This window comes from Burkholderia cepacia (assembly GCF_001039005.1).
In the GTDB taxonomy this organism is placed as follows: Bacteria; Pseudomonadota; Gammaproteobacteria; order Burkholderiales; family Burkholderiaceae; genus Burkholderia; species Burkholderia theae.
Map to the genome: position 1 here is coordinate 226,426 of NZ_LDWR01000041.1, position 57,671 is coordinate 284,096.

At 66.5% G+C, this 57,671-nt stretch carries 53 protein-coding genes and 1 tRNA gene (2 of these 54 only partly in view); 18 read left to right on the top strand and 36 right to left on the bottom strand.

Annotation, left to right across the window (positions count from 1 at the left end; genetic code table 11):
* The 14 genes from VL15_RS22825 to cysS all read right to left on the bottom strand — a co-directional run.
* Positions 1-1,780, bottom strand: partial view of an extracellular solute-binding protein gene (locus VL15_RS22825; protein WP_048248693.1) — the 5' portion only. Its footprint begins 104 nt before the window's first position; 1,780 of the gene's 1,884 nt are visible here — the first part of the coding sequence; it begins with the start codon at positions 1,778-1,780; its stop codon lies off the left edge, out of view.
* Between the two features lie 141 nt (positions 1,781-1,921).
* A complete protein-coding gene (locus VL15_RS22830) occupies positions 1,922-2,284 on the bottom strand; it encodes a hypothetical protein (protein WP_048248695.1) in 363 nt (120 codons plus the stop codon).
* A gap of 344 nt (positions 2,285-2,628) precedes the next feature.
* A complete protein-coding gene (gene cyoD, locus VL15_RS22835) occupies positions 2,629-2,961 on the bottom strand; it encodes a cytochrome o ubiquinol oxidase subunit IV (RefSeq protein ID WP_048248696.1) in 333 nt (110 codons plus the stop codon).
* Positions 2,962-3,570, bottom strand: a complete 609-nt coding sequence (gene cyoC, locus VL15_RS22840) for a cytochrome o ubiquinol oxidase subunit III (RefSeq protein ID WP_048248698.1) — start codon at positions 3,568-3,570, stop codon at positions 2,962-2,964.
* On the bottom strand, positions 3,570-5,576 hold the full coding sequence (cyoB, locus tag VL15_RS22845; protein ID WP_048248699.1) for a cytochrome o ubiquinol oxidase subunit I: 2,007 nt from the start codon (positions 5,574-5,576) through the stop codon (positions 3,570-3,572). The genes cyoC and cyoB overlap by 1 nt, the downstream gene beginning before the upstream one ends.
* A gap of 3 nt (positions 5,577-5,579) precedes the next feature.
* On the bottom strand, positions 5,580-6,467 hold the full coding sequence (gene cyoA / locus VL15_RS22850) for a ubiquinol oxidase subunit II (protein ID WP_048248700.1): 888 nt from the start codon (positions 6,465-6,467) through the stop codon (positions 5,580-5,582).
* Positions 6,468-6,738: 271 nt separating this feature from the next.
* The gene (locus VL15_RS22860; RefSeq protein WP_048248701.1) at positions 6,739-8,268 is read right to left on the bottom strand and encodes a complex I subunit 4 family protein; all 1,530 of its coding nucleotides are present in this window, start codon (positions 8,266-8,268) and stop codon (positions 6,739-6,741) included.
* Positions 8,269-8,767: 499 nt separating this feature from the next.
* On the bottom strand, positions 8,768-10,150 hold the full coding sequence (locus VL15_RS22865; RefSeq protein WP_329955962.1) for a hypothetical protein: 1,383 nt from the start codon (positions 10,148-10,150) through the stop codon (positions 8,768-8,770).
* A 204-nt stretch (positions 10,151-10,354) separates the two neighbouring features.
* Positions 10,355-10,448 (bottom strand) — tRNA-Ser (locus tag VL15_RS22870).
* A gap of 113 nt (positions 10,449-10,561) precedes the next feature.
* Complete coding sequence (locus tag VL15_RS22875; RefSeq protein WP_048248705.1) at positions 10,562-11,812, bottom strand: aspartate kinase; 1,251 nt, start codon at positions 11,810-11,812, stop codon at positions 10,562-10,564.
* 343 nt (positions 11,813-12,155) lie between these two features.
* Positions 12,156-13,577, bottom strand: a complete 1,422-nt coding sequence (tilS, locus tag VL15_RS22880) for a tRNA lysidine(34) synthetase TilS (protein ID WP_048248706.1) — start codon at positions 13,575-13,577, stop codon at positions 12,156-12,158.
* A 46-nt stretch (positions 13,578-13,623) separates the two neighbouring features.
* Positions 13,624-14,595 (bottom strand): acetyl-CoA carboxylase carboxyltransferase subunit alpha, encoded by a 972-nt coding sequence (locus VL15_RS22885; RefSeq protein ID WP_048248707.1) that lies wholly within the window; start codon positions 14,593-14,595, stop codon positions 13,624-13,626.
* Between the two features lie 103 nt (positions 14,596-14,698).
* A complete protein-coding gene (locus VL15_RS22890; RefSeq protein WP_048248709.1) occupies positions 14,699-15,526 on the bottom strand; it encodes a DNA-3-methyladenine glycosylase family protein in 828 nt (275 codons plus the stop codon).
* A 43-nt stretch (positions 15,527-15,569) separates the two neighbouring features.
* Positions 15,570-16,967 carry a cysteine--tRNA ligase gene (gene cysS / locus VL15_RS22895; protein WP_048248710.1) on the bottom strand — a complete coding sequence of 466 codons (1,398 nt, stop codon included), beginning with the start codon at positions 16,965-16,967 and terminating at the stop codon, positions 15,570-15,572.
* A gap of 233 nt (positions 16,968-17,200) precedes the next feature.
* Between cysS and VL15_RS22900 the strand changes: the two genes are divergently transcribed.
* The 4 genes from VL15_RS22900 to VL15_RS22915 all read left to right on the top strand — a co-directional run bounded on the left by VL15_RS22900 (position 17,201) and on the right by VL15_RS22915 (position 19,947).
* Positions 17,201-17,923: a tetratricopeptide repeat protein gene (locus tag VL15_RS22900; protein ID WP_048248711.1), complete on the top strand. Its 723-nt coding sequence runs from the start codon at positions 17,201-17,203 to the stop codon at positions 17,921-17,923.
* Positions 17,924-17,963: 40 nt separating this feature from the next.
* Positions 17,964-18,539, top strand: coding sequence for a peptidylprolyl isomerase (locus VL15_RS22905; protein WP_048248713.1), 576 nt, complete (start codon positions 17,964-17,966; stop codon positions 18,537-18,539).
* 88 nt (positions 18,540-18,627) lie between these two features.
* Entirely contained in the window at positions 18,628-19,119 is a 492-nt protein-coding gene (locus VL15_RS22910; protein WP_048248715.1) for a peptidylprolyl isomerase, read from the top strand.
* 27 nt (positions 19,120-19,146) lie between these two features.
* Positions 19,147-19,947, top strand: a complete 801-nt coding sequence (locus VL15_RS22915; protein ID WP_048248717.1) for a UDP-2,3-diacylglucosamine diphosphatase — start codon at positions 19,147-19,149, stop codon at positions 19,945-19,947.
* A gap of 47 nt (positions 19,948-19,994) precedes the next feature.
* Here VL15_RS22915 and cysE read toward each other — a convergent pair whose 3' ends face one another.
* Positions 19,995-20,768, bottom strand: a complete 774-nt coding sequence (gene cysE / locus VL15_RS22920; RefSeq protein WP_048248916.1) for a serine O-acetyltransferase — start codon at positions 20,766-20,768, stop codon at positions 19,995-19,997.
* Between the two features lie 296 nt (positions 20,769-21,064).
* A complete protein-coding gene (locus tag VL15_RS22925; protein WP_048248718.1) occupies positions 21,065-21,889 on the bottom strand; it encodes an RNA methyltransferase in 825 nt (274 codons plus the stop codon).
* Between the two features lie 280 nt (positions 21,890-22,169).
* On the opposite strand from VL15_RS22925, the gene VL15_RS22930 reads away from it, so the two are divergent.
* From VL15_RS22930 to VL15_RS22945, 5 genes are all read left to right on the top strand, one after another.
* The gene (locus tag VL15_RS22930) at positions 22,170-22,973 is read left to right on the top strand and encodes an inositol monophosphatase family protein (RefSeq protein ID WP_048248720.1); all 804 of its coding nucleotides are present in this window, start codon (positions 22,170-22,172) and stop codon (positions 22,971-22,973) included.
* 157 nt (positions 22,974-23,130) lie between these two features.
* Positions 23,131-23,292: a hypothetical protein gene (locus VL15_RS42105; protein ID WP_155420279.1), complete on the top strand. Its 162-nt coding sequence runs from the start codon at positions 23,131-23,133 to the stop codon at positions 23,290-23,292.
* A 171-nt stretch (positions 23,293-23,463) separates the two neighbouring features.
* Positions 23,464-25,086: an NAD(P)/FAD-dependent oxidoreductase gene (locus VL15_RS22935; RefSeq protein WP_048248721.1), complete on the top strand. Its 1,623-nt coding sequence runs from the start codon at positions 23,464-23,466 to the stop codon at positions 25,084-25,086.
* A gap of 209 nt (positions 25,087-25,295) precedes the next feature.
* Entirely contained in the window at positions 25,296-27,953 is a 2,658-nt protein-coding gene (gene mutS, locus VL15_RS22940; protein ID WP_048248722.1) for a DNA mismatch repair protein MutS, read from the top strand.
* Positions 27,934-29,205 (top strand): hypothetical protein, encoded by a 1,272-nt coding sequence (locus VL15_RS22945; protein ID WP_080970917.1) that lies wholly within the window; start codon positions 27,934-27,936, stop codon positions 29,203-29,205. Before mutS ends, VL15_RS22945 begins: the two co-directional genes overlap by 20 nt.
* Here the strand turns inward: VL15_RS22945 and VL15_RS22950 are convergent.
* The gene (locus tag VL15_RS22950) at positions 29,185-29,727 is read right to left on the bottom strand and encodes an FKBP-type peptidyl-prolyl cis-trans isomerase (protein WP_048248723.1); all 543 of its coding nucleotides are present in this window, start codon (positions 29,725-29,727) and stop codon (positions 29,185-29,187) included. The two genes, VL15_RS22945 and VL15_RS22950, sit on opposite strands and share 21 nt — an antisense overlap.
* A gap of 32 nt (positions 29,728-29,759) precedes the next feature.
* Between VL15_RS22950 and VL15_RS22955 the strand changes: the two genes are divergently transcribed.
* Genes VL15_RS22955 through VL15_RS42110 form a run of 3 tightly spaced genes read left to right on the top strand, consistent with a single transcriptional unit; the run spans position 29,760 to position 31,475 of the window.
* Positions 29,760-30,980: a cupin domain-containing protein gene (locus VL15_RS22955; RefSeq protein ID WP_048248724.1), complete on the top strand. Its 1,221-nt coding sequence runs from the start codon at positions 29,760-29,762 to the stop codon at positions 30,978-30,980.
* A gap of 56 nt (positions 30,981-31,036) precedes the next feature.
* Positions 31,037-31,282 (top strand): hypothetical protein, encoded by a 246-nt coding sequence (locus tag VL15_RS43700; RefSeq protein WP_075122947.1) that lies wholly within the window; start codon positions 31,037-31,039, stop codon positions 31,280-31,282.
* Positions 31,212-31,475, top strand: coding sequence for a hypothetical protein (locus VL15_RS42110; RefSeq protein WP_034195863.1), 264 nt, complete (start codon positions 31,212-31,214; stop codon positions 31,473-31,475). Before VL15_RS43700 ends, VL15_RS42110 begins: the two co-directional genes overlap by 71 nt.
* Before the next feature lie 114 nt (positions 31,476-31,589).
* On the opposite strand, the gene VL15_RS22960 is transcribed toward VL15_RS42110, so the two are convergent.
* The 10 genes from VL15_RS22960 to VL15_RS23005 form a co-directional block, all read right to left on the bottom strand.
* Positions 31,590-32,366, bottom strand: coding sequence for an MBL fold metallo-hydrolase (locus VL15_RS22960; protein WP_048248725.1), 777 nt, complete (start codon positions 32,364-32,366; stop codon positions 31,590-31,592).
* A 4-nt stretch (positions 32,367-32,370) separates the two neighbouring features.
* Positions 32,371-33,516 carry an outer membrane protein assembly factor BamC gene (gene bamC / locus VL15_RS22965; protein ID WP_048248726.1) on the bottom strand — a complete coding sequence of 382 codons (1,146 nt, stop codon included), beginning with the start codon at positions 33,514-33,516 and terminating at the stop codon, positions 32,371-32,373.
* Between the two features lie 110 nt (positions 33,517-33,626).
* Positions 33,627-34,532 carry a 4-hydroxy-tetrahydrodipicolinate synthase gene (dapA, locus tag VL15_RS22970; protein ID WP_048248727.1) on the bottom strand — a complete coding sequence of 302 codons (906 nt, stop codon included), beginning with the start codon at positions 34,530-34,532 and terminating at the stop codon, positions 33,627-33,629.
* Between the two features lie 48 nt (positions 34,533-34,580).
* Complete coding sequence (locus tag VL15_RS22975) at positions 34,581-35,183, bottom strand: class I SAM-dependent methyltransferase (protein WP_048248729.1); 603 nt, start codon at positions 35,181-35,183, stop codon at positions 34,581-34,583.
* 5 nt (positions 35,184-35,188) lie between these two features.
* Positions 35,189-36,391, bottom strand: coding sequence for a tryptophan--tRNA ligase (locus tag VL15_RS22980; RefSeq protein ID WP_048248731.1), 1,203 nt, complete (start codon positions 36,389-36,391; stop codon positions 35,189-35,191).
* 8 nt (positions 36,392-36,399) lie between these two features.
* The gene (locus tag VL15_RS22985; protein WP_048248732.1) at positions 36,400-37,062 is read right to left on the bottom strand and encodes a site-2 protease family protein; all 663 of its coding nucleotides are present in this window, start codon (positions 37,060-37,062) and stop codon (positions 36,400-36,402) included.
* Positions 37,063-37,109: 47 nt separating this feature from the next.
* Positions 37,110-37,742 carry an L-threonylcarbamoyladenylate synthase gene (locus VL15_RS22990; RefSeq protein WP_048248733.1) on the bottom strand — a complete coding sequence of 211 codons (633 nt, stop codon included), beginning with the start codon at positions 37,740-37,742 and terminating at the stop codon, positions 37,110-37,112.
* 71 nt (positions 37,743-37,813) lie between these two features.
* Positions 37,814-38,644 (bottom strand): 3',5'-nucleoside bisphosphate phosphatase, encoded by an 831-nt coding sequence (locus VL15_RS22995; RefSeq protein WP_048248734.1) that lies wholly within the window; start codon positions 38,642-38,644, stop codon positions 37,814-37,816.
* An 82-nt stretch (positions 38,645-38,726) separates the two neighbouring features.
* Positions 38,727-39,617, bottom strand: coding sequence for an alpha/beta fold hydrolase (locus VL15_RS23000; RefSeq protein ID WP_048248735.1), 891 nt, complete (start codon positions 39,615-39,617; stop codon positions 38,727-38,729).
* Positions 39,618-39,813: 196 nt separating this feature from the next.
* A complete protein-coding gene (locus VL15_RS23005; protein ID WP_048248737.1) occupies positions 39,814-40,680 on the bottom strand; it encodes a ferritin-like domain-containing protein in 867 nt (288 codons plus the stop codon).
* 143 nt (positions 40,681-40,823) lie between these two features.
* On the opposite strand from VL15_RS23005, the gene VL15_RS23010 reads away from it, so the two are divergent.
* The 3 genes from VL15_RS23010 (at position 40,824) to VL15_RS23020 (ending at position 42,816) form a co-directional block, all read left to right on the top strand.
* Positions 40,824-41,348: a gamma carbonic anhydrase family protein gene (locus VL15_RS23010; protein ID WP_048248738.1), complete on the top strand. Its 525-nt coding sequence runs from the start codon at positions 40,824-40,826 to the stop codon at positions 41,346-41,348.
* A 25-nt stretch (positions 41,349-41,373) separates the two neighbouring features.
* Positions 41,374-42,324, top strand: a complete 951-nt coding sequence (gene hslO / locus VL15_RS23015; protein ID WP_048248740.1) for an Hsp33 family molecular chaperone HslO — start codon at positions 41,374-41,376, stop codon at positions 42,322-42,324.
* 135 nt (positions 42,325-42,459) lie between these two features.
* Positions 42,460-42,816, top strand: a complete 357-nt coding sequence (locus VL15_RS23020) for a hypothetical protein (protein WP_048248741.1) — start codon at positions 42,460-42,462, stop codon at positions 42,814-42,816.
* An 89-nt stretch (positions 42,817-42,905) separates the two neighbouring features.
* On the opposite strand, the gene ftsB is transcribed toward VL15_RS23020, so the two are convergent.
* The 9 genes from ftsB to VL15_RS23065 all read right to left on the bottom strand — a co-directional run bounded on the left by ftsB (position 42,906) and on the right by VL15_RS23065 (position 53,816).
* Complete coding sequence (gene ftsB / locus VL15_RS23025) at positions 42,906-43,331, bottom strand: cell division protein FtsB (protein WP_048248742.1); 426 nt, start codon at positions 43,329-43,331, stop codon at positions 42,906-42,908.
* Positions 43,332-43,413: 82 nt separating this feature from the next.
* Positions 43,414-44,697 (bottom strand): phosphopyruvate hydratase, encoded by a 1,284-nt coding sequence (gene eno, locus VL15_RS23030; protein WP_048248743.1) that lies wholly within the window; start codon positions 44,695-44,697, stop codon positions 43,414-43,416.
* 106 nt (positions 44,698-44,803) lie between these two features.
* Positions 44,804-45,658 (bottom strand): 3-deoxy-8-phosphooctulonate synthase, encoded by an 855-nt coding sequence (gene kdsA / locus VL15_RS23035; RefSeq protein ID WP_048248744.1) that lies wholly within the window; start codon positions 45,656-45,658, stop codon positions 44,804-44,806.
* A complete protein-coding gene (locus VL15_RS23040; protein WP_048248746.1) occupies positions 45,655-47,313 on the bottom strand; it encodes a CTP synthase in 1,659 nt (552 codons plus the stop codon). The genes kdsA and VL15_RS23040 overlap by 4 nt, the downstream gene beginning before the upstream one ends.
* A gap of 190 nt (positions 47,314-47,503) precedes the next feature.
* Entirely contained in the window at positions 47,504-48,349 is an 846-nt protein-coding gene (locus VL15_RS23045) for an alpha/beta fold hydrolase (protein ID WP_048248748.1), read from the bottom strand.
* 87 nt (positions 48,350-48,436) lie between these two features.
* Complete coding sequence (locus VL15_RS23050; RefSeq protein WP_048248749.1) at positions 48,437-50,902, bottom strand: DNA internalization-related competence protein ComEC/Rec2; 2,466 nt, start codon at positions 50,900-50,902, stop codon at positions 48,437-48,439.
* A gap of 57 nt (positions 50,903-50,959) precedes the next feature.
* Complete coding sequence (locus VL15_RS23055; RefSeq protein WP_048248750.1) at positions 50,960-51,748, bottom strand: TatD family hydrolase; 789 nt, start codon at positions 51,746-51,748, stop codon at positions 50,960-50,962.
* 63 nt (positions 51,749-51,811) lie between these two features.
* Positions 51,812-52,570, bottom strand: coding sequence for a lipoprotein-releasing ABC transporter ATP-binding protein LolD (gene lolD, locus VL15_RS23060; protein ID WP_080970919.1), 759 nt, complete (start codon positions 52,568-52,570; stop codon positions 51,812-51,814).
* Positions 52,563-53,816, bottom strand: a complete 1,254-nt coding sequence (locus tag VL15_RS23065) for a lipoprotein-releasing ABC transporter permease subunit (protein WP_048248753.1) — start codon at positions 53,814-53,816, stop codon at positions 52,563-52,565. The genes lolD and VL15_RS23065 overlap by 8 nt, the downstream gene beginning before the upstream one ends.
* A 162-nt stretch (positions 53,817-53,978) precedes the next feature.
* On the opposite strand from VL15_RS23065, the gene VL15_RS23070 reads away from it, so the two are divergent.
* From VL15_RS23070 to prfB, 3 genes are all read left to right on the top strand, one after another.
* Positions 53,979-55,043, top strand: coding sequence for a regulator (locus VL15_RS23070; RefSeq protein WP_155420281.1), 1,065 nt, complete (start codon positions 53,979-53,981; stop codon positions 55,041-55,043).
* A 14-nt stretch (positions 55,044-55,057) separates the two neighbouring features.
* Positions 55,058-56,755 carry a single-stranded-DNA-specific exonuclease RecJ gene (gene recJ / locus VL15_RS23075; protein WP_048248756.1) on the top strand — a complete coding sequence of 566 codons (1,698 nt, stop codon included), beginning with the start codon at positions 55,058-55,060 and terminating at the stop codon, positions 56,753-56,755.
* A 152-nt stretch (positions 56,756-56,907) separates the two neighbouring features.
* A protein-coding gene (gene prfB, locus VL15_RS40460) for a peptide chain release factor 2 (RefSeq protein WP_155420282.1) occupies positions 56,908-57,671 on the top strand; the annotation gives its coding sequence in 2 pieces (ribosomal slippage) (positions 56,908-56,988 and positions 56,990-57,671; 1,104 coding nt in all); it runs 341 nt beyond the window's last position.

The following is a 57,671-nucleotide window of genomic DNA, read 5'->3' on the forward strand; positions in this document are numbered from 1 at the left end:
GGTGTGTCGTGCTGTACCACTGCGGGACCGCGTAGTAGCCGTGCATCAGCACGCGGTCGAGCGCGTGCGTCGCATCGAGCAGGTCGTCGCGCGACTGTGCGGTGCCGAGCGCGTGCAGCAGCGCGTCGACCGCCGGCGACTTCAGCCCGATGAAGTTGTCGGAGCCCGGCTCGTCGGCGAACTTGCTCGCGTAACGCGAGTACTGCTCGGCGCCCGGCACCTGCACGCCCGGCAAGCGGATCGTCGTCATGTCGTAGTCGAATGCATCGAGCCGCTTTTGCAGCAGCGCGTAATCGGCCGTGCGAAAACGTGCGTCGATGCCGAGCTTCGTCAGATTGCGCTGGTACGCGGTCACGACGCCTTCCATCGCACCGCCTGCATCGTCGAGGATCTCGAACGTGAACGGCTCGCCCTTCGCATTGCGCAGCGCACCGTCGCGATAGGTCCAGCCGGCCTGCGCAAGCAGTTCGCGCGCCTTCAGCAGGTTCGCGCGCAGCGAGCCCGGCGGGTTGGTGGCAGGCTGCGTGACCATCGGGCCGAACACGGCCGGGTCGAGCTGCGCGCGCAGCGGCTCCAGCAGTTTCAGTTCGCCAGCGCTCGGCGTGCCGGTCGCCTGCAGGTCGGTGTCGGCGAAATAGCTGTCGAGACGCGTGTACGCGCTATAGAACAGTTGCCGGTTCAGCCATTCGAAGTCGAATGCGAGGTCGAGTGCCTGACGCACCCGCACGTCGCGGAACAGCGGCCGGCGCAGGTTCATGAAGAAACCCTGCATGCCCGCGCCGTTGTGCTGGCGGAATTCGCGCTTGACGAGTTCGCCGCTGTCGAAGCGCTTGCCGACGTCGCGCCGCGTCCAGTTGCGCGCGATGTACTCGACGAGCACATCGTATTCGCCGGCCTTGAACGCCTCGAGCCTCGCGACGCCGTCGCTGTACAGCTTGTAGACGATCCGTTCGAAGTTATGGGTGCCGACCCGCACCGGCAGGTCGGCGCCCCAATACTCGGGGTTGCGCCGGTAGGTGATCGTGCGGCCGTTGTCGTAGCGCTCGATCAGGTACGGGCCGCTGCCGATCGGCTGTTCAAACGCGAGCTGGTCGAACGGGATGCGCGAGCCGTCCGTGCGCAACCCCCACTTGCGCGAAAACACCGGCACGCCGCCGGCGATCAGCGGCAGTTCGCGATTCGCGCTGCGGAACTCGAAACGCACGGTGGCCGGATCGACGACCACCGCCTTCGCGATCTCCGCGAAATATGCGCCGAACTGCGGCGCGGCCAGTTTGCTCTTCAGCGTATCGAACGAAAACTTGACGTCGTCGGCCGTGACGCGATCGCCATTCGAGAAACGCGCGCGCGGATTCAGGTGGAACGTGACCGATCGGCGGTCGGGCGCGATGTCGATGTCGTCGGCAAGCAACCCGTACGCGGACGCCGGTTCGTCCGAGCTGCCCGTCGCAAGGCTCTCGAACAGCATGTCGATGCCCGGCGCAGGGTTGCCGCGCATCGTGAACGGATTGAACTTGTCGAACGACGTCAGCCGGTTCGGGTTCGCGAGCACGAGCGTGCCGCCCTTCGGCGCGTCGGGGTTGACGTAGTCGAAATGCTTGAAGCCCGGCGGATACTTCGGCTCGCCGTACTGCGCAATGGCGTACGCCGCGTGCGCGGCCGTCGCGGCCAGCGCCGCCTGCATTGCGAACACCGCGGCAACGCGGCCGGCAGCCCGTGCGGCACGCAGCGCGCCGAAGCGGACGCGCGCGGCGGCGGCCCGGGGCGAACCCTTCGTCATAGAGGCCCTGTCGATCGAATGAAGGATGTAACGTGGGACGATTCTACCCATTCAATCGTTCGGGCCAAAAGAAAACCGCCACGCGGGCGGTTTCTTCACGAACGAACGTCGCGCACGCGTCACGCGTGTGCGACGTGCCGATCAGTGCCAGCCGTTGTGGCGGCCGTTATCCCAGTGACCGCGATCGCGGTCGCCGCCCCAGCCGCGGCCATGGCGGCGATACCATTCGTCGCGGCCCCAGTAGCGACGGCCGTCCCAGTAGCGGTCGCCATGCCAGCCGATCACGATGGCCGGACCCGGCACATACACGGGTGCCGGTGCGTACACGGGCGCCGGCTGATAGACGACCGGCGGCGGAGGCGGCGCATACACGGGCGCGGGCGCGACGTACACCGGAGCCGGTACGCCGAGATTGATCCCGACATTGACACCCGCCATTGCTGCGCCCGACACGAGCAAGGCCGTCATACCGGTCAAGAGCGAGGCAACACGCAAGGTCTTCATGGATTCCTCTTTTGGTTGTGTCATGTGTGATTCGACTATAACGGCAAGCGCCGTCTCCGCATATTTCAAGTTTGTAAGAACTGATGCGCCGCATCGCAACGGGATGCCTGCGCTAACGTCTTGTAACAATCGACGCCTGTCCGGCCCCGCCCGCCCTGCCACGCCGGGGCCGGGCCGATGCCGGCACGCGCCCGACTCGCACTCGCGAGCCCGATACGCCGGTCGTCATCGCAACGCCGGACGCGTTGCGCGGCGCGACTGTACCAAAACAAAAAGGCGGCACTTGCGTGCCGCCTTTTCTTCATCAACGCGCGCGGATAGCGAACCCGGCGCCGCGACGCCGCTCAGCGCGACATCATGTTCATGCTGACGTTGTGCATCACCCACAACGTGCCGACGATCAGGATCGCCGCGGTCAGCACCGTGTAGCTGAACGCCATCACGTTCCAGCGCTGGCCCGACGAGCCGTTCATGTGCAGGAAGTACACGAGGTGCACGACGATCTGCACGAACGCGAGCGCGGCCAGCGCGATCAGCGACGCATGCGGCGACAGCACGCCGCCCATCACGAGGCCGAACGACGCGGCCGTGAGCAGCACCGACAGCATGAAACCGGCGACGTAGCCGCCGACACTGCCGTGCCCTTCTTCGAGTTGAGACGAATGCGTATGGGCCATTTAGATCACGCTCGCGAGATAGACAAAGGAAAACACGCAGATCCACACGATGTCGAGGAAGTGCCAGAAGAGGCTCAGGCACGTCAGGCGCCGCAGGTCGCGATCGGTCAGGTCACCGCCGCGGAACACGATCTGCCCGGCGAGCACGATCATCCACAGCAGGCCGGCCGTCACGTGCAGCCCGTGCGTGCCGACCAGCGTGAAGAACGCCGACAGGAACGCGCTGCGCTGCGGGCCGGCGCCTTCCGCGATCAGGTGCGAGAACTCGCGCAGTTCCATCGCGAGAAACGCCGCGCCGAGCACGAACGTCACCGCGAGCCATGCGAGCAGCGCGCCGCGCCGCTGCTTGTACGCCGCGAGCATCGCGAAACCGTACGTGATGCTCGACAGCAGCAGCGCGGCGGTTTCCACCGCGACGCCCGGAATGTCGAACAGGTCTTTCGCCGTCGGCCCGCCCGCATACTGGTGGCCGAGCACCGCGAAGGTCGCGAACAGCGCCGCGAAGATCACGCAGTCGGTCATCAGGTACAGCCAGAAACCGAACACCGAATGCGACGGCGGATGGTCGTCGTGCTCGAGCAGGGTTGCGCTCAAGGTTTTCTGCAACATCAGTTGGCCTCCAGTTCCACGTCGTCGACCCGCGCGGCCACGCGCGTGGTCGGCTGCTTGCCTTCGATCTTCCGCACCGTCGACGCGGGAATGTAATAGCCGTCGTTATCGCGCGAGCTGTAGATCACCAGCGTCGCGACGATCCCGACGAGCCCGCCGATCGCCATCCACCAGATGTGCCACACCAGCGCGAAGCCGAGCACCAGGCTGAAAACCGCGACCACGAGGCCCGCTCCGGTATTCGACGGCATGTGAATGTCGCGGATCGATGCCGGATTCGGCCGGCCTTCGCCGCGCGCCTTCATGTCCGTGTAGGCGTCGAGCGTGCGCACCTGCGGAATCACCGCGAAGTTGTAGTCGGCCGGCGGCGACGTGGTCGCCCACTCCAGCGTGCGGCCGCCCCACGGATCGCCCGTCGTGTCGCGATATTCCGGCAGGTTGCGGTTGCGGATGCTGACCACGAGCTGCAGCAACTGGCACGCGATGCCGATCGCGATCAGCACGGCGCCGAACGCGGCAACCAGCAGCCACGGATGCCATGCGGGGTTGTCGTAGTGGTTGAGCCGGCGCGTCATGCCCATGAAGCCGAGCACGTAGAGCGGCACGAACGCGACGTAGAAGCCGACCTGCCAGAACCAGAACGCGGCCTTGCCGAGCCTCTCGTTCAGCTTGAAGCCGAACGCCTTCGGGAACCAGTAGTTGAAGCCCGCGAGATAACCGAACAGCACGCCGCCGATGATCACGTTATGGAAGTGCGCGATCAGGAACAGGCTGTTGTGCAGCACGAAGTCCGCGCCGGGAATCGCCATCATCACGCCGGTCATGCCGCCGAGCGTGAACGTGACCATGAAGCCGATCGTCCACAGCACGGGCGTCGTGAATTCGATCCGGCCGCGATACATCGTGAACAGCCAGTTGAACACCTTCACGCCGGTCGGGATCGCGATGATCATGGTCATGATGCCGAAGAACGCATTCACGTTCGCACCCGAGCCCATCGTGAAGAAGTGATGCAGCCACACGAGGAACGACAGCACCATGATCGCGCAGGTCGCGTACACCATCGTCTTGTAGCCGAACAGCGGCTTCTTCGCGAACGTCGCGATGACTTCCGAGAAGATGCCGAACGCCGGCAGGATCAGGATGTACACCTCCGGGTGGCCCCACGCCCAGATCAGGTTCAGGTACAGCATCGCGTTGCCGCCGGCTTCGTTCGTGAAGAAGTGCATGCCGAGGTAACGGTCGAGGCCGAGCAGCGCGAGCGTCGCGGTCAGGATCGGGAACGACGCCATGATCAGCACGTTCGTGCAGAGTGCGGTCCACGTGAACACGGGCATCTTCATCAGCGTCATGCCCGGCGCGCGCATCTTGATGATCGTCACGAAGAAGTTCACGCCGGTCAGCAGCGTGCCGATGCCCGAGATCTGCAGCGCCCACAGGTAGTAATCGACCCCTACTCCGGGGCTGTACTGCAGCTCCGACAGCGGCGGGTACGCGAGCCAGCCGGTCTGCGCGAATTCGCCGATCACGAGCGAGATGTTGATCAGGATCGCGCTGACGGCCGTCATCCAGAAGCTCAGCGAGTTGATGAACGGGAATGCGACGTCGCGCGCGCCGATCTGCAGCGGCACGACCAGGTTCATCAGGCCGACCATGAACACCATCGCCATGAAGAAGATCATGATCACGCCGTGGGCCGTGAAGATCTGGTCATAGTGGTGCGGCGGCAGGTAGCCGGGCGCGTTGTACGCGAGCGCGAGCTGCATGCGCATCATGATCGCGTCCGCGAAGCCGCGCAGCAGCATGATCAGCGCGACGATGATGTACATCACGCCGAGTTTCTTGTGGTCGACCGTCGTCAGCCATTCCGTCCACAGCCATTTCCAGCGGCCAGTGATCGTCAGTGCGGCGAGAATGCCCAGCACGGCCAGCCCCATGAAGGCGCCGGCCACCATGATGATGGGCTGATCGAACGGGATCGCCGATAGTGTGAGTTTGCCGAACATGCGTTACCCCTTCGTGCCGCAGGCGGCGTCCTTCAGGTCGAGGACGTGGCCATCGTTGTATTTCGCGATGATGTTGTGGAAGAGCCGCGGATCGACCGACGAGAAGTAGCGCACGGGCGCCTTCTCGCTCGGCTGCGCGACGGTGCCGTACACGGTCGCGTCGAGCCGGTCCGGCGACGCCTTCACCTTCTGCACCCATGCGTCGAACTGTTCGCGCGGCTCGGCGAGCGTGCGGAACTTCATGTCGGAGAAGCCGCGGCCGCTGAAGTTGGCGGACGTGCCCGCGTAGTCGCCGGGTTCGTCGGCGATCAGGTGCAAGCGCGTCTGCATGCCAGCCATCGCATAGACCTGGCCGCCGAGCTGCGGGATGAAGAACGAGTTCATCACCGAATCCGACGTGATGCGGAAGTTCACCGGCGTGCCGACCGGAATCGCGAGCTGGTTCACCGACGCGATGCCGAGTTCCGGATAGATGAACAGCCACTTCCAGTCGAGCGCGACGACCTCGACGTCGATCGGTTTCACCGACGACTCGAGCGGCTTGTACGGGTCGAGCTCGTGCGTGGTCTTCCACGTGAGCACGCCGAGGAACAGGATGATCAGCGTCGGCACCGTCCAGATCACGACTTCGATCGCGGTCGAGTGCGACCAGTTCGGCGCGTAGGTTGCGTTGCGGTTCGACGCGCGATAACGCCATGCAAACCACAGCGTGAGCAGGATCACCGGCACGACGACGATCAGCATCGCCCAGGTGGACGTCGCGATCAGCGCCTTTTCGGCAGCACCCACGCTTCCTTTCGGATTTAGTACATCTAAATTACAGCCTGACAGGCTTAGCGCCGCGCCGATTGACATCAGCGCCGACCAGCCTCTTGAAGCTCTTCTTTTCATCACACAGCCCGAGGGTCATTGAATTCGTTTGCGTATGCCCGATGCGCATTCGATCCACGAAAGTGGCCGCATCATACGTCGCGCGAGTGCGATGAAAAACCGGCGGATGCGGCAAATCATCATTGCAAAATCTGCTGTGAGACACATTGTCGCGGGGCAATTTCACGCAGCCGAACGCCGGCCCGGCGAACCCTGCGCCGGACCACGATCGATGCATGCGCAACGGGTGCATCGTCGTGCGATGCACCCGCCGTGCGCGACGCCTGGGCGATCAGTCGTGCGACGATGCCATGTAAGACGGCTGCGGCTGCACGGGGCTGTCCCCGGCCGGCACTTTCGATCGGCTGGCGTCTTCGATCAGCCGCGTCACGGTCGGATCGATTGCGTCGGTGAACGGCTTCGGATAGATGCCGACCATCAGCACGATCAGCGCGAGCGACCCGAACATCACGATCTCGCGACGATTCAGGTCGGCGAGCTTCGCGATCCGCTCGCTCGAGACCTTGCCGAACACGACGCGCTTGAGCATCCACAGCGTGTACGACGCGCTGAGGATCAGCGTCAGCGCCGCGATGGCGCCGATCCAGAAGTTGAAGCGGATCGCGCCCATGATGACCATGAACTCGCCGACGAACCCCGACGTGCCCGGCAGGCCGACGTTGGCCATCGCGAACAGCAGCGTGAAGGTCGCGAAACGCGGCATCACGCCCGCCACGCCGCCGTACGCCGCGATCTCGCGCTGCTTCGTGCGATCGACGAGCACGTTCACGCAAAGCAGCATCGCGCCCGCGACGAACCCGTACGACACGAGCTGCACGATCGCGCCTTCGATACCGATCCGGTTGAACAGGAACAGCCCGAGCGTGACGATCCCCATGTGCGCGACCGTCGAATACGCGAGCAGCTTGCCGAGATCGGTCTGCGCGAGCGCGATCAGGCTCGCGTAGACGATCGCGAACAACGACAGCGCGATCACGGCCGGCGCGAAGAAGTGGCTCGCGTCGGGCGTGATCGGCAGCGCGAAGCGCAGGAACCCGTAGCCGCCGAGCTTGAGCATCGCGAGCATCAACGCGGCGCCCGTCGGGCCGTCCGTGTAGACGTCGCTCAACCATGTGTGGACCGGCCACATCGGCACCTTGACCGCGAACGCGGCGAAGAAGCCGAGGAACACCAGCAACTGCGGCGCAAAGCCGAGCTGCAGCGTGCGCCACACGGCCATGTCGAACGTATGCGACTGCGCGTACAGGTACAGCATCGCCATCAGCAATAGCAGCGAGCCGGCGAACGAGATGAAGAAGAACTTCACGGCCGCGTACACGCGACGCTCCCGCCCCCACGTGCCGATCAGCAGGTAAAGCGGGATCAGCGTCGCTTCGAAGAAGATGAAGAACAGCAGCCCGTCCTGTGCGACGAACACGCCGACCATCAGCCCCGACAGGATCAGGAACGACGCGTAGTACTGCGCGACACGCACCGTGACCGACTCCCACGACGCGACCACCACCACGACCGTCGTGAATGCGGTCAGCACGACGAGCCACAGCGAGGCGCCGTCGATGCCGACCCGCCATCCGGAATTGAACGCCGCCAGCCAGTCACGGCTTTCGACGAACTGCATCGCGGCCGAGTGCGACTCGAAACCGGCGACCAGCGGGACGATGGCGGCAAACCCGGCCAACGCGCCGACGAGCGCGATCAGTCGAGTACGGCGTGGATGTTGATCGGAACCGGCGCGCAGCAGGCACACGCCGAACAGGATCGGAACCCAGATGGCCAGGCTCAGGAAGGGAAAGTCATGCATTTCAACAAGGCCTTGAGGATGTCGCACACTGCATTTGAGACAGGTGAAACGTAAGAAACGAAATCAAATCGTCAGGTAGATTTCGTGAATCATCGATGTTGGGAAAATGTAAAGAGGCATCATGACGAAGCTTGATGCCGCTCAATCGCGATCGGGTTAACGAGCATAAAGCGATTGATTATTTTCTGCAGCGCAACAGAGCATCGATTTTTTGGCGTCGAGCCATGCCGATGATTTAATTGAGTAATTTTTTGTGTTCCGCGACGACGCGCGCCGCGTGAATCGACGCAGTGCCGCAATTTTGATGCGAGCGCATCGTTCTGGAGGGTCGGAGCATGTTGGTTGAGGCTACGCGCGGCGGCAATCGTCCGGCGCCTCTAACCTTACAACGATACTTTCATTTTTATTTCAATCAGCTTTGACCGATGCGGATCGAGCGAATGCCCGCACCACTGTTTCGTGTCGCGGCATGCATCGCATCGTTCCTGTTCCCGTCCAGCTAGCGCTGGTGACTCAGCCGGTCCCAGACGCGCATCGTCACCGCGCGATAGTGATTGTGTTGCGCCGGAAAATGGACGAAACGGCTGTTGCGCGTCGCATAAACCGGCGATGACGCGAGCGTCATCGCATCGACGATATGGCGCGCATCGATCATGCCGGACTCCAGCAGCTCCACATAGATCGCCTGCTGATCGCCGCCGCTCGCGTAGACCGACGAACGATCGCCGAAACTCTCGATCCGCGCGCAAATGCGCTCGACCAGTTCGCGCATCGGCGCGACGTTACGCACGCCGATCATGCAAGAGTTGATCGCCCAGGCCGTGTGATCGGTGCCGATCACGAAGTCGCGGCCGTCGATCGTGCTGTCGATGGCCTGGCTCTGGTCGATCGCCAGGATGTCCGCATCGACCCAGAACACGAACGCGTGATGCGGCAGATGTTCGCGTATCAGGTGCAGCTTCGCCCAGTTCGCATTGATGCCGGCCGGCAGAAATGCGGGCGCTTCGCGATAGGAGTGGTAAGCGTAGCCGTGCCGCGTGCAGTAGCGCACGAAGTTCTCCTCGTGCAGGTCACCGTAGCCCGCGATATGCGATGTATGCAGGCTCACGAACGCCACCGGCGCGTGAGGATTCACGTGCCGCTCCGCATCGCGCGTGCGCCGCTGCGCGGCATGCCAGGCGTCAATTGCACGCGTGCGATCGCCGCGCTGGTAACGTTCGGCATCGTCGACGAGCGCGATCACATAGCGGAAGTCGTAGTCGGCTGCCGGCGCCCACCCGTCGTCCACCTGCCGCCATTCGGGCGCGTTGTGCGCGACGAGCGGCCGCACGCCAGCGATCGAGTCGATCGCGAGCCCGTCACCCCAGATCGTCTGTACCGACGGGAAATGGCCGTTCGCGAGCGGCACGTCGAACGGCAGCGGCGGAAAGCACTCCGCAAGTAGCGTCGCCTCGCACACATGCTGCCGCTCCGGAAGGCGCATCGCCCACTTGCCCAGCTCGACCACCAGCTTGCGCAACCGCTCGCGCACGTCGGGTACGTTGCGGAAGATCATCCCGCTTGCGGCCGGCAGTGCAGACTTCGGCGTCTGCGTGGTGACGATTGCGTCGTAACCGTGCGCGACATCGGGCAGCGCGTGCGGATCAAACACGACAGAGAACGAATCGAGCACGAGCAGCAATGCGCCCGGCTCCATCGCGACGAGCTGCGCGATGATCGTGTGGTACTTGTGCAGCACCTGCTGGCGCTCGCCGTACACGTGCATGCCGTCAACCGTCGCATGCCGGTAGCCGTGCAGCCGCGCATAACGCTCGTGGTTATCGACCAGTCCGTCGACAGGGCGATGAGAAAGAACAGTCAGAACGGAATGCGGGCTGGCCAAGAGCGTCACCTTGAGTCGTGCCAAACGATAGGTGATATGTAGCGCATTACCGCCCGCCAAGTCGAGCATTCATTGCTTTGATCGGCTGCACCGACCGAGCCGCCCGCGAACGCGATCCGGCAGCATCGAATGCGGGGCACATGCTACCGCGGAAAAGAAAAAGCCCCGCAAGTCCGAGAACTTGCGGGGCTTTGTCACCGCTTTTGGCGGAGACGGAGGGATTCGAACCCTCGATCCAGGTTTTGGCCCAGATGCTCCCTTAGCAGGGGAGTGCCTTCGACCTCTCGGCCACGTCTCCCAAACTTTCGCTCGCACCAGGGAGGCAGTGCGACGAGAACGAAATAGTATAGGGTTTCGAACCGCGCGTCAATTTCCGTGATGCAATTTCGTCATCGCATCACGAAAATTTCATCATGCCTGGTCGAGTTCGAACGCCTTGTGCAGCGCGCGGACGGCCAGCTCCATGTATTTCTCGTCGATCAGCACCGAAATCTTGATTTCGGACGTCGAGATCATCTGGATGTTGATGCCCTCTTCCGACAGCGTGCGGAACATCTTGCTCGCGACGCCCACGTGCGAACGCATGCCGACGCCGACGACCGACACCTTCGACACCTTCGGATCGCCCTGCACCTGCTCGGCATTCACATGGCCCTTCACCTGGTTGGTGAGGATGTCCATCGCCTTCTGGTAATCGCCACGGCCGACCGTGAACGTGAAGTCCGTCTTGCCTTCGACGCTCTGGTTCTGGATGATCATGTCGACGTCGACGTTCGCATCGGCGACCGGGCCGAGGATCTGATACGCGATACCCGGCTTGTCGGGCACGCCCATCACAGCAATGCGTGCTTCGTCGCGCTGGAACGCGATGCCGGAAATGACTGCCTTTTCCATGGTCTCGTCTTCTTCAAAAGTAATCAGGGTGCCCGAGCGCATTTCTTCGTCGAGCGCAATCAGCGGATCGGTCAGGCTCGACAGCACGCGCGTCTTCACCTGGAATTTGCCGGCGAATTCGACCGAGCGGATCTGCAGGACCTTCGAGCCGAGGCTGGCCATTTCCAGCATCTCCTCGAACGTCACGCGATCGAGGCGCCGCGCCTCTTCGACGACACGCGGATCGGTCGTGTACACGCCGTCGACGTCCGTATAGATCAGGCACTCTTCGGCACCCAGTGCAGCCGCGACCGCCACCGCCGACGTGTCCGAACCGCCACGGCCCAGCGTCGTGATGTGACCGTCCGGATCGACGCCCTGGAAGCCCGTGATGATCACGACCTTGCCGGCGTTCAGATCGGCCTTCACGCGCTCGTCGTCGATCGAGTGAATGCGCGCTTTCGTGAACGCGCTGTCGGTCTTGATCGGCACTTGCCAGCCCGCATAGCTCACGGCCTCGACGCCGATTTCCTGTAGCGCGATCGACAGCAGGCCGACGCTGACCTGCTCGCCGGTCGACGCGATCATGTCGAGCTCACGCGGGCTCGGCTGGCTCGAAATCTCTTTCGCAAGACCGAGCAGACGGTTGGTTTCGCCGGACATCGCCGAAGGCACGACCACCATCTGGTGCCCGGCCTGATGCCATTTTGCGACGCGTTTCGCGACGTTCTTGATGCGCTCGACCGAGCCCATCGAAGTGCCGCCGTATTTGTGTACGATGAGTGCCATTGTCGTTCTGAACTGGAGGAGAAACCGCACGGGCGCGCTGGGCAGGCCGCGGTGCCGTTCGGTCACGCGGCTTGTGGCTGTGGACGGACGACGAGGGAGACGGCTGGGACGCAACGCGCAAGCGTGACGGATTTTGCCCGGAAGGCCGATCAGGCCGCGCAAACCGGGTACGTCACGCGGAAAACCTGCACAAATCGCTCAAAAATCGAGCCGAGCAAACGTCCGAGCGTACCCGATAGAAGCCCGCTTGACAAGCCGCTCGCCGTGTCCGCGGCCGTTCCGGCGCTGTTTACCAAATGGTGAAAATGGGCACGCCATCGCGCCGCCGAAAGCCGGCCCGCGGTTACGCGATCAGCAGGTCGGGACGCCATTCGATCCGGCGCCACGCGCCATCGCCGGACAGTCCGCCGTCGGACATGCCGACGTCGCGGTTCACGCCGAGCCGCGGCACGTAAATCAGCCGGTCGCCCGCGAACAGCAGCGGCACGTCGCGCTGCCAGGCAGGCACGCCGCGCTCCTGGAACAGGTTCTTCAGCGTCCGGCCCGGCCCGCCCGGCGACGTGCGCATCCGCTCGCCGCCCGCCCGGGCGCGCACGGCCAGCCGCGCGCCGCGCAGCAGCGCCTCCGGCACCGCGCCGGCGCTTTCCGCGTCGGCCGGCGCGAACACGAACGTGCCGCGCCATCCCGGCAGGTGCCAGACTTCCTGCCCGTCCCACGCGAGCGTCGCTTCCGGGTGCGGCGTGCCCGTGCCGTCGTCGGCCGGTTCGGCGCTGTCGCCCGCTTCCCAGTAGACGACATCGCGGTAGAGCCGCAGGCATTGCCCCGCGTGATCGACGCGCAGCGCATGGGCATCGTGCGCGGCGCGCAACTGCCGCATCATGTTGGCGAGCCGGGCGGCCGACGCGCCCGGCAAGCCGAGCCGGCGCATCCAGAAGCGCAGCAGGTTCGCGCCGCGCGTGTCGTCGAACGCGACCAGCGACTCGCGCGACAGCGCGTGCCCGTCATCGCGCGCGGCAACGGCGAAATCCAGTTCGGCCAGATCGTCGAGCAGCCGCTGCGCGGCGGCCGCATGCTGGGCCGCGCGACCGAGCGCATCGCGAAAGCCCGGGAAATGCACGGCCAGTGCCGGCAGCACATCGATGCGCAGCGCATTGCGTGCATAGCGCGTATCGCCGTTCGATTCGTCGTCGATCCACGCGAGCGCGTGCTGCGCCGCATAGCGCTCAAGTTGCGCGCGCAACAGTCGCAGCAACGGACGCACGCGCTCGACACTCACGCCGTCGGGCCGGTAGCGCGGCGCCATCGCAGCGAGCCCCGCGATCCCCGCGCCACGCAACAGCTGCAGCAGCACGGTCTCGGCCTGGTCGTCCGCGTGCTGTGCCAGCCACAGCGTGGCCGCACCGTGGCGTTCGCACATCGCGTCGAGTGCCGCATAGCGCTGCTCGCGCGCACTCGCCTCGATACCGAGGCCGCTGTCGCGCGGCACGTCGACCCGCATCGCTTCGAATTCGACGCCAAGCCGGGCCGCGCTCGCTTCGGCATGCGCGACCCACGCGTCGGCGTTCGCGCTCAGGCCGTGATGCACGTGCAGCGCGACACAGCGCGACACACCCGCGACACGGACGGCCGCGTCGAGCAGCACCGTCGAATCGAGGCCGCCGCTGTAAGCGATCGCGATACGCGCATCGGGCAGCATGCCGGAAAGCGCAACGCCGACCGCGTCGAGTACGACGCGGTCGGCGGAGAATTCGGTCGGTGGGATCACGAGAGGGACGCGCGCGCAGCGGCGCGCGAAATGAACACGCGGCCGGTCATGCGCCCGGCGTGGTTTCCTTGAACTTGCCGTAGGCCATCAGGCGCTCGAAACGGCGCTCGCGCACCGCATCGATGCTCATGCCCTGGAACTGGCGCAGCGAATCGGCGAGCGCGCGACGCAGCAGCGCAGCCATGCCCTTCGGATCGCGATGCGCGCCGCCAAGCGGCTCGTTGATGATCTTGTCGATCAGGCCGAGCGCCTTCAGGCGGTGTGCGGTCAGGCCCAGCGCTTCCGCGGCTTCGGGCGCCTTCGCTGCGCTCTTCCACAGGATCGACGCGCAGCCTTCCGGAGAAATCACCGAGTAGGTCGAGAACTGCAGCATCATCACGGTGTCGGCCACGGCGATCGCAAGCGCGCCGCCCGAACCGCCCTCACCGATCACCGTCGTGATGATCGGCGTCTTCAGCTCGGCCATCACGTACAGGTTGCGGCCGATCGCCTCCGACTGGCCGCGCTCTTCCGCGCCGATGCCCGGATACGCGCCCGGCGTGTCGACGAACGTGAAGATCGGCAGCCCGAACTTCTCGGCGAGGCGCATCAGGCGTTCGGCCTTCCGATAGCCTTCCGGACGCGGCATCCCGAAGTTGCGCGCCGCGCGTTCCTTCGTGTCGCGGCCCTTCTGGTGGCCGATCACCATGCACGGATGGCCGCCGAAGCGCGCGAGGCCGCCGACGATCGACAGATCGTCCGCAAACGCGCGATCGCCGTGCAGCTCGTGGAAATCGGTAAACAGTTCCGCGACGTAGTCGAGCGTATACGGACGCTGCGGATGCCGCGCGATCTGCGAAACCTGCCACGGCGACAGGTTCGCGTAGAGGTCTTTCGTCAGTTGCTGGCTTTTCTTCGACAGCCGCTCGATTTCTTCCGAAATATCGACAGCCGAGTCGTCCTGCACGAATCGCAGCTCTTCGATCTTGGCCTCGAGTTCGGCGATCGGCTGTTCGAAATCCAGAAACGTGGTCTTCATGTGTTCGAATCCTTGGGTCTTGCGGCAGCGCGTATTCTACCCGCGCGGGCGACGCTCAAAACCGGCTCTCAACTATTGATGTTTAAAATCCGATAGCCGCCGCTCAGGCGTCGGCGTCGGGCGCATCGAGGCTGCGCCACATATACCAGGTCGCGACGGTGCGCCACGGTTCCCAGTTGGCAGCGACCTCGCGCGCCTCGCTGCGCGTGACGGGTTCCCCGCTGAAGTAATTGACGCTGATCGCGCGGATCAGGCCAGGATCGTCGAGCGGCAGCACGTCCGGCCGCGACAGGTTGAAGATCAGGAACATCTCGGCCGTCCAGCGGCTGATGCCGCGGATCTGCGTGAGTTCCGCGATCACGTCCTCGTCGTCCATCGACGTCCATTTGTCGACGTGCAGCGCACCCGACACGAAATGCTGGGCGAGATCGAGGATGTATTCCGTCTTGCGCTTCGACAGCCCGCACGCGATCAGCTTGTCCGCGCCGAGCCGGATCACCGGTTGCGGCGCGAGTTTCGGACAGGCGTCCTCGATGCGCGCCCACAGCGACTGCGCGGACGGAACCGAAATCTGCTGGCCGACGACCGAGCGCGCGAGCGTGACGAACGGGTCGCCACGCTTCACGAGATGCGCGGGACCGAACTTCGGAATCAGTTTCTTCATGATCCGGTCGCGCTTGACGAGGTCGGCGCACGCCTTGTCCCAGTACGCTGGACGCACGACGACCTCCGCGCCGTCAGCGTCGGACACGCGCGTCTTGCGAGCCGCGTCGGCGGCCGGCAGCGTCGCCGCCGGCTGCGCATGACCGTTGAGCGCGCCGGTCGGCACGGCGCGCGTCGCGTCCGCCCTTGCCGCCGGCGCACGCTTGGCTACCGGACGCGCGGCGACCGGGGTCGCGCGCCTGACCGGCGCTTTTCTGGCCGTTGCCATCTTGCCTCCTACCTGACGGATCGGTCAGTGGAACGCACCGCGCTCATACGCGACGCCATTCGGTCGATCCGCCCGGTTTGTCTTCAAGTGCGATACCGGCCTCGAGCAGTTCCGCCCGGATCCGGTCCGCTTCGGCATAGTCCTTCGCTTGCTTCGCCGCGACGCGCGCGGCGATCTTCGCTTCGATCTCGTCGGCCGCGAGCGCGCCCGCCTGCGCGGCGCCGGACGCCTGCTGCAGGAACGTGCGCGGTTCGCGGCCCAGCAGGCCAAGCAGGCCCGCCAGCTGTTTCAGTTGCCGTGCAAGCGACGCGTCGCGCGTACGATTCACCTCGCCCGCCAGCTCGAACAGCGTCGCCACCGCGACCGGCGTGTTGAAGTCGTCGTTCATCGCGGCCGCGAAACGCTGCGCGTGCGGCTCGTTCCAGTCGAGCGCGAGCGTATCGGCCTCGACATCCTTCAGCGCGGTGTACAGGCGCGTGAGCGACGCGCGCGCATCGTCGAGATGCACGTCGCTGTAGTTGAGCGGCGACCGATAGTGCGTGCGCACGATGAAGAAGCGCATGACCTCGGCGTCGTACCGCTCGAGCACTTCGCGGATCGTGAAGAAGTTGCCGAGCGATTTCGACATCTTCTCGTTGTCGACCTGCACGAAGCCGTTGTGCAACCAGTAGTTGACGAACGTCTGGCCGGTGGCACCCTCGCTCTGCGCGATCTCGTTCTCGTGGTGCGGGAACTGCAGATCCTGCCCGCCGCCGTGGATGTCGAAATGCTCGCCGAGCAGCGTGCAGCCCATCGCCGAGCACTCAATGTGCCAGCCCGGGCGGCCCATCCCGTACTTGGACGCCCACGACGCGCCTTCCGGATCTTCCGGCTTCGCGCGTTTCCACAACACGAAATCGAGCGGATCTTCCTTCGCGTCGTTCGCGGCGACACGCTCGCCCGCGCGAAGATCGTCGAGCGACTTGCCCGACAGCTTCCCGTAGTTCGCGAACTTGCGCACCGAGTAATTGACGTCGCCGTCGGTCGCCTGATACGCGTAGCCGTTCGATTCGAGCGTCTCGATCATGCCGAGCATCTGCGGAATGAATTGCGTCGCGCGCGGCTCGATGTCGGGCCGCTGGATGCCGAGCGCGCTTTCATCCTCGTGCATCGCGCCGATGAACCGGTCGGTCAGCGACTTGATCGTCTCGCCGTTCTCGACCGCGCGGCGGATGATCTTGTCGTCGATGTCGGTGATGTTGCGCACATACGTGACCCGATAACCGATCGCACGCAACCAGCGCTGGACGAGGTCGAACACGACCAGCATGCGCGCGTGGCCCACGTGACAATAGTCGTAGACGGTGATCCCGCATACGTACATCCGCACTTCGCCGGAATGGCGCGGCACGAAGACTTGCTTGTCACGCGCGAGCGTGTTGTAGATGCGCAGTGATTCCATAGAGATGAACCGTGAGCCGAAGGAAACCGCCCTGGCGAAGCTCGCCCAGCATGCGACACGGACGGACCATCTGCTGCGGCGCCAGGCCGAGCGTCCTCGTATCACATGGGGCGGTCAGGCTGCAAGCACAGCGGTGACGGCCACGAGAGGCAAAGAAAGACTGTCTGCGGCTCGCCGGAACGCACAGACGTTTTGTTAGAATGGCTCGGAGTATAACATTCCGATTTACGCCTATGAAACCTCATCGCGGCCGCGCGCAGAGCGCTGCGACCCTCGTTGCGACCACCGTCATGGGCGTCGCGCTGACGCTTTTCGCGGCCCCCGCGGCGCATGCGCAGAAGGCCCCGGCCATCGCCGACGGCACCCCCGAAATCGACGCTTCCATCGCCGGCAAGCAGTGGAAGCAGGCACTCGCGCAACTCGACGCACGCATCGCGTCGAACCCGCACGACGTGCAGGCGCAGTTCAAGCGCGGCACCGTGCTGGCCCGCCTGAACCGCGACGACGACGCGATCCAGCAGTTCGTCGCGATCACGCAGGCGTACCCCGAACTGCCCGAGCCGTACAACAACCTCGCGGCGCTCTATGCGAAGCACGGCCGCTACGACGAAGCGCGCACCGCGCTCGTCACGGCGACGCAATCGAACCCGAGCTACTCGCTCGCGTACGAAAACCTCGGCGACCTGTACCTGCGCCTCGCGGCCGAGTCGTACAAGCGCGCGCAATCGCTCGGCCGCACGAGCGGCGCGACCGCCCAGCGCCTCGCCGACCTGCAGAAGATCGTGTCGCCGCCGAAGGCTGCGCCGAACGCCCGCTCGGCCGCGCCGGCGACGCGCGACTACACCGACCGCGCGGCCGCGAACGTGAGCACCACCACGCTGCCGATGTCGCCGACGTTCCAGTTCAGCGGTCCGTCGGGCGCACTGGCGGCGCCGTACGTCGCGCCGTCGCAATAAGCGGCGCGGCCTCCCTTTCCCTCCCAACCTGAGGATCGCAATGAAACGTCTGTTGCTGGCGCTTGGCGGCGCCGCCCTTCTCGCGACTGCGCCCGCGTTCGCGCAATCGGCTACCGCGCACCCCGTCGTGCAGCTGAGGACCTCGCAGGGCGACATCCGCGTCGAGCTCTACCCGGAGAAGGCGCCGAAGTCCGTCGCCAACTTCCTCGATTACGTGAAGGCCGGCCAGTACAACGGCACGATCTTCCATCGCGTGATCAAGGGCTTCATGATCCAGGGTGGCGGCTACAAGACCAACTTCGAGGAAAAGCCGACCCGCGCGCCGATTCCGCTGGAGAGCCGCAATGGTCTGAAGAACCTGACGGGCACGATCGCGATGGCGCGCACCAGCGACCCGAACTCGGCCACCGCACAGTTCTTCATCAATACGGTGGACAACAGCGGCCTCGACTACCCGAACCCGGACGGCAACGGCTATGCGGTGTTCGGCAAGGTCGTGTCGGGCCTCGACGTCGTGAAGAAGATCGAAGGCGTGGCGACGACCTCGCGCGGCCCGATGCAGGACGTGCCCGCGCAACCGATCCTGATCGAATCGGCCAGCATCGTCTCGAAGTAAGAACCTGCCGGCACGTCCGGCGACTCACGCGGCCGCGTCGCACGACCGGCCGCGTGCCATTTAAACCGCCTCATCGAAGGAATTCATCATGGTTGAACTGCATACGAACCACGGCGTGATCAAGCTCGAGCTCGACGCCGAGAAGGCACCGAAGACGGTCGAGAACTTCCTGAACTACGTGAAGAAGGGTCACTACGACGGCACCGTGTTCCATCGCGTGATCAAAGGCTTCATGATCCAGGGCGGCGGCTTCGAGCCGGGCCTGAAGCAGAAGCCGACCGACGCGCCGATCGACAACGAAGCGAACAACGGCCTGAAGAACGACAACTACACGGTCGCGATGGCGCGCACGAACGATCCGCACTCGGCAACCGCCCAGTTCTTCATCAACGTGAACGACAACGACTTCCTGAACCACTCGTCGCCGACGCCGCAGGGCTGGGGCTACGCGGTGTTCGGCAAGGTCGTCGAAGGCCAGGACGTGGTCGACAAGATCAAGGGCGTCAAGACGGGCAACGCCGGTTTCCACCAGGACGTGCCGGCCGACGACGTCGTGATCGAAAAGGCCGTCGTGGTCTGACGCGCAGCAAGTTACGGAGGCACTTCGATGTTGCAGGAGAGTCCGCCGCGAAGCGTCTCCGCGGGCGTGCCGGGCGAGCGCGAATACGCGCAAGCCGCACGCCCGTTCCTGTTTCTCTCCGATCTGCACCTGAGCGAAGCGATTCCGAAGACGGTCGCCGCGTTCGAGCATTTCGTGAAATACACCGCCGACAGCGCCGACTCAGTGTTCATCCTCGGCGACCTGTTCGAATACTGGATCGGCGACGACATACTCGACGACGATCCGTTCGCGGCACGCATGGCCGCGCTGATGCACACGTTCTCGGAGCGCGGGATCGCGCTCTACGTGATGCACGGCAACCGCGATTTCCTGCTCGGCCGGCGCTTCATGAAGGCAGCCGGCGCGATGCTGTTGCCCGACCCTTCGCTGATCATGGCGTTCGGCCAGCGCATCGTGCTCGCGCACGGCGACGCGCAATGCACGGCCGACCGCGGCTATCAGGTGTTCCGCCGCCTTGCACGCAATCGCGTCGCGCAATGGCTGTTTCTCGCGTGGCCGCTGCGCTGGCGCCGCGCGCTCGCGCAGCGCATGCGCTCGAACAGCGAAGCGGGCCGGATGCGCCCTGCTTCGGCGATCTACGATGTCACGCGTGAAGGCGTAGCCGCGCTGTTCCGGAAAAGCCGCGCGGCCGTGATCATTCACGGCCACACGCACCGCCCCGCGCACCACGCCGAACCGGGCGGCATCCGCTGGGTACTGCCCGACTGGGATCTCGATCACGGCACGCCGCGCGGCGGCTACCTGCGCGTCGACGCGGAAGGCATCCACGCGATGCCGCTCGACTGACGCCGCCGCTGCCGGCGCACTGACCGGCAGCAGTCGGCGTACACGTATTACGCCTGGCGTTCGACTGCCTTTCCTTCCAGCACCGCCGACAGCCTGCGCAGGTCGAGGCGCGCCGCATCGGCGCCTTGCAGCGTTTCCAGATGCGTGCCGAGCCGCTCGAGCGCCGCGACGATTTCGTCGACGCGGCGGCTTTCCTTCGCCGCGTGATCGATCAGGCCATGAATCGCGAGCGACATCGGATCGTCCGCGTTCGGCGTGATCCCGTAAGCGCAGAACGCCGCGCGCTCGGGCTGCGGCTTCGGCTGCGCCGGCATCACGATGCGCGCCGGATTACCGACCGCCGTCCCACCCGCAGGCACCGGCTTCACGACGACCGCGTTCGAACCGATCTTCGCGCCCGCGCCGACCGTGAAACCGCCGAGCACCTTCGCGCCCGCGCCGACGATCACGCCGGCCTCGAGCGTCGGGTGGCGCTTCGCGCCGCGCGTGAGCGACGTGCCGCCCAGCGTCACGCCCTGGTAGATCGTGCAGTCGTCGCCGATGATCGCCGTCTCGCCGATCACGACACCCATGCCGTGATCGATGAATACGCGCCGGCCGATCGTCGCGCCGGGGTGGATTTCGATACCCGTCAGGAACCGCCCGGCCTGCGACGCGAAACGCGCGAGCCAGTAGCGCTTAGCACGCCAGCATGCGTGTGCGAAACGGTGCAGCACGAGCGCATGCAGCCCCGGATAACAGGTCAGCACTTCCCAGGCACTGCGAGCGGCGGGATCCCGCTCGCGAATCGTTGCAACGTCTTCGCGCAGTCTCGTGAACATGATCTGATCGGGGAAAAAGCCGGCGCGCACCGCCGGCAATGACCGGCCGTTATCGCACCGGGTAATTTGCTTATGACGTCCGGCGATTGTAGGGCCAGTCGCGCACGGCCGCACGAGGCCGCGCGTTCACCCCGCAGCCGTCGCGGGTATTCGGGCGGGAGGCTTGCTGTTGCGGGGTTCGCGGGATATTCGGTCAGGCGGAGCGCTTCGAGCCCGGCGCTTCCGGCGGGCTGACGCAACGCCGCCCGGCCGGTCGGGACGCGGCGCCTGAACGCCCGGTTGCCGGTACGCCCCGCTTACGCGTCGCCGTCGGGCTTGCCCGATTTCAGCAGGATGTGCTTAGCGACGCCGCGCAGGATGTTGACCTCCTCGCGCTCGAGGCCCGTGCGCGCGAACAGGCGCCGCAGCCGCGGCATCAGTTTCTTCGGATTGCGCGGATCGAGGAAATCGAGTGCGATCAACGCGTTCTCGAGATGCACGTACATCCGCTCGATCTCGTCGCTCTGCGCGAGCGTGCCGACCTCGGCCGACGGTTGCGCCGACGGCTCGCTCGCCTGCTCGAGAAATGCGACGCGCAGCTCGTACGCGAGCACCTGCACGGCCTGCGCCAGGTTCAGCGAACTGTAGGCCGGGTTCGCCGGGATATGCGCGAGCGCACTGCACTGCTCGACATGCTCGTTCGCGAGACCGGTGCGCTCGTTGCCGAACACGAGCGCGATGTCGCCCGTGCCGACCTGCGCGCACGCCTGCGTGGCGGCCGCGCGCGGCGCGAGGCGCGGCGGGCCGTATTCGCGCGTGCGTGCGGTCAGCGCGATCGACCAGTGGACGCCGGACAGCGCGTCGCCGAGCGTCGGCACGACGTGCGCGGACGCGAGGACGTCGTCCGCGCCGCTGGCCATCGCGATCGCCTCGGGGTCGCTCTGCACGTGCGGCACGCGCGGCGCGACCAGCACGAGACGCGAGAAGCCCATCGTCTTCAGCGCGCGGGCGGCCGCCCCGACATTGCCGGGATGGCTCGGCTCGACGAGCACGAAGCGGGTTGACGTAAAGCCGCCGGACGGCGGCCGGGACGAGGCCGCGCCCGGTTCGGACGGCGCGGCGGTGTTCTGCGGGGTTTCCACTACGATACGACTCGGTTCATCAGAATGGCAGTATGGTATCGCCATCGCCCCCGCAAACCCACTCGTCCGGACGGCCAGTGGGGGTTTCCCCGCATTCCGGTCGCCTGAAACCGGCGAAAATCGGGTAAAATCATGCCTTTACGCGTCGCACACCGTGCGGCGCGGGTCGTACCCCGTTCTTTGTCAATTCGCGTCTCATCTCGCCCGGCACGCTTGCGCCGTTCCGGACGGTTGTTCCACTTCGCGGCGGCCCGTGCCGCCGGCTACAGGATCCAGGCTCATGCATCCCATGCTCAATATCGCTGTCAAGGCTGCGCGCCGCGCCGGACAGATCATCAATCGCGCGTCCCTCGATCTCGACCTGATCGAGATCCGCAAGAAGCAGCAGAACGACTTCGTCACCGAAGTGGACAAGGCCGCCGAAGAGGCGATCATCGAGACGCTGAAGACCGCCTACCCCGACCACGCGATCCTCGCGGAAGAATCGGGCGAATCGGAGAACGAATCCGAATTCAAGTGGATCATCGATCCGCTCGACGGCACGACCAACTTCATCCACGGCTTCCCGTACTACTGCGTATCGATCGCGCTCGAGCACAAGGGCGTCGTTACGCAGGCCGTCGTCTACGATCCGAACAAAAACGACCTGTTCACGGCCACGCGTGGCCGCGGCGCGTACCTGAACGACCGCCGTATCCGCGTCGGCCGCCGCGACCGCCTGTCGGATGCGCTGGTCGGCACCGGCTTCCCGTTCCGCGAAAAGGACGGCCTCGATGCATACGCGCGCCTCTTCACCGAAATGACGCAGGCCTGCACGGGCCTGCGCCGCCCGGGCGCGGCAGCACTCGATCTCGCGAACGTCGCGGCCGGCCGCCTCGACGCATTCTTCGAACAGGGCATCAACGTGTGGGACATGGCGGCGGGCAGCCTGCTGATCACCGAAGCCGGCGGCCTCGTCGGCAACTACACGGGCGACGCCGATTTCCTGCATCGTCATGAGATCGTCGCCGCGAACCCGAAGATCTACGCGCAGATGATTCCGATCCTGAACCGCTACAGCCGCGTACATCCGGCAGCGGAGTAATCGCCGCCCGCACCGCCGGTGCGGCGCGCTTCGACGGCCCGTGTCCGCTTCGTGCGGCACGGGCCGTTGGCAAAGGGGTGCCGCGTGCGTGACACGTCGCTGCCGCCCTTTTCCCTCTGGCGGCCGCATTTGTGCGTGGCATCGATATCGATGTGCTATGTTGACCAGCATGAACGACAAGGGCGGCTATGCCCGCCTGGCGTGGCTTTCGCACCGACCGCTCGCCGGCACCGTCATGATGGAGCGACTTTCGCATCCCGATGATTCGGCGGCGGAACAATCTTCCCCGCACAAGGCGCGCTTCATGCTCCCGTCCTGAAGTTGCCCGCGTTGTCCGGCCTGGTCGGTGTGCAGCCCCTCGTGCAGCTTGTTCCAGCGATGAATGGTTCGCGTCCGAGATGCCCGCGCGGCGAGCAACGCCGCCACCAGCATGTCGGCCCCGCCTGTTTCAACACCGCCACGACGCCGTGGCGACAGCATCCGAGTACCCATGTTACGGCTAAGCGAAGTTAAACTCCCCCTCGACCATCCCGAAAGCGCGCTCGAAGCCGCGATTCGCGCGCGTCTCGCGGACCTTGGCGTGCCGGCAGACGGGCTCCTCCGTTACACCGTGTTCCGCCGTGCGCACGATGCGCGCAAGCGCTCCGACATCAAGCTGACGTACATCGTCGATGTCGACGTCAAGGACGAAGCGGCCGCGCTGAAGCAACTCGCCGGCAAGCCGCATTGCGGCGTGACGCCCGACATGGCGTACCACTTCGTCGCGAAGGCCCCCGAGCACACCGCTTTCCTGCGCCCGGTTGTCATCGGCATGGGGCCGTGCGGCCTGTTTGCAGGACTGATCCTCGCGCAGATGGGCTTCCGTCCCATCATCCTCGAACGCGGCAAGGCCGTGCGCGAGCGCACCAAGGACACCTTCGGCCTGTGGCGCAAGAGCGTACTCAACCCCGAATCCAACGTGCAGTTCGGCGAAGGCGGGGCCGGGACGTTCTCCGACGGCAAGCTGTACAGCCAGATCAAGGATCCGAACCACTATGGCCGCAAGGTGCTGGACGAATTCGTCAAGGCGGGTGCGCCGGAAGACATCCTGTATCTGAGCCGGCCGCACATCGGCACGTTCCGCCTCGTCAGCATGGTGGAAAAAATGCGCGCGTCGATCCACGAACTGGGCGGTGAAGTGCGCTTCGAAACCCGCGTCGACGACATCGAAATCGATCAGGGCAAGGTGCGCTCGCTCAAGCTCTCGAACGGGGAAACGCTCCGGTGCGACCACGTGGTGCTCGCGGTGGGCCACAGCGCGCGCGATACGTTCCAGATGCTGCACGATCGCGGCGTGTATATCGAAGCCAAGCCGTTTTCGCTGGGTTTTCGCATCGAACATCCGCAGGGGCTGATCGATCGCAGCCGCTTCGGCAAGTTTGCGGGCCACAAGCAACTCGGTGCGGCCGACTACAAGGTGGTCCACCACAGCAGCAATGGCCGCGCGGTCTACAGCTTCTGCATGTGCCCCGGCGGCACGGTGGTCGCGGCGACCTCCGAGCCGGGCCGCGTGGTCACCAACGGCATGAGCCAGTATTCCCGGGCCGAGCGCAACGCGAATGCGGGCATCGTCGTCGGCATCACGCCGGAAGACTATCCCGGCGGCCCGCTGGCGGGCATCGCGTTCCAGCGCAAATGGGAAGAGCGCGCCTTCGAACTCGGCGGCGGCGATTACTGCGCACCGGGCCAGCTGGTCGGTGATTTCATCGCAGGCCGGCCGTCAACGTCGCTTGGCTCCGTGGAGCCGTCGTACAAGCCTGGCGTGCGGCCGACCGATCTCAGCACCGCGCTCCCGGACTATGTGATCGAAGCAATCCGTGAAGCACTCCCCGAGATCGACAAGAAGATCGCGGGCTTCGCGATGCACGATGCCGTGCTCACCGGCGTGGAGACGCGCACTTCGTCACCGATCCGGGTTCGACGCAAGGACGATTACCAGAGCATGAATGTCGAAGGCCTGTATCCGGCCGGCGAAGGCGCGGGGTATGCGGGTGGCATCTATTCGGCAGCCATCGACGGCATCGAAGTCGCGCAAGCGGTGGCGCTCAGCATGACGTCGGCACACGCGTCCTGAGGCGCGGGACAGGATCGGCTCGCGAAGGTCCCTGAGCCGAGCGAAGCCGACTGTCGATTGTCCGCCTGAGAACGGATTCGAATAGTCGTATAGGGCCGCCAGCCGCCGGACGCAATGTCCGACGGCTGGCCAAACGGCGAACTTCGTACTTGCAGGTCGGGGCCACTGGTAAACTCGGGCAACCAAAGCAACAACTTCATGCCTGACCTATGACCACGCTGTCGCCCGAAGCCTTTGCAGGCCACACTCCAATGATGCAGCAGTACCTGCGCATCAAGGCCGATCATCCCGACACGCTTGTCTTCTACCGGATGGGCGACTTCTACGAGCTGTTCTTCGAAGATGCGGAAAAGGCCTCGCGCCTGCTCGACCTGACCCTCACGCAGCGCGGCGCATCGGCCGGCACGCCGATCAAGATGGCCGGCGTGCCGCATCACGCGGTCGAGCAATATCTCGCGAAGCTCGTGAAGATGGGCGAGTCGGTCGCGCTCTGCGAGCAGATCGGCGATCCGGCCACGTCGAAGGGCCCGGTCGAGCGCAAGGTCGTACGTGTCGTCACGCCCGGCACGCTGACCGATGCCGCGCTGCTGTCCGACAAGAACGACGTCTACCTGCTCGCGATGTGCACGGGCCACAACAAGCGCGGCGTCGCGGTCAACATCGGCCTCGCGTGGCTGAACCTCGCTAGCGGCGCGCTGCGGCTCGCCGAAATCGAGCCCGAGCAGCTCGGCGCCGCACTCGAGCGCATCCGGCCGGCCGAAATCCTGACGGCGGACGGCGCGACCGACGCCGTGCCGGCAGGCACGGGCGCAGCCAAGCGCGTGCCCGCGTGGCACTTCGACATCGCGTCGGGCACGCAGCGCCTGTGCGACCAGCTCGATGTCGCGAGCCTCGACGGTTTCGGCGCGCATTCGCTGACGAGCGCGTGCGGTGCGGCCGGCGCGCTGCTGCTCTATGCAGCGGCCACGCAAGGCCAGCAACTGCGGCACGTGCGTAGCCTGAAGGTCGAGAACGAAACCGAATACATCGGGCTCGATCCGGCGACGCGCCGCAACCTCGAACTGACCGAGACGCTGCGCGGCACCGAATCGCCGACGCTGTATTCGCTGCTCGACACCTGCTGCACGACGATGGGCAGCCGCCTGCTGCGCCACTGGCTGCATCACCCGCCGCGTGCGTCGGTCGCTGCACAGTCGCGCCAACAGGCAATCGGCGCGCTGCTCGATGCGCCGGCGAACGCGAGCCTCGATGCGCTGCGCAGCGCACTGCGCCAGATCGCCGACGTCGAACGGATCACCGGACGTCTCGCGCTGCTGTCCGCGCGCCCGCGCGACCTGTCGAGCCTGCGCGACACGTTCGCCGCGTTGCCGGCGCTGCGCGAGCGCATCAGCGCGATCGTCGCGAATGCGGATGCGCTCACCCGCGTCGACGCGGCGCTCGCGCCGCCCGCCGAATGCCTCGACCTGCTGACGAGCGCGATTGCGCCCGAACCGGCCGCCATGGTGCGCGACGGCGGCGTGATTGCACGCGGCTACGACGCCGAGCTCGACGAACTGCGCGACATCTCGGAGAACTGCGGGCAGTTCCTGATCGATCTCGAAGCGCGCGAGCGTGCGCGCACCGGCATCGCGAACCTGCGCGTCGAATACAACAAGGTGCACGGCTTCTACATCGAGGTCACGCGTGGCCAGACCGACAAGGTGCCCGACGATTACCGCCGTCGCCAGACGCTGAAAAACGCCGAGCGCTACATCACGCCCGAACTGAAGACCTTCGAGGACAAGGCGCTGTCCGCGCAGGAACGCGCGCTGGCGCGCGAACGTGCGCTGTACGACGCGGTGCTGCAAGCGTTGCTGCCGTTCATCCCCGAGTGCCAGCGCGTCGCGTCGGCGCTCGCCGAACTCGACCTGCTCGCCGCATTCGCCGAGCGGGCCCGTGCGCTCGACTGGGTCGCACCGACCTTCACCGACGAGATCGGCATCGACATCGAACAGGGCCGCCACCCGGTCGTCGAGGCGCAGGTCGAGCAGTTCATCGCGAACGACTGCCGGTTCGGCACCGAGCGCAAGCTGCTGCTGATCACCGGCCCGAACATGGGCGGTAAATCGACGTTCATGCGGCAGACCGCGCTGATCGCGCTGATGGCATACGTCGGCAGCTACGTGCCGGCCAGGTCGGCATGTTTCGGTCCGATCGACCGGATCTTCACGCGCATTGGTGCGGCCGACGATCTCGCGGGCGGCCGCTCGACGTTCATGGTCGAGATGACCGAGGCTGCGGCGATCCTCAACGACGCGACACCGCAAAGCCTCGTGCTGATGGACGAGATCGGCCGCGGCACGTCGACGTTCGACGGCCTCGCGCTCGCGTGGGCCATCGCGCGCCACCTGCTTGCACACAACGCCTGCTACACGCTGTTCGCGACGCACTACTTCGAGCTGACGCAACTGCCGGCCGAATTCCCGCAAGCGGCCAACGTCCACCTGTCGGCCGTCGAGCACGGCCACGGCATCGTGTTCCTGCACGCGGTCAACGAAGGCCCGGCGAACCAGAGCTACGGTCTGCAGGTCGCGCAACTCGCGGGTGTTCCGGCACCCGTGATCCGCGCCGCGCGCAAACACCTCGCCTATCTCGAACAGCAGTCGGCCACGCAGCACACGCCGCAACTCGACCTGTTCAGCGCACAGCCGGTGATCGCCGACGATCTCGAATGCGCGGACGCACCGGCGCTGCCCGACACGCCGCATCCCGCACTCGAAAAACTGCGCGACATCGACCCCGACGATCTCAAGCCGCGCGAGGCGCTCGACCTGCTGTACGAACTGCGCACGCTGGTCCGGTCGCACGATGCCGACGGGCTCGCGTAAGCGCATCCCGCAGGGCCTGCCGGCCCGCGCCGCCGCCGCGCTCGTCGCGGCGGTGCTCGCGCTCGCGCAGGCCGGCGCGCAAGCCGCGCCGCCGAAGCGCAACACCGCGCCCTACTCGTTCGCGGTCGTGTCGGGCGTCATCAACGTACCGGCGGACGAACCGGCCGCGCAGCGGCTGCTCGATTCGATCGCACGCGAGCGCAACCTCGCGTTCGTCGTCTATGCGGGCGATCTCAAGGGCTCGAAGGAAGCGTGCCGCGATGCGCTGTATTCGCAGCGCGGCGCGATCCTGGACGCGGCACGCGTGCCGCTCGTGTTCATTCCCGGCCATGACGACTGGATAACGTGCAATACGGCGACCGGCGGCGGCTACGATCCGGTCGAGCGGCTCGACTTCCTGCGGCAGACGCTGCTCGCCGATTCGGCGCTGCCCGACCCGGGCGCCCTGCAGATCACGCGGGAGAGCGAAGTCGCGCGGTTCCGGCCGTATCGCGAGAACGCACGCTGGATGCGCGACGACATCGTCTATGTCGCGCTCAACGCGCCGGCGCCGAACAATCATTTCCTGACGGCCGGCGGCCGCAACGGCGAATTCGAGGACCGCGTCATCGCGAACGGTTTCTGGATCGACCACGCGGCCGAATACGCGAAGCGGCGCGAGGCGCGCGCGATGGTGGTGGTTTTCGAAGGCGATCCGCAGTTCGAGCGCTATGAACGCGCGGAGCGCTTCGCATGGCTGCGTTTCAACCGGCCGCGCGTGCGCGACGGCTTCCGTGAACTGAAACGAACGCTGGTGAAGGCGGCGGCGACGTTCCGCGGCCCGATACTGGTGATGCACGCGAGCAGCGAACCGCTTGCGAACGGCTTTCTGATCGATCGTCCGCTACGTGCCGACGACGGTGAACTGATCGGAAACGTGACGCGCGTCGCGATCGGACCGCGCCATCCGGCAATTCAGTGGGTGAAGGTGAGTGTGTCGCCGGCGAAGCAGACCATCTTCAACGTGAGCCTGCAGGAGGTGCCGAAGAACCTGCCGGTGCCGCCCGCGCTGCCGCTCATGCCGCACGACGATGTCCCGCTGCCGCAGATGCCGGAAATTCCCGCGTTGCCGGCGCTGCCCGACTCGTCGTCGGTCGCGCCGCCACTGCAGGGCGACGGCGCCGCACCCGGCGGCGCGTCGTGGCCTGCGCCGCCCCCTGCATCGGGGCCGGCGCCCGGCCTGCCTGCAAGCTCAGTGCAGGGTGCGCCCTGACGGCGATTCGCCGTCTTCCTCTTCGTCCTCGTCGACGATTTCAAGCCCTTCCGCGCCATGCGCGTGCTCATGCTCGATTTCGTCTTCGGTGGCTTCGCGAACGTCCTGCACGGTGAGTGCGAAACGCAGCGCCATGCCGGCCAGCGGGTGATTGCCGTCGAGCACGACCTTGTCGTCGGCGATGTCGGTGACCGTATAGATCAGCGAATCGACGTCCTCGTCGCCGTCTTCAGGCGTGCCTTCGAACTGCATGCCCACTTCGATCGGCTCGGGAAAACGATCGCGCGGCTCGATCTTCACGAGTTCGGGATCGTAGTCGCCGAACGCGTCCTGCGGCTCGAGCTGCACTTGTGCCTGGTAACCCGGTTCCTGGCCGTCGAGTTGTTCCTCGATCTTGGGGAACGTGCCATCATAGCCGCCGTGCAGATAGACCATCGGCTCGTCGCTTTCCTCGATCAGATTGCCCTGTGCATCCGACAGCTTGTAAGTGACCGACACGACGGTGTTTTTTGCGATTTTCATCCAATTCTCCCAAATACAAGTCTCATTATACGATGCGCAACCGGTCTCAAGCCGAACCGCGGGATGCCGCTGCCGCCCCGCTCGGCGCGCCGCCTTCCGATCTTCCCACACCGCTGCTCGGCGGTCTCACGCCGGCGCAGTTCATGCGCGACTACTGGCAAAAAAAACCGCTCCTGATCCGCCAGGCGATCCCCGGCGTTGCTTCGCCGGTCACGCGCGACGCGCTGTTCGAGCTGGCAGCGGACTATGACGCGGAATCGCGACTGATCACCCATTTTCGTAACAAGTGGCAACTGTCCCACGGACCGTTCGAGCCAGACTCGCTGCCTGCCGTCACGCGCAAGGCCTGGACCCTGCTCGTGCAGGGGCTCGACCTGCATGTCGATGCGGCACGCGCGTTGCTCGACCGGTTCCGCTTCATCCCGGACGCGCGCCTGGACGACCTGATGATTTCGTATGCGACGGACGGCGGCGGCGTCGGCCCGCACTTCGACTCGTATGACGTATTCCTGCTGCAGGTCGAAGGCCGGCGCCGCTGGCGCGTCGGTGCGCAGAAGGACCTGTCGCTGCAGCCGGACGTACCGCTGAAGATCCTCGAAAACTTCGAACCGAGCGACGAATGGGTGCTGGAGCCCGGCGACATGCTGTACCTGCCGCCACACATCGCGCACGACGGCGTCGCCGAAGGCGAATGCATGACCTGCTCGATCGGCTTCCGGGCCCCTTCCGCGGGCGAACTGGGCGCCCAGTTCCTGTACTATCTTGCGGAGCGTGGCGGCATGCGCGACGGGTGCGGCGACGACCTCTACCGCGATCCGAAGCAGCCGGCCGTCGACACGCCCGCGCAGCTGCCTCCGGCCATGGTCGAACGCGTCGCCGAGATCGTCGACGCCATCCGCTGGCGCAAACGCGACGTCGCCGAATTCCTCGGCTGCTACCTGAGCGAGCCCAAGCCGAACGTCGTATTCGACCCGCCGGCGCGCCCGCTGTCCGAGGCCGCATTCGTCGCGCAAGCGTCGCGCCGTGGCGTGTGTCTCGACAGACGGGCCGCATTGATGTATAACGCGCGCTCGTACTTCGTTAATGGCGAGGAAGGACCACTCGAGCATGCCGAAGAATGGCTGCCCGAACTGGCCAATCAACGCCAGATGGAGGCGAAACGGTTTGTAACACTATCCCGGGCTCCCTCGATGACAGCTTTATTGCACGAGTGGTATCGTGCGGGCTGGATACGGGTCGGGGACCGGAATTAGTGTGAGTCGCCCCGTATGCCCATACGGATCAAATTCTGTATGGGAAAGACAACGTATTGACCCCGCATTTGTCGACGGTCGATAGGAAAGTGCATATAATTTCCGCCCAAGCCGTAGGGAAGATTCACGCTCTAGAAGTGCATCTCCACCAGCGGCCCAGGTCGGTGTTGGAGCACATTACCGGTATTGTTTCGCGCTGTTGCTTACCTTTAACCATAAAAGGACGTGATCATGAAGAAATCCCTCCTCGTAGCTTCCCTGTTGGCTGCTGTTGCACTGGCTGCTTGCAACAAGAGCGCTGATCAAGCTGCTTCGTCGGCTGCAAGCGACGCGGCTGCTGCCGCTTCGACGGCTGCTTCGGCAGTTGCTGGTGCTGCGAGCGATGCTGCTGCTGCTGCTTCGTCGGCAACGGCTGCTGCGAGCGACGCTGCTGCTGCAGTGGCGTCGGCTGCTTCGGCAGCGACGGCTGCTCCGGCTTCGGGCGCAAGCCAGTAAGCCTCAGCAATCAGCTGAAAAAAAACCGGCCCGAGGGCCGGTTTTTTTACGTCTGCCGTTTGCGGATCGGTCGCCCGGCAGTCGTACCGGGCCGCCGCAGCGGCCCTGCCCCGCTCATCCGAGCGTCAGCCAGTCGAACCCCGCGTCCTGCGTGGCGACGATCACATCCTCTCCGCTCGTCCCCAGCACGCCGGCAAACGCCTGGCGGGCCAGTTCCGGCAGGTTGTTCTGCTGGCTCAGGTGCGCCGCGACCAGGTGCTTGAGCCGGCTGCGTTCGAGCGACGCGAGGATGTCGGCCGCCGCGTCGTTGCTCAGGTGGCCGTGGTTGCCGCCGATACGCGCCTTCAGCGACTGCGGATAGCGGCTCGCGGCCAGCATCGCGGTGTCGTGGTTGGATTCGAGCACCAGCGCGTCACAGCCGCTCAGGACGGCCGTGATGTGCGGCGTGGCCATCCCGACGTCCGTCAGCACGCCGAGCCGGCGGCAACCGTCCATAAAGACGAACTGGAGCGGCTCCCGAGCGTCGTGAGGGACCGTATAGGGCATCACGGCCAGATCGCGTATCGCGGCCGTCTCGTCGCCCCACAACACGTGGAGATCGACATCGGCCTCGTCCGCACCTACCGCGCGCGCGGTGCCCCAGCTCATGTAGAGCGGCAACGACGCACGTCGGGCAAGCGTCAACGCGCTGCCGACATGGTCGCTGTGTTCATGGGTGATGAGGATCGCATCGAGATCGTCGATGCCGAGATTCAGTCGGCCGAGCCGGCGCTCGACCTCCTTGGCAGAAAAGCCGCAGTCGAGCAGCACGCGGGTGGTCGTCGTGCCGCTCGAGGCCTCGACGACCAGCGCGTTGCCTTCGCTGCCGCTTCCGAGGCTGGCGAATCGCACGCGCTCAGTTCAGCTGCGCGTGGAGCAGCGAAATGATCCGCTGCGCGTCCGACGAATTGTCGACCTGGCCGTCAGCGCCGACCACCGCGACCTGCGTGCCGCCGCTGCCTTGCGCGCGCACGTTGACCATGAATTCCTTGCCCGGCTTCGCGGCCGACGGGCCGCCGTAGAACAGCTTGCCGAACAGGCCGTCACGCTTGAGCTCTTCCATCGAATTCGCATAGCGCACGGTGTACACGCCCTTCTCGCGGTCGCGATTGTCGACCGTGAAGTTGGTACGGTCGAGCGCAAGGCCCACACGCAGCCATGCACGGTCGAACGATTCGGCCAGCTGCAGCGTCGCTGCGCCGCTGCTCGTATCGGTAACCTGCGCCGGTGCCGTCGCGGGACGCGCATCGGTCAGCAGTTGCTTCGCCTGCGCGTCGGTCAGGCCGAACTTCTGCATCAGCTTCGACAGGAACACGGCTTCGAGCACCGGGTTGCGCGGCCGCTCCTCCCAGCGCGACGACGTGCCGCCCTGCGGACCGACCATCATTTCTTCCATCGCGCTGTGCGTGATCGAGATGTCGGTGTTGCCGTCCGACGTGCGGTTCACGAGCGTGCGGAAGCGGTCGCGCGTGCCGGACGAGTACGCGAAATCGATGACCTTGCCGATCGTGCGGCGGAACCAGTCGTCGGGAATGTTCGCGCGGTTTTCGGCCCAGTCGGTGGCCATGATGCCCGTCGACGGCGCATCGGTCTTCAGCGAGAAGCCGTTCTCCTGCCAGAACTCCTTCAGGATCGGCCACAGCTGCTCGGGCGTCCGGCCATCGACGACGAGCCAGCGGCGATCGCCGTCGCGCTCGATGTGCATGCCGAGCGGATCCTGCGCGCTCGGGATGCCGTCGGTCGCGTTGCCGGCCTGCGTCGTAACCCGCGGCGGCAGCGTGCCGAGCCCCGCGTTGGTCGGCGGCGCGACGAACTGCTGGGTCGTCGGCACCGGCTTCAGGTCGCTCGGCACCGCGAGCGGCGGCGCCGAACCGGTGTTCTTGTAGTTGACCCGGTCAGGGGCCAGATAGTCGTTCAGCGTATCGCAGCCAGCGAGCGCGCCCAGCGCCAGCGCCACCACCGACATCTGGATGGCGCGAGAGGAAAAGGCGAAACGTTTCATGAAATCCTTCGTCTTGCTAGAACGCTCGTCAGGAGCGGCGCCGGACGGAGCCGGCCGGTGCGGGTTGATCAGGGGTCGAGCGGCGGCCGCAGGACGCGGCCGCCTCGGCATCAGGCGAGGACGCCGGCCTCGACAAGGGCCGAACGCACGGCATCGTGGCAGCGCTCGTCGAGCGCCGTGAGCGGCAACCGGATGCCGCCCTGCATCTTGCCCATCGCCTGCAGCGCCCACTTCACCGGGATCGGGTTCGCCTCGATGAACAGGTTCTTGTGCAGCGACAGCAGCTTCATGTGCAGCTCGCGGGCCGTCTTCACGTCGCCCGCCAGCGCAGCGCGGCACAGCTCGCTCATCGCGCGCGGCGCGACGTTCGCCGTCACCGAGATGTTGCCGTGGCCGCCGAGCAGCATCAGCGCGATCGCGGTCGGATCGTCGCCGCTGTAGATCGCGAAATGCTTCGGCGCCGCCTTGATCAGCTGCGCGGCGCGATCGATGTTGCCGGTCGCTTCCTTCACGCCGATGATGCCCGGCACCTGCGCGAGGCGCAGCGTCGTCTCGTTCGCCATATCGGCGACCGTGCGACCCGGCACGTTGTACAGAATCACCGGCAGATCGACCGCTTCGGCGATCGTCTTGAAGTGACGGTACATGCCTTCCTGCGTCGGCTTGTTGTAGTACGGCACGACCTGCAGCGTCGCGTCCGCACCGACAGCCTTCGCGTGTTTCGTCAGCTCGATCGCCTCGGCGGTCGAGTTGCCGCCCGCGCCCGCGATGATCGGGATGCGTTTCGCCGCATGCTCGACCGCCGTGCGGATCATCAGGATGTGCTCTTCGACGTTGAGCGTTGCCGACTCGCCGCTCGTACCGACCACGACCAGCGCATCGGTGCCTTCCGCGATGTGCCAGTCGATCAGTTTGCGAAACGCCGGCAGGTCGAGACTGCCGTCTTCGAGCATCGGGGTGACGATCGCGGGGATGCTGCCGCGGATTTGAATGCCGTCTTGGGTGCCGTTAGCCATGAAACGCGATTGAGATTATGTACCGGTAAACATTGAGATTGTAGCGGATTAGCCGGGCAGTTCGTAACGTGGAATTCCCGCCCCCGCCTTCGGGGTCGCGCCCTCGCGCACCGCGCAGAGACGCTGGACGAACGCCTCGCGCGGCGCGGCAACGAAACCGTCCTCGTACGCAACCACCCGCAGGCGGCCGTGCACGGCGTCCAGCAGCTCGCCCGGGGCGAGCAGGAACGCGGGGTTGGACGGTTTCCCGACCGTTTCGTTTCCTTGCGCGAAGGTTTCGTAGATGAGCACGCCGCCCGGCGCCACCGCATCGAGCAGATGGGGCCAGAGCGGACGATGCAGATAATGGGTGACGATCACAGCCGAAAACCGCTCGCCGGCCGGCAACGGCCACGGCGCGCCTTCGAGGTCGGCGTCGCGGGCATCGACGCCCGGGATCGTGCGCAATGCAGCCAGCGCGGCCGGATCGCGATCGAGCGCGACGACCGGGTGCCCGTGCGACGCGAACCAGCGCGCATGGCGACCACCGCCCGCGGCAACGTCAAGCACCGCCCCGCCCGCCGGAACGAGCCGCGACCATTGCGCGACCCAGCGCGACGGCTCGGCCTGGGCGACGTGGCCGCCCGCGGCGGCGATGACGGATTCGCTCATCGGGATCAGTTGTACGACAGGCCCATCGCGTCGCGCACGTCGCGCATCGTTTCCGTCGCGTACTTGCGCGCCTTGTCGCAACCGTCCGCGACGATCGCGCGCAGCAGCGACGGATCGTCCATGTACTTCTGCGCGCGCTCGAGCATCGGTTGCTGCTCGCGCAGGATGCCTTCGACGACCGGCTGCTTGCAGTCGAGACAGCCGATGCCTGCCGAGCGGCAACCCTTCTGCACCCACTCGTGCGTCGCTTCGTCCGTATAGACCTGATGCAGCTGCCACACCGGGCACTTGTCGGGGTCGCCCGGATCGGTGCGGCGCACGCGCGCGGGATCGGTCGGCATCGTGCGGACCTTCTTCGTGATCGTCTCGGCGTCTTCACGCAGGCCGATCGTGTTGCCGTACGACTTGGACATCTTCTGCCCGTCGAGGCCCGGCATCCGCGACGCTTCGGTCAGGAGCGCCTGCGGCTCGACCAGGATGATCTTGCGCGCGCCTTCGAGATAGCCGAACAGGCGTTCGCGGTCGCTCATCGACAGGCTCTGCGATTCCTGCAGCATCGCGCGCGCCTGTTCGAGCGCCTCATCGTCGCCCTCCTGCTGATACGCGTTGCGCAGCTCGTGATAGAGCTTCGCGCGCTTGCCGCCGAGCTTCTTTGCGGCGTCGAGCGCCTTCTCCTCGAAACCGGGCTCGCGGCCGTACAGGTAGTTGAAACGGCGCGCGATTTCGCGCGTCATCTCGACGTGCGGCACCTGATCCTCGCCGACCGGCACGAGCGAGCCGCGATACAGCAGGATGTCGGCCGCCATCAAAACCGGATAGCCGAGGAAGCCGTAGGTCGACAGATCCTTGTCCTTCAGCTTCTCCATCTGCTCCTTGTAGGTCGGCACGCGTTCGAGCCAGCCGAGCGGCGTGCTCATGCCGAGCAGCAGCGCCAGCTCGGCATGCTCGGGCACCTTGCTCTGGATGAACAGCGTCGCCTGTGCCGGATCGATGCCGGACGCGAGCCAGTCGATCAGCACGTCCCACACGTTCTTCTCGATGACCTCGGGCGTCTCGTAGTGCGTCGTCAGCGCATGCCAGTCGACGACGCAGAAAAAGCACGGGTACTCGGACTGCAGCTTCACCCAGTTTTTCAGCACGCCGTGGTAATGGCCGAGGTGCAGCGACCCGGTGGGTCGCATGCCGGAGAAAATACGTTCTGGGAACATGATTGTCGTTAGAAAAGCGAGGCGAAGGGAGACAGGATGGCGCTCAGGACGGCGTAGCCGACATTGACGAGCGGGCGCAGCCAGAAGTTCGTCAGCACGCCCGTCGCGACCAGCACGAGGACGATGATGAAACCGTACGGCTCGATGCGCGACAGCGCGATCGATTGCTTCGGCGGCAGCAGCGCCGCCAGGATGCGGCCGCCGTCGAGCGGCGGCAGCGGAAACAGGTTCAGCACGCCGAGCACGAGGTTCGCGCTGACGCCGGCAAACGCCATCCGCGTGAAGAACGGCTCGTCGACGCCGACGGCGGGCAGCACGAGGGTCAGCAGGCCCCAGACCAGCGCCTGCACGAAATTGCAGGCCGGGCCCGCAAGCGCGACCCACAGGCTGCCCCAGCGCGGATCGCGCAGGTTGCCGAACGAAACCGGCACCGGCTTCGCATAACCGAACAGGAACGCGCCGCCCGTCAGGAAATACATCGCGAGCGGAATCGCGATCGTGCCGATCGGATCGATGTGGCGCATCGGATTGAACGACACGCGCCCCATCATGTAGGCGGTGTTGTCGCCGAGCAGGCGGGCGGCATAGCCGTGCGCGGCCTCGTGCAGCGTGATCGCGAAGATCACGGGCAGCGCGTAGACGGCGATGGTCTGTATCAGGGAAGCATCCATATCGCGTTATTGTAACAAGCGCACTCGCGCAAAAAAGGACGGCGCGCTTACGCGGCCGAGAGTCCGAACGGTTCGAGCGCGCCGCGCCCCACGCGCACGAGCTCCGGCTCGTCGCCGGTCAGGTCGATCACCGTCGACGGCTCGCGCGGGCATGCGCCGCCGTCGATCACGAGGTCGACCTGTTTCTCGAGCCGCGCGCGGATGTCGTCGGGATCGTTGAGCGGCTCGTCGTCCGGCGGCAGGATCAGCGTCGTGCCGAGCAGCGGCTGGCCGAGCGACTCCAGCAACGCGAGCGTAATCGCGTGATCGGGCACGCGCAGCCCGATCGTCTTGCGCGACGGGTGCGACAGCCGGCGCGGGACTTCCTTCGTCGCCTGCAGGATGAAGACGTACGGGCCCGGCGTCACCGACTTGATCTGCCGGTACTGGCGGTTGTCGACCATCGCGAAGTTGGCGAGCTCGGACAGGTCGCGCACGAGCAGCGACAGGTGCTGCTTCTCGTCGAGGCCACGAATCCGGCGCACGCGCTCGACCGCATCCTTGTCGTCGAGATGGCACGCGAGCGCATAGCTCGAATCGGTCGGCATCGCGATCACGCCGCCCTTGCTGATGATCTCCACGGCCTGTTTGATCAGGCGCGGCTGCGGATTATCCGGATGAATCCTGAAGAACTGGGACATGGGGACACGTAAAGAGGGAGAAATCGGATGCGCAGTCGGCGGCGATACGGGCGGCGGGCAGCCGCCCGGCGTCAGAGCCAGCGTTCCCAGACCGGCGTCAGGTCGGGCGGCAACGGCGGCAGGCCGCCGAGTTCGACACGGCCCTCGCCCGGCGCATGGAAATCCGAGCCGCGCGACACTTCGAAGCCGAAGCGGCGCGCAACGTCCGCATATTCGCGGTACTGGTCGGGCGTGTGGCTGCCCGTGACGACTTCGATCGCGCGGCCGCCAAGGTCGATGAACTCGCCGAAGAACGCGTCGAATTCGATGGGCGTATAGCGGTAACGGCCCGGATGCGCGACCACCGCTTCGCCGCCCGCCGCGCGAATCCACGCGACCGCGTCGGACAGCGCCGCCCAGCGATGCGGGACGAACCCGGGCTTGCCGTCGCCGAGCAGGCGGTCGAACACGTCGGACGTCGATTCGGCATGGCCGTTCTCGACGAGAAAGCGCGCGAAATGCGTGCGCGAGATCAGATCGGGATTCGATACGTACTTGAGCGCGCCGTCGTACGCGCCGGGAATGCCGAGCGTCGCGAGCTGCGCGCCGATCGCCACCGCGCGGGCCGCACGGCCGTGACGCGTGCGGTACAGGCCGTCGACGAGCGCCGGGTTCGCGGGATCGATGTTCAGGCCGACGATGTGCACGGTGCGCGACGCCCACGTGACCGAAATCTCGACGCCGCTCAGGTAGCGCATGCCGAGCGCTTCCGCCTCGCTGCGCGCCACCTCCTGACCGCCGATCTCGTCGTGGTCGGTCAGCGCCCACAGGGTCACGCCGCCGGCATGGGCGCGGCGCGCGACGTCGGCAGGCGACAGCAACCCGTCGGAAACATTCGAATGGCAGTGGAGATCAGCGTTCATTGTTGGCATGGCAGGTAAGGCTTCATTCTACTGCAACGCGGCAATTGCGCCGCTCGCCTGCCCCGCCGCTGCCGTCGCGCGCTTACGCGCAGAACGCCTCGATCAGCGCCGCGATCTGCTCGGGCTGGTCGTGATGCACCATGTGGCCGGCATCCTCGACGAGCTTCTCGCGCCAGTCGGGAAACGCGTTGAAACGCGCCTTGAATTCCGGCAGCGGGATGTCGCCGGCGAGGTGCGCGAGCGTCGGCGAATTGACGGCCTCGACGTGCAGCACCTTCGCACGCACCTGCGTCCAGGTGGCCATCACTTCGTCCAGCCGGTAAAGCAGCGGGCCCGGCATCTTGTGCGCGGGGTCGGCCAGCAGGTGATAGAGGCCGTCGTCGCCGCGCTTCGACCAGTGCGCGGCGAGGAACGCGGCGCGGTGCGGATCGAGCCGCGGATTGGTCTTGGTCAGCCGCGCCGCCACTTCGTCGAGGGACGCGTAAGGGCGCAGCGCGGGCGGCTCACGCAGCTCGTCCAGCCAGCCGCGCAGCCGGCGCGGTGCCTGCTCGGCCCGCGCCGGCACGAGCCCGAAACCCTCGAGGTCGACCACGCGCCGCACGCGCTCCGGCCGCGCGCCGGCATACAGGCACACGACGTTCGCGCCCATGCTGTGCCCGACCAGGTTGACTTCGCCGGTCGGCGCATAGTGGTCGACGAGCGCATCGAGGTCGCTCAGGTATTCGTGGAACCAGTAGTGACCGCCGCCCTGCCGCGCGACCGGCCAGTCGGACAGCCCGAAGCCGCGCGCATCGGGTGCGATCACCTGCCAGTCGCCCGCCAGCGCATCGACGACGAACTGGAACGACGCCGCGACGTCCATCCAGCCGTGCAGCATGAACAGCATCGGCGCATCGGGGCGGCCCCAGCGCCGCACATGCAGCCGGACGCCGCGCACCAGGACGAAATCGGAAACGGAACTCGAGGCACTCATTGCAGCCGCCAAAAAAAGAATGGTCGTTCGATTATAGCGGCGGCGCCTCCGTTCCGGCGGCCGGCAATCGAGGCACCGCTCTAGCGGCGTGGTCGCTCAACAGCCTGCCGGGCGGGCCGGTTGTCCGACCGGAAAGCCGCCAGCCAGGCGCGCGCGTCGGCCGTCGGGAAACAAAAAGCAGCCGAACACGAGCCGGCTAACGCGCCGCTTTTCCGTCTACGCCGTCCGCCCCGTCCTGCGCGGCCAGCTCGTCGAGTTCGGCCTGCTCGAATCCAGCATTTCGACGCGCATCGAAATTGAACGGACCGCGCAGCCGCGGCGCATGGTATTGCTCGGCGAGCTGCCGGTAGGCCGGCACCGGAGCGCGGCCGGCTTCGTCGCACAAATGCCGGAACCAGCGGTTGCCGATCGCGACATGGCCGATCTCGTCGCGCAGGATCACGTCGAGGATCGCGGCCGACGCCTCGTCGCCCGCCTGTACGAGCCGCGCGCGGATCGGCGGCGACGCATCCAGCCCGCGGGCCTCGAGCGTGCGCGGCACGAGCGCCATGCGCGCAAGCACGTCGCCCTTGGTCCGCTCGCACATCTCCCACAGCCCGTTGTGCGCGGGAAAATCGCCGTACGCATGGCCGAATGCCGCCAGCCGGTCGGACAGCAGCGTGAAGTGATAGGCCTCCTCGGCCGCCACCTTCAGCCAGTCCGCATAAAACGCATCCGGCAGGCCCGGAAAACGCCAGACCGCGTCGAGCGCCAGGTTGATCGCGTTGAATTCGATATGGGCGAGCGCGTGCAGCAGCACGGCGCGCCCTTCGGGCGAACGCATGCTGCGTCGCTCGAGCTGGCGCGGCTCGACGAGCGTCGGACGCGCCGGACGTCCGGGCAGATCGGCCGGTTCGCGCAGTTCGAGCGACGGTGCGATCGCGGCGCGCCCGGCCAGCAGCGCGTCGTACAACGCGCGCACCTGCGCGGCCTTGGCCGCGGGTTCGGCGACACGCAGCGCATCGAGCGCGGTATCGCGCACACAGGCCGGCGCATTGCCGAAAGAAGAAGACTCCATGCTCATAAACGGGGACACCCTGCATGCGCATCGCGGGAGCGCACGCACGCGACGGTTTACAATATGCGATTGTTCCGCGGCGCAATGCGCCGGGCAAACCAGACGCGCCATTCTACCGGCGCCCATCATCGAAGAGACAAGGAGACTCCGTGACGATCTACAAGCTGGGCGATACGGCCCCGACGATCCACGAAAGCGTGTTCGTCGCCGATACGGCGGCCATCATCGGCAAGGTCGTGCTCGAGGAAAACGCGAGCGTCTGGTTCGGCGCGACGATCCGCGGCGACAACGAGCAGATTTCCGTGGGCGCCGGCAGCAACGTCCAGGAAGGCGCGGTACTGCACACGGACCCCGGCTTTCCGCTGACGATTGCCGAAAACGTGACGATCGGGCACCAGGCCATGCTGCACGGCTGCACGATCGGCGAAGGTTCGCTGATCGGTATTCAGGCGGTGGTCTTGAATGGAGCGGTCATCGGCCGCAACTGTCTGGTTGGCGCCGGCGCGGTCGTGACGGAAGGCAAGACGTTCCCGGACAATTCGCTGATTCTCGGCGCACCGGCGAAAGTCGTGCGCGAGCTGTCGGCCGAAGACATCGCGCGGCTGCGCGCGAACGCGAAGACGTACGTCGAGCGGCGTGCGCATTTCAAGGAGCAACTCGTGCGGATCGGGTGATTCGCACGGTTTTCAAGGAAGAAGAGTGAGCGACCAGTTACAGAAATTCATGTTCAATGCGGCGCCCGTGCGCGGCGAGATCGTTTCGCTGCGCAATACGTGGCAGGAAGTGCTCTCCCGCCGCGACTACCCTGCCCCCGTGCGCACGGTGCTCGGCGAAATGATGGCCGCGTGCGCGCTGCTGTCCGCGAACCTGAAATTTCACGGCACCCTGATCATGCAGATCTTCGGCGACGGGCCGGTCCAGATGCTGGTCGTCCAGTGCGGTTCGGATCTGTCGATGCGGGCCACCGCGAAGTTCTCCGGCGACGCGGCGCAGACGATCGGCGACGACATGAGTTTCGCGTCGCTCGTCAACGCGAGCGGTCACGGCCGCTGCGTGATCACGCTCGACCCGGCCGACAAGCTGCCGGGCCAGCAGCCGTATCAGGGCATCGTGCCGCTGAACGGCGTCGACGGCCCGCTCGAATCGGTGTCGCAGGTGCTCGAGCAGTACATGCATCACTCGGAGCAACTCGACACGCGGCTGTGGCTCGCAGCCGATCGCGACCGTGCGGTCGGCATGCTGTTGCAGAAGCTGCCTGGCGACGGCGGCATCGTGCCGCGCAATGCCGAAACCGATATCGATACGTGGGAGCGTGTCTGCGCGCTCGGCGGCACGTTGTCCGCGAAGGAACTGCTCGAGGTCGAACCGGAAGTCGTGTTCCGCCGGCTGTTCTGGCAGGAGAACGTGCAGCACTTCGAACCGGCCGGCACACGCTTCCAGTGCTCGTGCTCGCGCGAGAAGGTCGGTGCGATGCTGCGCATGCTCGGCCGCGACGAAGTCGACAGCGTGATCGTCGAGCGCGGCCACGTCGAGATCCACTGCGAGTTCTGCAACCAGCGCTACGAATTCGATCCCGTCGACGTCGCGCAGTTGTTCGCGGCACCCGGGGCCGAGACCGGCATCGCGCCCGCGACCGACCAGCGTCACTGAGCAGCGCGCCCGCTGCCCGCCGTCCGGGCACGGGCGCATAATGACGCACGAGCGTCGTACGCACGATTCCGGCGCCGGAGGCTCGGCCTTCGGCGCAAGCTGCTTACCGTCGTCGGCGCGCTGCAGGAGAACCACATGAATCGCCCGTTTCGCATCATCGTCCTGACGAGCGTTGCCGCCGGCACGCTCGCGCTCGCCGGCTGCGCGGTGCCGCCGCCGACTGCCACGATCCTGAGCCGCCTGCCCGAACCGGGCGCGTCGGGCGGCCAGCCGCCCGTGCTGTCAAGCGCCGAACGCAAGCGCTACGACGAGATCGACCGGCAGGTCCTGCGCGAACAGGACAACGCGATCGCAGCCGAGGCGGCCGCGCGCGCGTGGGCCTATTACTCGCCGCCGCCCGTGACCGTCTACGGCGGGTATTACGGCGGATGGGGAAATCGCTGGGGCACGGGCATCGGCTACGGTTACGGCTACCCGGGCTGGTGGTGGTGAGCGCGTATCGCCCGGCCGATTGACGACTGGCAGGAAATAAAAAAGCGCGGCATTTCCCGCGCTTTTTCAATGGATTCGCGTTGTCGCGCTCAGTGATGCGCAGCCTTGCCCTTGTCGCCGCCATGATGCCGCGACGGCTTCGCCATCGACTGCGGATTCGGCACGACCCGCACCGGCGCCGCGGACACGGCACCGCGTGTCGACGTGCTCGAAGGCGTGTTGTTGAGCGGCCCTGCCGGCGCATTCGGCGACACGAACTGCACGAATACTTCGCCGTCCTTCACCATGCCCATCTCGTAGCGCGCGCGCTCCTCGATGGCCGCGGTGCCGCTCTGCAGATCCTGCACTTCGCCTGCGGTACGCTCGTTGCGCAGTTTCTCGTCCGCATTCTTCTGGAGCTGGTCGCCAAGCTGCTGACGCAATTCATGCACCCGCAGCCAGCCGCCGTGTCCCCACCATAGGGGGTACTGAATGAGCGCCAGCAAGGCAATCAGGACGACAGTGACAAGCCGCATGTAAGAGACGCAGATATAAGAAGCGCCGCTCTACGCATCATGCACAGAGCGGCGTCGATATGACGAACCCGATAGTAGCGCGTTAGCGCAGGTTATAGAAAGCCGATTTACCCGGGTAGCTCGCGATGTCGCCGAGATCTTCCTCGATGCGCAGCAGCTGGTTGTACTTCGAGATGCGGTCGCTGCGCGACAGCGAACCCGTCTTGATCTGACCGGCGTTCAGGCCGACCGCGATGTCCGCGATCGTCGAGTCTTCCGTTTCGCCCGAGCGGTGCGAGATCACGGCCGTGTAGCCCGCGCGCTTCGCCATTTCGATCGCCGCGAACGTTTCGGTCAGCGTACCAATCTGGTTGATCTTGATGAGGATCGAGTTAGCGATGCCCTTGTCGATGCCTTCCTTCAGGATGCGCGTGTTCGTGACGAACAGGTCGTCGCCGACCAGCTGCACCTTCTTGCCGAGGCGGTCGGTCAGCAGCTTCCAGCCTTCCCAGTCACTTTCGTGCATGCCGTCCTCGATCGACACGATCGGGAACTTGTCGGCGAGCGTCGCGAGGTAGTCGGTGAATTCAGCCGACGACAGTTGCAGGCCTTCGCCCGCGAGCTGGTACTTGCCGTCGTGGTAGAACTCGGATGCCGCACAGTCGAGCGCGAGCAGCACGTCTTCGCCCGCACGGTAGCCGGCCTTCTCGATCGCCTGCAGGATCGTCGACAGGCACTCGTCGTTGCTGCCGAAGTTCGGCGCGAAGCCGCCTTCGTCGCCGACTGCCGTGCTCATGCCGCGGTCGCTCAGGATCTTCTTCAGCGCATGGAACACTTCCGCGCCGCAACGCAGGGCTTCACGGAACGTCGGCTGGCTGACCGGGACGATCATGAATTCCTGGATGTCGAGGCTGTTGTTCGCGTGCGCGCCGCCGTTGACGATGTTCATCATCGGCACCGGCAGTTGCATCGCGCCCGAACCACCGAAGTAGCGGTACAGCGGCAGGCCGGCCTCTTCGGCGGCCGCCTTCGCGACGGCCATCGACACGGCCAGCATCGCGTTCGCGCCGAGGCGCGACTTGTTGTCGGTGCCGTCCAGCTCGAGCAGCGTCTTGTCGAGGAACGCCTGTTCCGACGCGTCGAGGCCCATGATGGCTTCGGAGATTTCGGTGTTGATGTGCTCGACTGCCTTCAGCACGCCCTTGCCGTTGTAGCGGCCGGCTTCGCCGTCGCGCAGTTCGATCGCTTCACGCGAGCCCGTGGACGCGCCCGACGGCACCGCCGCGCGGCCCATCGTGCCCGATTCGAGCAGCACGTCGCATTCGACGGTGGGGTTGCCGCGCGAATCCAGAATCTCGCGGCCGATGATATCTACGATTGCACTCATGGGTTTCCTCTGAGAATGACGATGGATTCTTCAAACTGCGACGGCATGCGTGCCGGAACCGCTTTCGCTACAGACGCGCGAAGCCGTCGCAAGGTTCATTCGATCTTTAGTTGAAATCGTTTTCCAGGAACGGATTGCGCTTCACCGCCTGGTCGAGCGTGACGAGGGTCTCCAGCAGCGCGCTCATCCGGTTCAGCGGCACCGCGTTCGGGCCGTCCGACTTCGCCTCGGCCGGATTCGGGTGCGTTTCCATGAAGAGGCCCGCAACGCCCGTCGCGACCGCCGCACGCGCGAGCACCGGCACGAATTCGCGCTGGCCGCCCGAGCTCGTGCCCTGCCCGCCCGGCAGCTGCACCGAGTGGGTCGCGTCGAACACGACGGGCGCGTTCGTCTCGCGCATGATCGCGAGCGAACGCATGTCCGACACGAGATTGTTGTAGCCGAACGAGACACCGCGCTCGCACGCCATGAAGCGGTCGTCCGACAGTCCGGCTTCACGGGCCGCGTCGCGCGCCTTGTCGATCACGTTCTTCATGTCGTGCGGCGCGAGGAACTGGCCCTTCTTGATGTTGACGGGCTTGCCCGAGCGCGCGCACGCATGGATGAAATCGGTCTGGCGGCACAGGAACGCGGGCGTCTGCAGCACGTCGACGACCGACGCGACCTGCTCGATCTCGTCGATCGAATGCACGTCGGTCAGCACCGGCAGGCCAAGCTGGCGCTTCACCTCCGACAGGATCCGCAGGCCCTCGTCCATTCCGAGGCCACGAAACGACTTGCCCGAACTGCGGTTCGCCTTGTCATAGGACGACTTGTAGATGAACGGTACGTTCAGCTTCTCGCAGATTTCCTTCAGGCGGCCCGCCGTGTCGATCGTCATTTGCTCCGATTCGACGACGCAGGTACCTGCGATCAGGAAAAAAGGCTTGTCGAGACCAACCTCGAAATCGCACAGCTTCATGCTTTCACTCCGCGCGCTTGCTTGCCGGCCAGCGCGGCTTCGACGAACGACTTGAAGAGGGGATGACCGTCACGCGGCGTGGACGTGAATTCCGGGTGGAACTGGACGCCGACGAACCACGGGTGCATCGAACGCGGCAGTTCCATCATTTCCGGCAGATCCTCGCTCGGGGTACGGGCGCTGATGATAAGGCCGCCGGCTTCGAGCTGGGGCACGAAGCGGTTATTGACTTCATAACGGTGGCGATGGCGTTCGTTCACGTCCTTGCCATAGATTTCTTCCGCCATCGTGCCGGGCTTGATCGGGCAGCGCTGCGAGCCGAGGCGCATCGTGCCGCCGAGATCGGATTCCTCGGTGCGCGTCTCGACCTTGCCGTCGCGGTCGAACCACTCGGTGATCAGCGCGACCACGCGTTCCGGCGTGTCCGGATCGAATTCCGTGCTGTTCGCCTGCTTCAGGCCAACGACGTCGCGCGCGAACTCGATCACCGCGAGCTGCATGCCCAGGCAGATGCCGAGATACGGCACCTTCGCCTCGCGCGCATAGCGGATCGCCGCGATCTTGCCTTCGGTGCCGCGACGGCCGAAACCGCCCGGGACCAGCACCGCGTCCAGGTGCTTCAGGCTGTCGACGCCGTTCGTCTCGACCTCTTCCGAGTCGATGTACTCGATGTTGACCTTGGTCGACGTGTGCAGCGATGCGTGGCGCAGCGCCTCGATCAGCGACTTGTACGACTCGGTCAGGTCGACGTACTTGCCGACCATGCCGATCGTCACTTCGTGCTTCGGGTTCTCCAGCTTCTCGACGAGCTCCGACCACATGCTCAGGTCGGCATCGTGCGGCGACAGCTTCAGCTCCTCGCAGATGATCTTGTCGAGGCCCTGGTCGTGCAGCATCTGCGGAATCTTGTAGATGCTGTCGGCGTCCCACACCGAAATCACGGCGTCTTCCGGCACGTTCGAGAACATCGAGATCTTCTTCGATTCGTCGTCGGGGATGCGGCGGTCCGCACGGCACAGCAGCACGTGCGGCAGGATGCCGATCTCGCGCAGCTTCTGCACGCTGTGCTGGGTCGGCTTCGTCTTCAGTTCACCGGCCGTCGCGACGTACGGCACGAGCGTCAGGTGCACGAAGCACGCGCTGTTGCGGCCGAGGCGCAGGCTCATCTGGCGCGCGGCCTCGAGGAACGGCAGCGACTCGATGTCGCCGACCGTGCCGCCGATCTCGACGATCGCGACATCCGGCTCGCCGCAGGTGGCCGATGCGGCCCCGCGCTCGATGAACGCCTGGATTTCGTTCGTGATGTGCGGAATGACCTGCACGGTCTTGCCGAGATAGTCGCCGCGGCGTTCCTTGCGGATCACCGATTCGTAGATCTGGCCGGTCGTGAAGTTGTTGGCCTTGCGCATCTTCGTGCTGATGAAGCGCTCATAGTGGCCGAGGTCGAGGTCCGTCTCCGCCCCGTCTTCCGTCACGAACACTTCCCCGTGCTGGAACGGGCTCATCGTGCCGGGGTCGACGTTGATGTACGGATCGAGTTTGAGGAGGGTGACTTTCAGACCGCGCGATTCAAGGATCGCGGCGAGGGAAGCGGCGGCAATACCCTTGCCAAGGGAAGAAACTACGCCGCCGGTGACGAAAACATATTTGGTCATCGCTGGATGCTCGCGGGAAAAACGGATTATACCGTAAAGCCCGCCCTTTTCTCAGCAATTGCCGGGACGACACGTGGTGATCGCGCCCTTTCGTTCGGACCCGCGCCGGCCTTTCGAGCCGGGACAAACCGGCCGGCCGGGCGACGCGACCGCACGCGCCGCGGCGCGTGCCCGGCGGCCGAATGACGCGTCACGCGCGCCTGGCCAGCGGGGCGCCGCCCCGCGAAACCTCGCCCTCCTCCGCCTTCAGCGAATTCAGCATCCGCTGCAGTGCGCGGGCGGTCTCGAGCGGCCGCTCCATCGGGAACAGGTGACTGCCCTCGAGCCATTCGACGCGGCCGCGCGCCGCACGCCGAGTCGCGTCGAGCCCGACCTGACGTACCTCGCGCGAACGCGTGCCGGCGAGGAAACCGAGCGGCACCGGCGCGCCGTGCGCGAGCCGCGGGCCGAGCGTGTGCGGCAGGGTCCGGTAGATCAGGTATTCGACCTGCCGGTCGAACGCGAGCGCACGCTCGCCGTCGGCGCCGGCCTGCGGAATGCCGTAGTCGATGTAGTCGGCCAGCATCCGTTCGTCCCAGCGCGCGAACGCGGGCTTCTCGCGGAAGTGCCGCCAGACTTCGTCGCGGCTCACCCAGCGCGTGCGCCGGTTGCGCGTCGCGGCGGCCGGCGACAGCCGCTCGTCGAGCCCCGCCCACTGGCTCGCACGCAACGCACCGGCGCGCCAGCCGGCGATGATCGGCGAATCGATCATCACGACGCCGCGCACCCATTGCGGCTTCTTCAGCGCGGCCATCAACGACAGGTAGCCACCGAGCGAATGGCCGACGAGCCAGACGGGACGCTCGTAACGGCTGCCGATATCGTCGAGCAGCTGCTCGACGAGATGCGGCCAGTCGCGCGTCACCGGATAGCGGCGGTCGTGACCGATCCGTTCGATATAGCGCAGCTCGTAGTCGTCGGCCAGTTCGGCAAAGATCGTCCGGTACGTCGATGCCGGAAAGCCGTTCGCATGCGAGAAATGGAGGATGTCCTTCAAACGCCGATGTCTCCTTTGTCGACGGGAGTGAGGGCTTTGACGCTTACTCCCGTCCCATGCTTTCTTGATAGGCGGCTTTCGCCGAGGTCACCGGTCCATCCAGTATCGCCGCTGTCCGTCGCGATGACGCTCGAATGCGAACCCATCATCGGCCGGCGCGACGTCGAACCGCACGGCGCCGTCGCGATCGGTGCGCGGCAGCGGAATCCCGCGCGCCTCGTAACGCGCGAGGACGCTCCGGTGCGGATGCCCGAAACGATTGCGATAGCCTACAGGAAATACCGCGACGCGCGGCCCGACCGAATCGAGGAAAGGCTCGACCGACGACGTGCGGCTGCCGTGGTGCGGCACGACCAGGATCTGCGCGGCCAGCGCGTCGCGCGCGGTGTCCACGAGCCGGCGTTCGGCGGGTGCTTCGATGTCGCCCGTCAGCAACGCGGACGTGCCGCCCGCGTCGATGCGCAGCACACACGACTGCCCGTTCGACGAACCCGTGCCCGGACCGCCGTGCGGCCAGAGCATCGTGAAGACGACGCCGTCCCAGGTCCAGCGCTGCCCGGCCGCGCACGGCAGCCGGTCGGCAACGCCGGCGGCCGTCGCATCGCGCCACAGCCCGCTCTTCGGCGGAATGCCGGCCAGCAGTTGGCGCACGTCGGCTGCCGCATAGACGGCCGGCACGCCGCCCGTGTGATCGGCGTGCGCGTGACTGAGCACGAGCGAATCGATCACCGCGATGCCGCGCGAGCGCAACGCCGGCGCGACGATCCGCGCACCGGCGTGCGTCGACTCCTCACCCGGCCCCGCGTCGAACAGCAAGGTCCGCCGCGCGGTCTCCACCAGCACCGACGCGCCCTGCCCGACGTCGAGCACGGTCAGCCGGAAGCCGCCCGGCGGCGGCGCATCGGCCGCCGGCGCGACGAGCGGCAGCCACGTGAGCGGCGCCGCCCAGCGCAACGGCCAGCCGCGCGGCATCAGCGCCCATGCGACGCCCACGCATGCCAGCACCAGCACCGGCCAGTCGGGCATGCGCAGCCAGAACACGCCGGCCGGCCAGTCGGCGAGATGCCCGAGCAGCACCATCATCGGTTCGAGCGCCGCGTGCGCGAGCCGGAACGCTAGCGCATCGAGCGGCGCGGGCAACGCGATGCCGGCCAGCACGATCGGCGTCACGACCGTGCTCACCCACGGAATCGCGAACGCATTGCCGAACGGGCCTGACAGGGAAATCTGCGCGAACCACGCCGCCGTCAGCGGCGCGAGACCGATCGTCACCGCGTACTGCACGCGCGCGGCCTCGGCGACACGGCGCGCGGCGCGCGTACCCCACGCGCGCAACCGGCTCGACAGGTCGGGCGTATCGTCCTGCGCTACGTCCTCGCGCGCCGCGCGCCAGCCGGCAACCGTCAGCAGGATCACCGCGACCGCCCCAAACGACAGCCAGAACCCGGCCGACAGCACGGCCCACGGATCGGCGAGCAGCACGCCGCCGAGTGCCGCGCACAACACCGCGGAGGTCGGTACACTGCGCCCGGCCAGATACGCGACGCCGCCTGCCGCGATCATCCACCACGCGCGCTGCGCCGGCACGTTGAAGCCGGCGAGCGCCGCATAGCCGGCCGCGGCCGCCAGCGCGGCAAGCGATGCCGCGTACGGCGCCGGCAACACGAGCGTCGCGGCCCGCGCGCGCCAGCGCAAGCGCCGCCAGACCATCGCCACGAGTCCGCCCGCGATTGCGCCGACGAGCCCGACATGCAGACCGGAAATCGCGACCAGATGGCTCGTGCCGGTATTGCGCAGCACGCGCCAGTCGTCGTCGCCGATGCCCGACTGGTCGCCGATCGCAAGCGCGGCGACAATGCCGCGATGACCGGCGTCGACCCCGAGCGTCCCGCCGATGCGTGTCCGCAACGCGTCGCGCAGCCGATCGATCGTTGCACGCCATCCCGCCGCGCGCGCATCGAGCAATGCCGCCCGCCGGGGCGCGCTGACATAACCGATCGCGCGAATGCCTGAGGCAAGCCACGCCGCCTCGCTGTCGCGCACGCCGGGATTGGCCTCGGCGTGCGGGCGCTTCAAGCGCACGACGAAGCGCCAGCGCTGCGCGGCACGCAGGTCGGGAAGCGCATCGCGTGTCGCGGATGGGCCATACGCGCGCCACGACAACCGGATCAACGGAGGAAAACGGGCCAGCCCCGCATCGTTCGACTCGACCGCGAACAGCAGTCGCGCGCCCGTCTCGTCGACGACGGGCAGCCCCCTGATCACGCCGGTGACGACGATGTCACGCCCTTCCCACTCGACGGGCAGGCTGTCGCTCAGCCGCCATTCGGCCCGCGCGGCCGCATAGCCGAACCCCGCCACGCAGGCCGCGAGCGCCCACAGCCCCCATCCGAGCGCGACGGTCGTGCGCGTGCGCCGACGACGCATGCACCACACTCCCAGCGCCGCGCAGCCCGCAAGCGTACCGGCCGTCCATCCGACCGCCCCCGGCAACGACGCCTGCCGCTGCAGCACGACCACACCGAGCGCGAACGCGATCCACCACACGCGCATCCCGCCTCCTCGTCGACCTGGCGCCGCCATCGCAAATGCGGCGCCTTCCGGTAACGATTATGCGGACGAAAGGGCGAGTCGCGGCAGCGCGGCGAGTGCGTTGGCCGAAGTGGATAGACCGAGTGAACTGGCGTCCAGACCGCGCAATTCGGCGAGCACGTCGCCGATGCGCGGCACCTGGTCGGGCGTGTTGCGGGATTTGTACGCCCATTCGGGCGCGATGTCGGGCGCGTCCGTCTCGACGACGATCGCGTCGAGCGGCAATTGCGCCGCGAGCCGGCGGATCTGCAGCGCGCGCGCGAAGGTCACGTTGCCGCCGAAGCCGAGATGGAGCCCCTGCGCGAGATACGCATCGGCCTGCTGGAAACTGCCGTTGAAGGCATGCGCGATGCCGCGCCGCACGCCGAACCGGCGCAGCCCGGCGAGCACGCGATCCTGCGACTTGCGCACGTGGCACAGCACGGGCAGGTCGAATTCGCGCGCCAGCTTGAGCTGCCCCTGATAGAAGAACTGCTGCCGGTCTTCGTCGAGCCCCGGCACGAAATAGTCGAGGCCGATCTCGCCGATCGCGACGAAACGCGGATCGTCGAGGCTCGCCTCGATCTCCATGCGCAGCCGGTCGAGATCCTCGTCGCTCGCCTGCGGCGTATACATCGGATGGATGCCGAGCGCATAGACCGCGCCCGGCGTGCGCTGCGCGAGTTCGCGCACCGTCGTGAAGTTGTCACGCCCGATGCTCGGGATCACGATACGCGACACGCCGGCCGCGCACGCCGCCCGCACGACCGCGTCGCGGTCGGCGTCGAACTCGGCGGCATCGAGATGGCAGTGCGTATCGATCCACATGGCGGCATTCCTGCGCCCTTGCACCGTGCCGGGACGCACCCGGCACGGTGCAAGGGCGTACGTTCAAACCGGCAGCGCCGGCTCCTCGTGCAGCACGCCGTCGCGCAGCCGCATGATGCGGTCGCAGCGCGCGGCGAGATCGGGGTCGTGCGTGACGATCACGAAGCTCGTTTCGAGTGTCTCGGACAGTTCGAGCATCAGGTTGAACACCGTGTCGGCCGTCGTACCGTCGAGGTTGCCGGTCGGCTCGTCGGCGAGCACGCATGCCGGCTTCGTGACCAGCGCGCGCGCGATCGCGACGCGCTGCCGCTCGCCGCCCGACAGCTCGCCCGGCCGGTGCTTCGCGCGCGGGCCGAGACCGACCCGCTCGAGCATCGTCTGGGCCTGCTCGCGCGCGTCCTCGGTCGTCATCCGGCGGATGCGCAGCGGCATCGCGACGTTGTCGAGCGCGGTGAATTCGGGCAGCAGGTGATGGAACTGGTAGACGAAACCGAGCGCGCGATTGCGCAACTCGTTGCGCTCGCGTTCGGCGAGTTGCGTAAACGGCTTGCCGAGCAGCGACACTTCGCCCGCGCTCGGCTCGTCGAGCCCGCCCAGCACGTGCAGCAGCGTGCTTTTCCCGGAACCCGACGCGCCGACCACCGCGAGCTTCTCGCCGCGGCGCACCGTCAGTTCGGTATTGCTGAGCACCTGCACGTTGAAGCCGCCCTGCACGAACGCCTTCGTGATCCCGCGCGCCTGAAGCACGTATTCCTGCATACCTGCCGAATCCTGTCTGTTGTGTTGTCGTGAATCCGCGAATGCGGTCGCGCGGTCATTCATAGCGGAGCGCCTCCGCCGGCTTCACCTTCGCGCCGCGCCAGCTCGGATAAAGCGTCGCGACGGCCGACAGCACGAACGCGATCAGCCCGATCCGGATCACGTCGCTCGCGACCAGCTCGGACGGCAGCTCGCTGATGAAATACACGGACGGCGGCAGGAACTGCACGCCGAACAGATGCTCGATCATCGGGATCAGCCACGGGATGCTCCACGCGATCAGGCAGCCGAGCGCGACGCCCGACGCCGTGCCGACGAAGCCGATCGTCACGCCCTGCACGACGAAGATCTTCATGATCGAACCCGGCTGCGCGCCGAGCGTGCGCAGGATCGCGATGTCGGCCTGCTTGTTGGTCACCGTCATCACGAGCGACGACACGAGATTGAACGCGGCCACCGCGATGATCAGCGTCAGGATGATGAACATCATCCGCTTCTCGATCTGCACGGCCGAGAACCACGTCTTGTTCTGCTGGGTCCAGTCGCGGATGTACAGGCTGCCCGACAGCGTATGCGACAGCTCGACCGCGACCTGCGGCGCCTTCTGCATGTCCGTCAGCCGCAGCCGCACGCCGGTCGGCGCGGACATCCGGAACAGCGCCTCGGCGTCGCGGATGTTGATCATCGCGAGCGTGCTGTCGTATTCGTAGTGACCCGACTCGAACACGCCGACGACCGTGAACTGCTTCAGGCGCGGCATCATGCCGGCCGGCGTGATCGAGCCCTCGGGCGCGACGAGCGTGACCTTGTCGCCGACCGTCACGCCGAGGTTGCCGGCGAGCGCGTCGCCGAGCACGATGCCGAACTGGCCCGGCACGAGCGCAGCGAGCTGCCCGGCCTTCATGTCCTTGCCGATGTCGGACACCTGCGGCTCGAGCGTCGGCTCGACGCCGCGCAGCATCACGCCGCTCACCGCGTCCTGGCGCGTGAGCAGCGCCTGCGCATCGACGTACGGCGCCGCGCCGACGACCGACGGATTGCGGCGCGCTTCCTGCGCGGTCAGTTGCCAGTCGGGCATCGAGCCCGTCGGCGAGAACACCTCGACGTGCGCGAGCACCGACAGCATGCGGTCGCGCACTTCCTTCTGGAAGCCGTTCATCACCGACAGCACGACGATCAGCGCCGCGACGCCGAGCGCGATCCCGAGCATCGACACGAGCGCGATGAAGGAAATGAAGCCGTTGCCGGTCGTGCGTTTGCCGGCGCGCGTGTAGCGCCAGCCGATCTGCCATTCGTACGGAAGTTTCAAGCGAATCCTTTCTGCTGGTTACGGCGGGAAGACGCCCCGCGGCCGGACCGCCGCCCGGCGGCGGCCACCGGCCCGGGCACGGTCGGAAAACGGCCGCCGGACGCGAACGGGCCGTCAGCCGGCCCGATCACGCGCGCAGTTTGCCATACAATGCGCACCATCATGCACGACCGACGCCTCCATTTTCTCGTTCCGTTCGCGCTGCCGTCGGCGGCCGATGCGGCCTCGTCCCTGCACACGCTGGACAGCCCCGCGCTCGAAAAGTTGCTCGCCCGCGCGAGTCTCGTCGAGCGCGTGGCCGGCGAGGACTTCCAGCGCACGCTGCCGCACGAGCGCTGGCTGGCCCGCCAGTTCGGCGCAACCCGGGGCAACGCCGCGGACGAAGCGCCGCTCGCGCCCTACATGCTGCTGGCCGACGGCGGCGCCCCCGGCACGCAAGCATGGGCGTGCGTCGAGCCCGTGCACGTCGAAATCGCGCACGATCACCTCGTGCTCGTCGATCCGGCCGCCCTCGCGCTCGACGACGGCGACGCCGCCGCACTGCTCGCGGTCGCGCGGCCGCTGATCGAGGAGCTCGGCGTGCGGCTCGAAGCGCCGAATCCGGCGCGCTGGTACCTGTCGAGCGAACAGCTCGCCCGGCTCGCCGGCGCCGCGCCGCTGCGCGCGAGCGGCCGCAACATCGAGATCTGGCTGCCGCACGAGGCCCACACGGGCGAGCGCTCGCGGATGTGGATGAAACTGCAGAACGAAGTGCAGATGGCGTGGTTCCTGCACCCGGTCAACGAAGCCCGCGAGGCGCGCGGCCTGCCGGCCGTCAATTCGATCTGGTTCCATGCACAGGGCACGCTGAAGCCGGTCGGCAAGCCGTTCGCGCGCGTGCTGTCCGAATCGCCCGCGGCACTCGGCCTCGCGCGCGCCGCGCAAGCCGAAGCCGGCCCTGCCCCGACCGCGTTCGGCGCGCTGCCCGCCGCCGCGGGCGCGACGCTCGTCGAACTGCCGGCGCTCACCACCCCGTTCATCGAGCAGGACTGGGCACGCTGGCACGACGGGCTCGCCGCGCTCGAGCGCGACTGGTTCGCGCCGGCCCTCGCCGCGCTGCAGAACGGCGCGCTGGCAAGCGTCGATTTCACGCTGTGCGGCGACACGAGTTCCGTGACGCTGCACGCGACGCGCGGCGACCTGCGCAAGTTCTGGCGCCGCCGCGCGCTCGCCTCCCTGTTCGAATAACAAGCAGAGCCCGAATGACCCGGATCGTTACCCGCCCCGTCGCGCCCGCCGACGCAGAAGTGCTCGCGCGTCACGGCCTGCATCCCGTGCTCGCGCGCCTTTACGCGTCGCGCGGCGTGCAGTCCCCGACCGACATCGAGACCGCGCTCGCGCGCCTCGTTCCGCCCACCGAGCTGAAAGGCTGCGCCGACGCGGCGTCGCTGCTCGCCGACGCGATCGCCGACCAGCGACGCCTGCTGGTCGTCGCCGACTACGACTGCGACGGCGCGACCGCATGCGCGGTCGCGGTGCGCGGCCTGCGCATGTTCGGCGCGCAAATCGACTACCTGGTGCCGAACCGCTTCGAATACGGCTACGGCCTCACGCCCGAGATCGTCGAGCTCGCGGCCGCGCGCAAGCCCGATCTGCTGATCACCGTCGACAACGGGATCGCGAGCGTCGCGGGCGTCGAAGCCGCGAACGCGCGCGGCATCGACGTGCTCGTGACCGACCACCACCTGCCCGGCGACGCGCTGCCCGCCGCCCGTGCGATCGTCAACCCGAACCAGCCCGGCTGCGCGTTCCCGAGCAAGCACATCGCCGGCGTCGGCGTGATGTTCTATGTGCTGCTCGCGCTGCGTGCCGAGCTGCGCCGCCGCGGCGCATTCGCGAGCAAGGAAGCCGAGCCGCGCCTCGACGGCCTGCTCGACCTCGTCGCGCTCGGCACCGTCGCCGACGTCGTACGGCTCGACGGCAACAATCGCGTGCTCGTCGCGCAGGGGCTGCAGCGCATCCGCAACGGCCGCATGCAGCCGGGCATCGCCGCGCTGTTCCGCGCCGCCGCGCGCGAAGCGCGCACCGCGTCGGGCTTCGACCTCGGCTTCGGCCTCGGCCCGCGGCTCAACGCCGCCGGGCGGCTTTCCGACATGTCGCTCGGCATCGAGTGCCTGATCACCGACGACATCGGCCGCGCGTGGGATCTCGCGCAGCAGCTCGACGTGATGAACCGCGAGCGCCGCGAGATCGAGGCCGGCATGCAGCAGCAGGCGCTCGCCGATCTCGCCGACGTCGACCCGGCCGACGCGTGCACGATCACGTTGTTCAACCCTGAGTGGCACCAGGGGGTGATCGGCATCGTCGCCGGCCGGCTCAAGGAAAAATTCCACCGCCCGTCGTTCACGTTCGCGCACGCCGACGAGGAAGGCAAGCGCGTCAAGGGATCGGGCCGGTCGATCGCCGGCTTTCACCTGCGCGACGCGCTCGACCTCGTGTCGAAACGCGAACCGGACCTGATCGTCGCGTTCGGCGGCCATGCGATGGCGGCCGGCCTCACGCTCGACACCGAGAACGTGCCGCGCTTCGCGGCCGCGTTCGAAGCCGTCGCGCGCGAATGGCTGTCCGACGACGCGCTCGCCCGCGTGATCGAAACCGACGGCGAACTCGAGGACGCGTATTTCACGCCGCAGTTCGTCGGGCTGCTCGACGAGGCCGTCTGGGGGCAAGGTTTTCCGGCCCCGCTTTTCTCGGGCGAATTCGACGTCGTGTCGCAGTCGCTCGTGAAGGACAAGCACCTGAAGCTGCAGCTTGCGCGCGGCCGCCAGCGCTTCAACGCGATCTGGTTCAACCACACCGAGCCGCTGCCGGCGAGCGCGCTGATCGCATACCGCCTCGTCGCCGACACGTGGAATGGCGTCACGCGCGTCCAGCTGATCGTCGAGCACGCGGCCGGCTGAGCACGGGCCGCCCGGCCCGCAGTGCCCGCGAGCGCATGCCTGCCGCGCCGGACGGGGCCGCGGCGCGCATGCGCGCACCGTTCGCGTCACCGGGCAACCCTGCCGATCGGCTATAATTCCGCTTTTTTACGAAGCAAGAATAGCGAGCGATCATGGAAGCGGAACGTCTCAACGCGATCGAAAGCTCCCTGCTCGACCTGCGCAACCGCGCAGGCGAGCTCCGGGGGTATCTTTGACTACGACGCCAAAGCAGCGCGTCTGATCGAAGTCAACAAGGAACTCGAAGACCCGAATGTCTGGAACGATTCGAAGAACGCCCAGGCACTCGGTCGCGAGAAGAAGCTGCTCGATGGCGTCGTCTCGACGCTGACGGTGCTCGATAGCGACCTGCGCGACGCGCTCGACCTGTTCGAGATGGCTCGCGAGGAAGGCGACGAAGATACCCTCGTCGCGTCGGAAGACGATGCCGCGAAGCTCGAAGCGCGCGTCGGCGACATCGAGTTCCGCCGGATGTTCTCGAACCCGGCCGACCCGAACAACTGCTTCATCGACATTCAGGCCGGCGCCGGCGGCACCGAGGCGTGCGACTGGGCGTCGATGCTGCTGCGCCAGTACCTGCGCTACTGCGAACGCAAGGGCTTCAAGGCCGAGGTGCTCGAAGAGTCCGACGGCGACGTCGCCGGCATCAAGAACGCGACGGTCAAGGTCTCGGGCGAATACGCGTACGGCTTCCTGCGCACCGAAACGGGCATTCACCGCCTCGTGCGCAAGTCGCCGTTCGATTCGTCGGGCGGCCGCCACACGTCGTTCTCGTCGGTGTTCGTGTATCCGGAAATCGACGACTCGATCGAAGTCGAGGTGAACCCGGCCGACCTGCGTATCGATACCTACCGTGCGTCGGGCGCGGGCGGCCAGC

Coding starts and splice junctions, on each gene's coding strand:
- VL15_RS22830 (WP_048248695.1), bottom strand. CDS start 2,284: ATGAAGACCTTGCGTGTTGCCTCGCTCTTGACCGGTATGACGGCCTTG.
- cyoD (WP_048248696.1), bottom strand. CDS start 2,961: ATGGCCCATACGCATTCGTCTCAACTCGAAGAAGGGCACGGCAGTGTC.
- cyoC (WP_048248698.1), bottom strand. CDS start 3,570: ATGTTGCAGAAAACCTTGAGCGCAACCCTGCTCGAGCACGACGACCAT.
- cyoB (WP_048248699.1), bottom strand. CDS start 5,576: ATGTTCGGCAAACTCACACTATCGGCGATCCCGTTCGATCAGCCCATC.
- cyoA (WP_048248700.1), bottom strand. CDS start 6,467: ATGAAAAGAAGAGCTTCAAGAGGCTGGTCGGCGCTGATGTCAATCGGC.
- VL15_RS22860 (WP_048248701.1), bottom strand. CDS start 8,268: ATGCATGACTTTCCCTTCCTGAGCCTGGCCATCTGGGTTCCGATCCTG.
- VL15_RS22875 (WP_048248705.1), bottom strand. CDS start 11,812: ATGGCACTCATCGTACACAAATACGGCGGCACTTCGATGGGCTCGGTC.
- VL15_RS22885 (WP_048248707.1), bottom strand. CDS start 14,595: ATGAAGACCACGTTTCTGGATTTCGAACAGCCGATCGCCGAACTCGAG.
- VL15_RS22890 (WP_048248709.1), bottom strand. CDS start 15,526: ATGGCAACGGCCAGAAAAGCGCCGGTCAGGCGCGCGACCCCGGTCGCC.
- cysS (WP_048248710.1), bottom strand. CDS start 16,967: ATGGAATCACTGCGCATCTACAACACGCTCGCGCGTGACAAGCAAGTC.
- VL15_RS22900 (WP_048248711.1), top strand. CDS start 17,201: ATGAAACCTCATCGCGGCCGCGCGCAGAGCGCTGCGACCCTCGTTGCG.
- VL15_RS22905 (WP_048248713.1), top strand. CDS start 17,964: ATGAAACGTCTGTTGCTGGCGCTTGGCGGCGCCGCCCTTCTCGCGACT.
- VL15_RS22910 (WP_048248715.1), top strand. CDS start 18,628: ATGGTTGAACTGCATACGAACCACGGCGTGATCAAGCTCGAGCTCGAC.
- VL15_RS22915 (WP_048248717.1), top strand. CDS start 19,147: ATGTTGCAGGAGAGTCCGCCGCGAAGCGTCTCCGCGGGCGTGCCGGGC.
- cysE (WP_048248916.1), bottom strand. CDS start 20,768: ATGTTCACGAGACTGCGCGAAGACGTTGCAACGATTCGCGAGCGGGAT.
- VL15_RS22930 (WP_048248720.1), top strand. CDS start 22,170: ATGCATCCCATGCTCAATATCGCTGTCAAGGCTGCGCGCCGCGCCGGA.
- VL15_RS42105 (WP_155420279.1), top strand. CDS start 23,131: ATGTTGACCAGCATGAACGACAAGGGCGGCTATGCCCGCCTGGCGTGG.
- VL15_RS22935 (WP_048248721.1), top strand. CDS start 23,464: ATGTTACGGCTAAGCGAAGTTAAACTCCCCCTCGACCATCCCGAAAGC.
- mutS (WP_048248722.1), top strand. CDS start 25,296: ATGACCACGCTGTCGCCCGAAGCCTTTGCAGGCCACACTCCAATGATG.
- VL15_RS22945 (WP_080970917.1), top strand. CDS start 27,934: ATGCCGACGGGCTCGCGTAAGCGCATCCCGCAGGGCCTGCCGGCCCGC.
- VL15_RS22950 (WP_048248723.1), bottom strand. CDS start 29,727: ATGAAAATCGCAAAAAACACCGTCGTGTCGGTCACTTACAAGCTGTCG.
- VL15_RS22955 (WP_048248724.1), top strand. CDS start 29,760: ATGCGCAACCGGTCTCAAGCCGAACCGCGGGATGCCGCTGCCGCCCCG.
- VL15_RS42110 (WP_034195863.1), top strand. CDS start 31,212: ATGAAGAAATCCCTCCTCGTAGCTTCCCTGTTGGCTGCTGTTGCACTG.
- bamC (WP_048248726.1), bottom strand. CDS start 33,516: ATGAAACGTTTCGCCTTTTCCTCTCGCGCCATCCAGATGTCGGTGGTG.
- dapA (WP_048248727.1), bottom strand. CDS start 34,532: ATGGCTAACGGCACCCAAGACGGCATTCAAATCCGCGGCAGCATCCCC.
- VL15_RS22975 (WP_048248729.1), bottom strand. CDS start 35,183: ATGAGCGAATCCGTCATCGCCGCCGCGGGCGGCCACGTCGCCCAGGCC.
- VL15_RS22980 (WP_048248731.1), bottom strand. CDS start 36,391: ATGTTCCCAGAACGTATTTTCTCCGGCATGCGACCCACCGGGTCGCTG.
- VL15_RS22985 (WP_048248732.1), bottom strand. CDS start 37,062: ATGGATGCTTCCCTGATACAGACCATCGCCGTCTACGCGCTGCCCGTG.
- VL15_RS22990 (WP_048248733.1), bottom strand. CDS start 37,742: ATGTCCCAGTTCTTCAGGATTCATCCGGATAATCCGCAGCCGCGCCTG.
- VL15_RS22995 (WP_048248734.1), bottom strand. CDS start 38,644: ATGAACGCTGATCTCCACTGCCATTCGAATGTTTCCGACGGGTTGCTG.
- VL15_RS23000 (WP_048248735.1), bottom strand. CDS start 39,617: ATGAGTGCCTCGAGTTCCGTTTCCGATTTCGTCCTGGTGCGCGGCGTC.
- VL15_RS23005 (WP_048248737.1), bottom strand. CDS start 40,680: ATGAGCATGGAGTCTTCTTCTTTCGGCAATGCGCCGGCCTGTGTGCGC.
- VL15_RS23020 (WP_048248741.1), top strand. CDS start 42,460: ATGAATCGCCCGTTTCGCATCATCGTCCTGACGAGCGTTGCCGCCGGC.
- ftsB (WP_048248742.1), bottom strand. CDS start 43,331: ATGCGGCTTGTCACTGTCGTCCTGATTGCCTTGCTGGCGCTCATTCAG.
- eno (WP_048248743.1), bottom strand. CDS start 44,697: ATGAGTGCAATCGTAGATATCATCGGCCGCGAGATTCTGGATTCGCGC.
- kdsA (WP_048248744.1), bottom strand. CDS start 45,658: ATGAAGCTGTGCGATTTCGAGGTTGGTCTCGACAAGCCTTTTTTCCTG.
- VL15_RS23040 (WP_048248746.1), bottom strand. CDS start 47,313: ATGACCAAATATGTTTTCGTCACCGGCGGCGTAGTTTCTTCCCTTGGC.
- VL15_RS23050 (WP_048248749.1), bottom strand. CDS start 50,902: ATGCGCGTGTGGTGGATCGCGTTCGCGCTCGGTGTGGTCGTGCTGCAG.
- VL15_RS23055 (WP_048248750.1), bottom strand. CDS start 51,748: ATGTGGATCGATACGCACTGCCATCTCGATGCCGCCGAGTTCGACGCC.
- lolD (WP_080970919.1), bottom strand. CDS start 52,570: ATGAATGACCGCGCGACCGCATTCGCGGATTCACGACAACACAACAGA.
- VL15_RS23070 (WP_155420281.1), top strand. CDS start 53,979: ATGCACGACCGACGCCTCCATTTTCTCGTTCCGTTCGCGCTGCCGTCG.
- recJ (WP_048248756.1), top strand. CDS start 55,058: ATGACCCGGATCGTTACCCGCCCCGTCGCGCCCGCCGACGCAGAAGTG.